Genomic DNA, 45,398 nt, shown 5'->3' with positions numbered 1-45,398 from the left:
GGTTTTTTTTGTTTTCTTTTCTCTTTGTTCCCCGCCCCCCCCCCCCGCCCCCCCCCCCCCCCCCCCCCCCCCCCCCCCCCCCCCCCCCCCCCCCCCCCCCCGCCGCGGTCACGGCCTGGTCGTCACCTTGTAGGTGATCTCCGCGTCGGCGATGCCCCCGCCGTTCTTGGCGGTGATGGTGAATTTGCTGGTGCCGGGGAAGGCAGGAATTCCGGTGATGCCACCGGTGTCCTGGTTGAGGGTCAGGCCGCGCGGGAGGCGGCCGTCGGTGACCTCGTAGCGGATGGTCCGCGGAGTCGTCGAGGTCACCTTGAAGGCGTACAGCTTTCCGACCCGGGCGTCCGTCGGCTCCGGCGTGGCGAAGCCCGGCGTCGGGGCCTTGACCGGCTGCGGGTCACCGATCGGCTGACCGGACGTGTCCATCTCCTGCAGTGTCCACTCGGCGTCCGGCGTGACCTCGCTCAGGTGCCAGTGCCTGCTCGCGACGCCCAACTGCTTCTTCTGTTCGGCAGTGAACGCGCCGGATGCGCGCGCGGACTCCCACATCCGGACGGCGGCGAGCAGCACGGCGGTGTTCTGCCCGGACTGGAGGCTGCTCACGCTGGTCTCGAAGTTGATGCCGGCGTCGAGGGAGGCCGCGTGCGCCAGGGTGTCCTCGATCTTCTGCAGGGCGTCGGCGCCCGAGAGCCCCTGCTGGCCCATCATCCCGGGCAGGTAGTTCGCCCGGTAGAAGGTGTTGCTGCGGATGATCTGAGCGTAGCTCGTGGGGCCGATCTCACCCCAGCTCGCCCTGGACTGGGCGTCCCAGGTGTTCGACGCGAGGTTGCTGCACTCGGTGATGAAGTTCTTGGTGGTGACCTGCCGGTGGACGCCGTTGACGAGCCGTGCGAAGCCGTAGCCGCCCCAGCCGTTGTAGCCGGTGCCTTCAAGCCCGTCGTAGGACGTGGCGTGGACGCCGCTGGTGTTGTAGGCGGTGGCCAGCCGGGTCGCGATCTCGTCGGTGATCGGCAGACTGGCCAGCGCGCCGCCGTAGCCGTTCTGGATGAGCCGGGCGACGGTGGTGCCGGCCGGGTAGTCCTTGGCGGCCGAGGACCACTGTGCCCGGCTCAGGCCGCCGACCTGCCACTCGGTGTTGCTGACCTTGGTGACGGAACCATAGGTGATGAACTCGTCGCCGATGCGCAGCCGTTGACCGTCGACGCCGGAGGCCAGCAGGCCGTTGGCATCCACGTACAGCGTGGTGTCCGACCCGGCCAGCGGGCGGGTGAGCCGGGCGGAGCCGCCCACCGCGAGCCGTGGATCGGCCGGCGCCTTCACGTACGGGTCGTTGGCGTCGATGAAGGTGGACAGGGTGTGCACCCCGACCTCGATGCCCTCCTTCGCCGCTGCGGCCACCAACTGGGCGGCCGCCACGTCCGATCCGCCGAAGGAGCCGTTGAACTGGTAGTGCCCGTGCGACACCCACGGCCCGTTGCCGCTGATCGCGTAGATGTTCCGCACCCCGGCCTGCGCGGCGAGCTTGGCGGCCGCGGTGACGTTGCCCGTGTTGAGGTCGTGGACCCAGAAGTGGGTCTGCGAGGTGCGCTGGGCCACCTTCTGCCACTGGCCGTCCAGGGTGGGGTACGCCTGGTCGTGCTCCTTGGCGATCTGGCTGAGCACGGTCAGGGCGAGATCCGGCGCACTGCCGAACAGGGCGATCTTCGACCCGACGATCCGGCCCTCGGGCGCGGGCAGCGGGCCGAGCGGGATCTCGTAACCGTTGGTGCGCTGCCGGACCCGTACCTTGCTGTAGTCGTAGGTGGTGGCGCGCAGGACGCTGCCCCACGTGGTCTTCGCGGCGACGTTGCTCGCCAGCCACTCGTCCTTCGCGCCGGTCTGGAGCCCGTACGGATTCCAGACGAGATCGGGACCGAACCCGTACGCCAGATGCTCGTTCGGCCACCCGCCCACCGTCTTGTCGTTCAGCGGCCGGACCCCCATGACGAAATCGGAGTTGGCGACCACACCGACCGTCTCGCCGATGGTGTCGTCGAGCGTCGTCGGCAGCGGACCCCACAGCAGCGTCTGCACATCCACACCCGAGGCAGCCGTCAGGCCGACGACTTCAAGTGTGGAATGCGTGGGAAACCCGACGGCCTCTACCTGGATCGTCACGCTCTCGCCGACGAACTCCAGGACCTGCCGGTGGTGCGCCCGGTCACGCGACACGACCCGCACCTTCGCGGGAACCACGTGCTTGCCGTCGGCCACCACGCTGACCAGCGGCACGGGGGTGTCCTTAGCCAGGTGGTCGGTGCCGTCACGCAGGTCCACCAGGCTGTCCACGTAGCCGGAGCCGCTGATGCCCACCGACAGGGAGCCCGCCCCGATCCGCAGCGACGGGGACGTATTGGTCCTGGCCGTTCGCGCGGCATGCGCGGGTCCGGCGGCCATGGCCACGGCCGTGGCCGAACTCAAGCCGCTGGCAACCAGAAAGCGACGCCTGTCCACATGTCCTCCTAGGTGAAGTGACTCTCGATGACGCGCGGGATCGCTGATCAACTGCCCGTGAACAGCGCAGAGGGGCGCAATGCCGGCAAACGTCGAGCGACGAACGAGGTCACCTGGATAGTTCGTATTCTTCAGCGGAGATGGTTCGCGCTGTTCCGGGGAGCGGGATCGGCGGACGGCCGTGAGCCGGAGAGCCCATAGGCCTGCCCGTGCAGGAAAGTGCGCTTGCTTCTCCTGTGTAACTACCGCAGCACAAGTGCGGTCTAGCGTGCACGGCACGGAAGGGGCCGTCAAGGCTTAGTTCGGATCTATTCCCGATGGCGCGGGTGCTCCGTATGGCGGTCCGAGCACCCCTGAACGGGCGGCCCGGGAGGTATCTTGGGGGCCCAGCACTTGGTATTTCGTGACGGCATGCATCGGATACATGGAGCAACATGACTGGATCTTCCCGGCCCGCGTCCGCGTCCGCGGCATCGGAGACGGAGGCGGCTCCCTACCGCCCCGGCTACGAGGTCGCGGCGGAGCGCATCCTGGAGTACGTCGCCCGGCAGGGGATGGGGCCCGGCGACCGGCTGCCCACGGAGAAGGATCTGGCGGCCGAAGTAGACATGAGCAGGACAGTGGTGCGAGAGGGCGTCAAGATCCTCTCGGCCCTCGGGAGGCTCTCGGTGGAGAAGGGACGCGGCATTTTCGTGGCGCATCCCAGGAACGACCTGTGGTCCGACACGTTCTCCCGGTTCCTGCCGACCGACCCGAGCCGCGTCGGTGAACTGTTCGAGTTCCGACGCTTCACCGAGGCCGAGACCAGCGGGCTCGCGGCCGCGCGGGCCACACCGGTTCAGCTCAGGGCGATCCGCGAGGCGGCGCAGCGCTCGGCGGAGGCCGCCGAGCGCGACGACCACGAGTCGTTCGGCCGGGCCGATGCGGAGTTCCATCAGGCGATCGGCGCGGCAGCGGGGAACGCGTTCCTCTCCAGCCTGGTCGACGCGATCCAGCGGCTGCAGCGACAGGTCACCATCGTGGCCCTGGCCGACTCCGCACCGGGATCACTCGCCGGGGCCGCGGAGCAGCACCTGGCGATCCTGGAAGCGATCGGGGCCGGTGAGCAGGAACAGGCCGCCGCCCTCATGGCCCGCCATATCGACACGACGGAACTCCAGGTCCAGCGAGAGATCCGCAATCGCATCTTTGCCGCTCCCGCCGTTCCCGCCGGCCCGGACGGGGCGTGACCGCGGACGACAGCCTCGATCAGTAGTGCCCCTGCCTCCCCGCCCCGCCGCCCACACCGGAAACGACCGGGCGACGGGGCGACGGGGCGGTCGAAGCGTGCCGGGGTCGTGAACCGCACCACCGACGCGTCTCGTTCCTGTGAAGCGAATCCGTATGGTTCGGCGAAACTCTACCGACATGTATCAGATCTATTGCCGCCTTGGTTGAGGTAATAACTCCGTCTCATCTCTTGACATGCCGTCGCGCGCGGACTTCCATACCCCAAGGTGCCCTGAGGGGCGAACGCTGAGGGGAAGCGGTCGCCCTCGAGAGCAGCAGGACTCTGGGAAGAGTCTGAACCATGTGACGGATTCGGTGGACGGTCGGCAGGGGGATTCCCTCTCTCGTCTCGGTACGAACAAGACAGCGACTCGGTACCGCCCCCGGACAACGACGGGTAGGGGAAGTTGGACATGACGCGCAATCCGATACTCACAAGAACCGCCGCCCTCGCAGGTGCTCTCCTCCTGGCCGGGTGCACGGCCGGCAGTTCCGGTACGAGTGCATCCAAGGGCGACGGCGACAAGGTCACCTTGACCTTCCTCACCTTCGAAACGCCCAACCTGGACGCGAAGTACTGGGACGCCGCGATCGCCCGCGCCTCGGCGAAGGTGCCCGGGGTGACGATCAAGAAGCTCGTATCGCCCAGCGCCGACCGCACCGGGTACGCGAAGCAGCTCGACAGCACGGGCCAGTTCCCGGACGTCATGATCGGTCTGAACCCCGCCGGATTCGCCGAGGCGGGCAAGCTGGCGCCGTGGACGGACAAGGAACTCGCGACGTACGAGAACCCCCGCGCCAACACCTACGACGGCAAGGTCTACCAGCTGCCCTACGCCGCCCAGACGACGCTCGTTTACTACAACAAGAAGGACTTCGCGGCGGCCGGCATCGACACACCGCCCCGCACGTACCGTGAACTGCTCGACGACAGCGCCAAGTTGAAGAAGAAGGGCATCAACCCCTTCGTGGTCGGCGGTGGCGGCAAGGATTCCTGGGCCGACATGTTCCCGCTGATCTGCACGGTGGCCACCGACGTCTACAAGAAGACGCCGGACTGGCTGTCCCAACGCGCCAAGGGCAAGGTCAAGTTCACCGACCCGGCGTTCGTCGCCGCCGCCCAGAAGGTCGCCGGCCTCGCGGACAAGGGATACATCGACCGCGCCGGCCTTTCCCGCTCCTACGCGGACACCGAACAGGCCTTCCGTGACGGTAAGGGCGCGATGTATCCGATGGGCAGCTGGTTCTCCGCCTCGGCCGACACGAAGAAGCCGGACTTCGACACGGGCGTCTTCGCGTGGCCCACGGACCAGAGGGCCCCGGCACTCCCGGGCGTCCTCGGCGGCGGGATGACGGTGAGCTCCAAGTCGTCCGATGTTCCCCTGGCCAAGAAGTGGGCCAAGGCCTTCATGGAGGACCAGAAGAACCTGGACGCCGCCGTCAAGGCCGACGGGCTCATCATCGACATCAAGGGCTACAGCCCGCCCAGCACCATGGGCCCCGTCTACAAGAAGACCGTGGCGGCGTATCGGCAGGCCCAGAAGGACGACGGGATCGTCAACTCGTTCTCCCAGGAGACCGGTGACGGTTCCCTGCCGCCCGGCCTGGCCGACAAGGCCGCGGCCGGCGTCCAGAATCTCCTCGGCGGCCGTATGACAGCCCGTCAGTTCGGTGCCTACATGGACGAGCAGTGGGACAAGGCCACCCGATAATGCGCATACGTACCCTGCCCCGACCGGAGAGTTCCCCTGCCGCGCCCGCAGCGAAGGACACGGCAGCGGTCCGACCACAGGACACCCCCGCGCAGCGTGCGTCGCGACCGTCCCGGCGCTTCCGCCCGAACGGCGGACCGGGCCGCTTCGCCGTCTTCGCAGCTCCCGGACTGCTCGCCTACCTGGCCCTCGTCCTGGCGCCGATCGGCATGACCGCCGGCTACAGCCTCACCAACAAGAACCCCTTCAACCCGCCGACCCGGTGGGTGGGCCTGTCCAACCTCACGAGCCTGTTCTCCGACGACGATTTCCTCAAAGCACTGCAGAACACCGTCGTCATCACCGTGATCGTGACGCTGGTGACCAACGCCGGCGGCCTGGCGATCGCCCTGCTGCTCGACCGGCGCGGCTGGCTGTACAACGCTCTGCGCAGCGTGTTCTTCGTTCCGGTCGTGCTGAGCGCCGTGGTGGTCAGCGTCATCTGGCAGGCGATCCTCGTCGACGACGGCCTGCTCAACTCCATGCTGCGACAGCTGGGGGTGAGTCATCCGCCGGGCTGGCTCTCCGACCCGAGCCTCGCCCTCTACACGGTCTCGTGGGTCATCGCCTGGCAGGGGCTCGGCTTCTGCGTGGTTATCTACCTGGCCGGACTGCAGGGAATCCCGCAGGAGTTGCACGAAGCGGCGGCCATCGACGGCTGCGGACCACTGATGCGGTTCCGCCATGTCACCTGGCCGATGCTGGCACCCGCCGTCACCATCAACACGGTCATGTCACTGATCGGCGGATTCAAGGCCTACGACCAGATCCAGGTGCTCACCAACGGCGGCCCCGGCCCCGGCACCACATCCACCCTCGCCTTCCAGGTGATCCAGACCGCGTTCAACGGCAACCACGTCGGCTACGCCTCCGCGATGGCCGTGGCGATGCTGATCCTGGTCGCGACCGTCTCCGTGATCGCGCTCGGGTGGCTGCAGAAACGCGAGGTGTCCGCATGAGCACGAACACGAAGATGAACCCGGATCTGAACGCGAGCATGAACAGGGGCGGAACAAGGGCGTGGATACGCCCGGTCGTCGCGCTCCTCGCCGGCCTGCTGTTCTTCCTGCCGATCTACCTTGTGCTGGTCAACGTGTTCAAGGACGGTTCGGCGATCGTGTCGAACCCGGTCGGCCTCCCGGTCCCACCGACCCTGGACAACATCCAGAGCGTGCTGTCGCGCCCGGACCACCTCTTCTGGTACGGGCTGGTCAACAGCACGGAGGTCACCGTGATCTCCATCCTCGTCATCACCGCGATCTCCGCCATGCTCGGCCACTACCTGGCCCGGTCGACCGGCGTCCTGTCCAAGGTCATCATGGTCGTCCTGCTCTGCGGTCTCATGGTGCCGCCCGCCGTGATCCTCACCCCGATCACCGAAGTCCTGCGCACGCTGGGGCTGATGAGCAGCGTGCCCGGACTGGTCCTGGCGTACGTCGGTTACTACATGCCGTTCGGGGTGTTCGTCTTCGCGGGCTTCGCCAAGACGATCCCCCGAGAGCTCGAAGAAGCCGCGGCGATCGACGGCGCCGGAGCGTTCCGCGCCTTCTGGCAGGTGGTCTTCCCGCTGATGCGGCCGGCGTCGGCCAGCGTGGTGATCTTCCTCGGCGTCTGGATCTGGAACGACTTCCTCAACCCGCTGATCGTCCTGGGCCCGGCGGCCGGCACCACGGTGACCGTCGGCATCTATCGTGCCATCGGCGAACACCAGGCGGACTTCGGCTCGGTCTTCGCCTTCATGTTCCTGGCGACACTGCCCATCCTCGTCTTCTACCTGGCCTTCCAGAAGCAGTTCGTCAAGGGCCTCACAGGAGGAGCGACGAAGGGTTGAGACCGGCCGGTACGGCTGGGCATGTGACAGGGGGCGGGGACCGACGCAAGCCCCGCCCCCCGTCACATGTCGCGGACTTCGGACGCTCGCGCCCCTTCACGTCCTTTCACGTCCGTTCACGCCAGCGCCGCCGAGGTGACGGACGCCACCGCGATGATCAGCCACCCCGTCCCCGAGGAGATGTGGCTCGCCCTGCGTGCCCAGGCTCTGCTGCCGCCGGGCGTGCCGGTGCCTGTCCCGCGTCAGGACGGCGTACGTCCCTGATCGCGGACGGCGGTGTGCGACCGGGTCCCCGGAGCGCAGACTCCCCGCGTTGAACCGAAATTGATCGAATTTCCCTTCACTGGAACGCACACACGAGGATGGTTGCAGAATGCTTGACAGGAGAAACTGTCTTTCTCTGTTGGCGGCCGCTGGAGTCGGAGCGAAGGTCGCTCTCGAACCCACGATCTCACGAGCCCAACCGCTCGACGCAGGGGTTGCCGGAGCCGATGGCCAGGCTGCGGAACTCAGCCGTTCTCTGCGCGAATTGCACGGCTCCCTCCGGGTGTCGATTCGGGAATATGACGGCACGACGCTGCGCCGGGCCCAGGAATTCGACGGCGACCTGCTGACCGACGGACCGCGACAGTGGCAGCTGAAGTGGGATGCACGACGGGTGCCCGATCATCACGGATGGGAGGTCACCCTGACCTGCACCCTGGAGAAGGGGGCTGCGGAACAGACCGCAATCTCCGTTGATTTCCCATTCGAGAGCTGGGAGACCGCCAACAACGTGATGATTCCCGGAATCATCTACAACGGCAATCGCTATCGCGCCATCGGCAACGGATACAATCCGGACTATCCGGCCGACATGTACTACAACCCACAGACGCCGCTGACGATATCGAACAACCCGCGACTGGCCTCCGATGCTGCCCTGCCCTCACGGATCGAGCTGGCGACATGCAATACTGCCGCCCCGGCGATGAGCTTCTTCTCGCCCAAGTTCGGAAAGGGCTGGATCGTCCTCACCGAGCAAGGAACCCGCCTGGGCAACAGTGGGCTCTCGGTTGAGGAGAGTGCGAGCAGGGAAAGCTGTGAATTCCGCATCTCGGCACCGGTTATGCGCCGGCAGGCGGCCGGTTTCGGCGACTTTCGGCCGAGCGGTGACAGTGCGTCGAACTGGGCCCCCGGTGACGATGTTTCGATTCGCTTCCAGGTTTTCACCTTCGATGCCGATGGAATTCCGGCAGTCCTGCAAAAATTCATGGATGTGCGAAAGTCGCTCACCGGCCCCACCGCGCCTCGCAACCTGCTTCCGATGAGTAAGCTGGCGGAGCTCGGCACCAACATCTGCCGAGGCAATTTCACAGAGACCAAGGCAGGCCGCTACTACCTTCCAGAAAACTCCAGGCACTTTCAACTGGGTTGGGTGAGCGGAATGATCAACACCTACCCCATGTTGGCTCTGAATGACCCGACGGAACGGGGCAGGGTCTCCGATGAGCTTGACTTCATCTGTTCCCGCATGAAGGGGCAGAGCGGATTCTTCTACGGCTTCATCAGCGAAGATGGTGAGATCCGCTCAGAGAAGGCCCACCCCGACTTTCCGGCGGTGCAGGCGATGGTACGCAAGAACGGAGACGTGCTCTTCTGGCTGATCAAGCATGTGATGCTCCTGAAGGCGCAAGGGCACGGCGACACCATCAAGGAATCCTGGGAACTGGCCGCAGGCGGTCTGGCCGAAGCATTCACCCGGACCTGGCGAAAGCACGGAGAATTCGGTCAGTACATCGTGCCCGAAACAGGCGACATCGCCGTGTACAACTCGACGGCCGGCGCCATCGCTCCGGCCGGGCTCGCCCTGGCGGCTGAATACTTCCACCGTCCGGACTGGTTGGCCGCGGCCGAGGAAGCAGCCGAATTCTACTATGAGCGCGACATCAAGTCCCGTGGATTCACCAGCGGAGCGTGCGCGGATATTTCACAGGATGCGGACTCCGAAACAGCGTTTGGTCTCCTGGAGTCATTCATGGCGCTGTACCAGTACACCGGAAAGAAGAGATGGCTGAATCGCGCGAAGGTCCAGGCCGCTCTGTGCTCGTCCTGGACTCTTGCGTACGATCCGCTGTTTCCGGCAGGCAGTGATATCGCGCGGCTGAAGGGAAAGATGGCCGGCGCCGTTTGGGCAAGCAGCCAGAACAAACATGCCGCGCCCGGTGTCTGCACGTCCTCCGCTGACCACCTGTTCAAGCTGTATCGAGCTACTGGGGACAAGAAGTACGCTGAACTCATCAGCGATATCCAGCATGCCCACGCCGAGGCCGTCAACATGCCGGGGCACATAACCACCGACTACCTCATCGGTTCGAGCATGGAGCGGATCCAGCCCAGCGATGCCGAGGGCAAGGCTGCCGTCGGTGATTTCATCAGGACGAGAAACTCCTGGACCGAGACCAATGGTGTCTTGATGGCACTCGAACTTCCCGGAATCTACGTCCGGCCCGGGGAAGGAATTCTCATTCCCTTCGATCATGTCGAGGCCGAGCATGTCAGCGAGAGCCGTCAGGCAGCCGTAGTCCGCTTGACCAACAACACGGCCTACGCGGCACGGGTGTCGGTACTGGCGGAAACGGCCCGCCAATCGGCCCGCCCCCTTGGGTACACGGCGTTTCTCGATTGGCCGCAGGTCGAAGTCCCGGCGGGTGGGGCGGTCACCGTGCGGATCACGAGGAAGGGCAAGGTCGCACGTCAAGCCTGATCCGGCCGTTCTCGCTGTGCACCCGTTCCATCAGCACCTTCGCCAGATACAGGAACATCATGCCGAGCACGTTGTCAGAAACAACCGACCCGACTGAGCCTGTCCCCGTGACCACCATCGACGCCCACCAGCACGTCTGGGACCTGTCGGTGCGCGACCAGGACTGGATCACCGGCCCCGAACTCGCCCCGCTGCGACGCGACTTCACCCTCGACGACCTGCGACCGCAGGCCGCGGCCGCCGGTGTCGCCGCCACGGTGCTGGTGCAGACGATCTGCGTACGCGAGGAGACTCCCGAATACCTGGCGCTGGCCGCGGCCGACCCGCTGGTGGCCGGCGTCGTCGGCTGGACGGACCTGACCTCTCCCGTGGTCGCGGACGCCCTGGCCGCACTGCGCGCGCTGCCCGGTGGCGACCGTCTCGTCGGCATCCGCCACCAGGTACAGGGCGAGGACGAGGCAGACTGGCTGCTCCGTCCCGACGTGGGCCGCGGCCTGGCCGCCGTCGCATCCGCCGGCCTCGCCTACGACCTGGTCCTGCGCCCTGAACAGCTGCCCTCGGCAGTCGCCGTGGCGAGGCAGCGGCCCGAACTCACCTTCGTACTGGACCACTTGGGCCAGCCTCCGATCCGCCCTCGCCGACCGGACACCTGGGCCGCGGACCTGGCCGCCCTGGCCCGCCTCCCCAACACCGTGGCCAAACTTTCCGGGCTCGTCACCGAGGCAGACCGGCACACCTGGAGCCCCGCCGACCTGCGGCCGTTCGTGTCGGTCGCGCTGGATACCTTCGGCCCGGAGCGGCTCATGTTCGGCTCGGACTGGCCGGTGTGCACCCTGGCGGCCGAGTATGAACAGGTGGTTGCCGTCGGCCGCGAGCTCGTGGCGGACCTGTCGGAGCACGAGCAAACGGCGGTGTTCGCAGGCACGGCCGCGCGGGTCTACGGTCTGTGACCCGCGGCAGGCAAGCGGGGGGGGGGGGGGGGGGGGGGGGGGGGGGGGGGGGGGGGGGCGCCCCCCCCCCCCCCCCCCCCCACTGCCCCCGGTCAGAGGAAGGTCTGGGTCATCGGCCGGGGTCTCCGTTTGCCCACGGGCGGTGCTTGCGAGCTGCGTCGCCGACGCCGGGCAGGGCGTCACCGAAGTGATAGGCGGCGATGCGCGCGTCGTGCTGTGCGTTGAGGAGGTGTATCAGGCGCATTCCGATGGCGGTCATGACGATCATCGCCGCGATGAGGATGAGGGTCGCCATGCTTCTCACCGCCATGTGTTCCCGGGTGCGGGGAGGGCCCGGCGCCCGATCGGGTGCCCGAAGGGCGACATGCATGTTCCGCCTTCGGTGTCCAAGGTGTCCTCGCGGCTTCGGGCGTCCCGTATGCCGCTGCTGACAACGGCTTCGTTGGCCATCAGCATGTCGGCGGTGAGAACGCTTCCGGGGATCGCGGCTGCGGCCATGAGACGGGCCGCGGCGGCGGGCTCGGTCTCGGGCGGGATCACGAGCAGGTCCCAGCGGCCGAGGGTGAGGGAGAGCAGGATCAGTTTGTCGGGGTGCTGTTCGGTGAACCAGCCCACATGAACGGTGTGCCCGGAGACGGGCACCTTGTGCGGGATGACGGGCCAGTGGGTGGGGTTCACGGTGACGCGTGTGATGCGTCCCCAGACCTCGTCGAGTGCGGCCACCAGTGGCGGAAGCTCCGCGTTCAGGTCACGGGAACAGGGCCACCAGGCCCCGTCCAGCTGGCCGGCGAGGGTGCTCTTCGGGGTGAGGGACAAGCGTGCCGGGAACTCTGCGGCGAGGTCGCGGGGCGCGGTCCGGTCGAGGAGGGCCATGGTGTGGACCTGCCCCCGGGCTGCTCGTCGGCAGCCCGGATTTTCGTGATCGCCGGAAATGACACCCGCGGGGGAGCCGGTGTGCGAAGTACTCCCGGTCGTTTAACTGTACGCCTGTTCGACAGACTCTGGCCGCTGCGACCAGGTATTTTCCAGTGCAGGGTGGGAGTGGGACCGCTGTGGCAGGCGGTGGCGCAGGCGCGGGGGAGTACCGTGAAGTGACGGCAGCATCGCTCCCGGCGAGGCTGTTCACCGGCAAAATACTCGACGGCGCGTGGCGGCCCCGCTCACGCGACATCGAGACCGAGCTTCCCGCCCTGATCAGCGTTCTGACCAGGCGCCTCGGGCCCATCAGCCGCGTCGGCGTGGACGCCTCCGCTGGAACGGCCTCCCGACCCGCCTGGTCATCGACGACCGTGTTGTCGACCTCGACTCCGACCCGGTCGGCGACGACACCGTCCTCATCACCCGCGGCCACAATGACCACTTCGCCCTGCTGGTGGCCCCCCTCATGTTTTTCGCGGTCCTGCAAGAGGGCCGCTGGCCTCCGGGCCCGGCATGACTGTGTCCCCCCTGTCGAACGGATGACAATTCCGTTGCTTCTGTGGCCGCTGGGCAGTTGAAGCGATGTGTTGATATCCCGTCTGGAGCGCCTGGGCCTGGGGGGCCTGACTCGGTCGTGTCCGCCTGATCTGGTGGACCGGGTTCGGGTGGTGGGTGAGGCGGGGCGCTGTGAGAAGCGCCGACGTCTGTTGTCCGCCCGGTTCACGGTGTACTTCGTGCTGGCGATGTGCTTGTTCCCGCAGGCCGACTACCTGGAGGTCCTGCGTCTGGTGAAGTCCGGCGACCATGGGCTGCGGTCCTGGTCCGGGGTGAACAAGTCCTCGCTGACCAGGGTCCGGCAGCGGCTTGGCCGGCCGGTGCTGCGGGAGCTGTTCCGGGCCGTGGCCCGGCCGTTCGGCACGGATGGCGAGCTGTTCCGGGGGCTGCGGGTGCTGGCCCTGGACGGGACGCTGCTGGCCGTACCCGACTCCGCTGGGAACAACGACGACTTCGGCAAGTCCGGATCTCGGCGCAGTCCGATGGGCTATCCGCAGACCGGAGTGGTCGTGGCCGCCGAGTGCTCCTCCCACGCCGTCCTGGACGCTGTGATCGGCGGATTCAAGGACTCCGAGCGCACCGTTTCCGACGCCCTGGACGCCCATGTCGGGACCGGCACGCTGTTACTGGCCGACCGCGGCTTGTGGGGTCTGGCCCGCTGGCACCGGCTCCGGAACCAGGGCACTCACCTGCTGTGGCGGATCGAGCGGCGCAAGGCCCGCCGGGTCCAGGATGTTCTGCCCGATGGCAGCTACCTCGCCCGGATCGAGGCGAACAAGCACAGCAAGGCGGCCGGAACCGTCAAGGCCCCGCCGGCGCTGGTACGGGTGATCGAGTACCGCGTCGACGGGCAGGCCGACATCGTCCGGCTCATCACCAGTCTGACCGACCACGAGAAGTACCCCGAATTCACCAGGACTGTATGGCCAGCTCTGCGCCTACGGCTACGCTCAGTGATGGGCGCTCGGACGCGAGGACGCCGCGATCAGGGCCGAGTTCAGCCTGATTCTCCGACCTCGCCCAGCACGTCTCATTCCGGTGCTGGTTCGGTGCTGGCTTTCGTGTCGCTGTCCTGGGAAAACTGCAGGTCGTAGTGCTGATGATGAGTTGTCGTACCACTCGATGGTGGTGCCGATGAGGCTTGCGGCGACGATGCGCTTGAGTGAGCGGGTGGTCGGCGGGGCGGATGCCGAGGCAGCCATGAACACCACTTCCGGACGGTTGGTGGGGACGGTTTCGTGTCGCCACACCGTAGGAAGGGGCAGGTCGGGGGCGTATGTGGCGGGGCACCACAGTTCTGCGGACGAGGGTGCGCGCGACCACCATGGAGGCGGCGGCGGGCACTCGCCTCCGCGCCGGCGACACTGCCCTCCACCTGTGCTGCGCCGGCGGACGCTGCCCGCGCCGGAGGGAGAGAGCGCGCCGACGTCCGGTCGCTGTCATTCTCCGACGTACGACCGACGCCGCCGCGCTGAAGGAGATCGCCCGCGTCCTTCGCCCCGGCAGCTTTTTGGGCCTGAATCCCCCCGCACCGCGACAGGACCGCCGTGGCGACGCACACGGAACACGGCCCCAGGTGCGCGAGATTGCACCCAGCTCGATCACCTCGGCCACTGCAACCCCGCGCACCGACTCGGCTTCGAGCAACTGACTCTCCATCGCGTCTGAGGCGCCCGCTCTCCCAAGGCTGGAGCCCCCCACGTCAGAGAGGAACAGAGGCACGTCCCTGGCCACGCGGCTGAAGAACGGGGTCGTCCCCGCCCCTGCCCGAGACTGAGGAGACGGGGTTATTTTCCGAATCGTCGTTCGCGATTCGAGTACGAGCGCAGCGCGCGCAGGAAGTCCACGCGACGGAACGCCGGCCAGTAGCAGTCCACCCAGTGCATCTCTGCGTACGCGGACTGCCAGAGCAGGAAGCCGGACAGCCGCTGCTCGCCGGAGGTGCGGATGATGAAGTCGGTGTGGTCGGCGATCGGCGAGTACAGGTGCCGGGAGATGTCCTCGATCTCGAATCGCTTGAGCAGTTCGACCGGGTCGCCACCGGATGCGATGTGCTCCTCGAAAGCGTTTTTCACCGCGTCGACGATTTCCCGTCGGCCGCCGTAGCCGACCGCGACGTCCACTTTGAGCCCGCCGCGTCCGGCAGTCGCGGCAGCGGTCTCCTTTAGTACACGGGCGCTGTCGCCAGGCAGCATGTCGAGCGAGCCGATCACCTGGACCTCCCAGAGGCGGCCTTCGGCCGCGATGTCCTGGACGGTTTGCTCGATTATGTCGATGAGTGGGCCGAGCTGTTCGGCCGGCCGTCCGAGGTTGTCGTCGGAGAGCATGAAGAGGGTCACGTGCTCGATCCCGGCGGCGGTGCACCAGCCCAGGAACTCGGTCGCTTTGGCGCCGCCCGCCCGGTACCCCTCTCGGACGTCTTTGTGGCCGGCCTGGCGGGCCCAGCGTCTGTTGCCGTCGAGCATGATCCCGACGTGCTGCGGGCGCGGTAGCCCCGCCAGAGTGCGAGCAAGTCGGCGCTCGTACAGAGCCTCCATCGGCCGCCGGAGGAACAGCGGGAGGAGCTTCATGAACCATCTCCGTCGCATCGTGCGTACCTTCAGCCGACCCGAGCAGTCCGCCCGTTGTCGCGAAACAGGTACAACCGGCCTGCTTTAGGGGCAAGTTGACCGGCATTAGGATTTTAGGAGTCACCGTATCGCAGTGATGTGTCCGATGCCCGGCGGGCCTTGAGCCAGCCGGAATTCACCCATGCCAACCGCATCGGTTATCCCGTGGGAGTACCTGCCGCACGACTTCCCGTCGTGCAAGAGCGTCGACAATTACTGCGCCAAGTGGGAGGCGGACGGCGCCACCCAGCCAGTTCATCATCTGCTGCGGGACAAGAAACGTCGCGCGCACGGTTGCACTGTGACCCCGTCGGCGGCCGTGGTGGACGCGCAGAGCGCGGAAGACCTCGTCCGTCGTTGCCGAGGACAGTCAGGGCATCAATCTTGGCACCAATCTCGCAATGACCCCTGAGGTGCAACCGCTTCCATCGCAGCCGCCTCCTGCTCGTGGAAACATCCCTTCCAGTTGATCAGCCCGGAGCCCCAGATGGGGTTCCTCCTCCTTCGGGTGCTCTGCAGCTCTGTGACGTAACTTCGGAATTCTCGAAGCGTTCTTACTCCGTCCGGCCGATCAGCGGTCGGGCTGAAGGTGAGGAGGCTCGGTTTGGCGCTGGCGGTCGTACGCGACCTGCGCGAGTTCCGCGGTCCGGCCTCGGCGGAAGAGCTGGAGCAGTTCGAGACTGACGTGCTGGCCGGGTTCGTGCTCGCGCGGGCCTCGGCGGGGCTGGCGGATGGCACCATCCGGGGGGACGTCGGACACCTGGATCGGGTACGGGCCTGGTTCGGCCGACTGCTGTGGGAGTTGGAGCCGGCCGAAGCCGACGCGTACTTCGGGAAGGTGCCGCGGGGCTTGCCAAGCGGTACTCGGCTGGCTCGAGCGCAGGCGCTGACCACGTACTTCCTGTTGGGGCGCCGGGCTGGCCACCTGCCGCAAGTTCGCCCCGACCGCGCGGAACTGCACCACGTATGTCCCAGGTCGGACTCAGGGTGAGCGGGGCATGCAAGCTCGATCTGGCCGACATCAAGTGGGAGCTGGGCCGCTTCGGAAAGCTCCTCGTGCGTCACGGCAAGGACGCCCGCGGATCGGGCCCGCGCGAGCGGATGGTGCCGCTGACTCGATGGCGCCGAACCATGGGATTTGCGCTGTTCGCGGTAGGTCGCCTTCCGGCAGCTCGGCATCACGTCTGCGTCCAGGATTTCGAAGCGCGCATGAAACTCGAAAGCAGGCACACACCGCTGCTACGGCCATGTGCAGCCCGTCGTCGGTCGCGAGACTGAGCGCTTCACCTGGTGAATCCGGCCAGCAAGCACTCAGCCGCCCTCACGCCGGCGTGTGCACGTGAATGATCGAATCTCGAACGGAGGAAAGACGGAAAGTGAGCACGCGTAGAAGATTCCTCGGCGCCGCCACCGCAGTCGGTGCCATGGCGTTTCTCGGCAGCACCGAGACCGCATCCGCAGACGAGAGCAATCCGGGACAGGACTCGGCGGGCCTGGAACTTCAGGCCCGCAACGCAATCTTCGCGGTCGATACCGGTACGCAGAAGCATTACGACGTGCTCCGTGCCCAGCTGATCAAGCACCTCAGCCCGGTCATCGTCGTTCAGAATGACGACCGGGGTGGCCTTTACACCCTCGTCCACAACGGAGAGCAGGAGTCGTTGCATCCTGTCTCCGAGATCTTCGAGCTGGCCAAGTCGATCGCCCACGCTCCGCTGGGAATCTACTCGATCACCGCGCCGTACCTGAGCCACCAGATCCCGAACCTCCCCAGCTCCGCCTGTCTCGTCCAGCACGACGTGGACATGGTGGCATTCAAGGGGCCCGGAACGAACGACTGGGTCAGCCCACTTCAGGCGTTCGGCACCATCCTGACCATCGCCCGACAGCAACTCGACAACGCGCACCTGCCGCGGGAGCTGGAAGTGTCGAGCAAGCGGATTCTCGACGTCGCGCTCAAGTTCATCAAGGAGTCCGTGCAGCGCGGTTCCTTTGACATGAAGTCGTTCGAGAACTTCACGGGCGGCTTGAGCGACGCTATCGGTACCAACATGAGGTACGCGGCCCAGGCGCAGATCGACGGCGTGGAAGACCTCATGAAGCGGTGGCGGGGCAAGGTCGGCAAGGAGGACTGGCCCGGCCTGTACATCGTCGTTCTGTCGATCTGGACGACGTCCGCCCTGAACCAGAACTCGATTATCGTCAAGCAGTTCATGGACCCAGCGAAGGCGGACTCGCACCTGATCGACCTGCCGACGGCCCAACTGCCCGCCGACCCGGTCTTCGTCGCCCTCGACAACTTGGCCCGGATCGTGCAGGACAACGTCGCGGCGGAGATGGTGTTCCCCGCTGACCGGAAGCTGGCGGATGCGCTGAAGGGGCCCGAGGATCTGCTGGCGCAGGAGATCCTGCACCAGCTCGCCTGCCCCTACCAGAGCAGGACCGCGACGAAGAAGGCCATAGGCGCAGCCCCGTAGAAAGGGCCCGACCACGCCGGCCTGAACGCCGGTCACAGACAGCGTGCCAACTGCTTCCTCGTCATCTCGGCCGAGGAAGCTGTGCCGTTCCAGCTGCGGGTCCGGTGGGCACGATTCCATGGCGGGCGTGGGGGCTGAACAAGTGCTGCGGGTGGCCACGGTCTGCGGTGAGAACTTCCGGACAGCCGCGGAGGCGGCCCTGGAGGTGCACGAGCGCTACGTGGGACCGCGTTCAAAGTGGTGCACTACGGCCAGCACGTCGCGATCGTCGTGGCCGACTGGCACGTCGCGTCCCTGGTACGGGTGGAGTACGAGCCGTCCAAGGTGCTGCTCGACGTGGAGGACCCCGGAGTGGAGATCGTGGCCAATCCGTGGGGGACTGGACACCGAGCACGGAGCGGCTACGTTCAGTGATGGGCACTCGGACGCGAGGGCGCCGCGATCAGGGCCAAGTTCAGCCCGATTCTCCGGCCTCGCCCAGCACGTCTTTTTCCGGTGCTGGCTGTCGTGCCGCTGTCCTGGGAAAACTGCAGGTCGTAGCGCTGATCCGATGAGTTGTCGTACCGCTCGGTGGTGGTGCCGATGCGGCTCGTGGCGACGATGCGCTTGAGCGAGCGGTTGGTCGGTGGAGCGGATGCCGAGACGGCCATGGGTACTACTTCCGGACGTTGGCGGGGACGGTTTCGTGTCGCCACACCGTAGGAATGGGCAGGCCAGAGGCGCATGTGGCGGGACACCATGGTTCTCGGGTCGGGTGTGCGCGGGGCCACCATGACAAGCATGTTGAGACTGCTTCGAGGACCGTATTGAAGGCCGGCAAGCGCCTGTCCGAGTTGCGTTGTTCAGCATGGTTCAGTGCCCTGATGCCGACTCCCGTGCTGGTTTGGTGCTGTCCCGAAACCGCATGTCAGCACCCCTGAGCACCCATTCCCTGCTGACTTGGTGCTGACCACGCTGCGTTGAACTTCGGCATTCAGGGCGGATGAGACGGGGGTGTTCCTCACCTCCGCGCGACTCGGGTCAGGCCCGGCGGGTTCCTGCGGAGGCGACCATGGGCGGTGGCGTGGGAGTCTCGCCGTCCTGCGGCATGTTCGCCGGTACGTAAATCTGACTTCTGCGGCCGATGCGGCGCGGGAGGTCCGGCTCCACCGGGCGCGGCTTCGGAGCCATCGGGAGTTGACGCGGCGGTGTGCCATTGAGGAACGAGGCCGCAGCCAGATGCGGAGCCGCTCCGGCGCCGAGCACCGGTCCCCGAGCCGCCCGACCGACCGGAGGGTGCCGCTCCCGCGGCCCTTCTTTCCGGTTGCTCGTGAGCGCGACACCTCACCGATTGCGGCCTCGGAGTGATCGACGCAAGGTGGATACGTCAGCCCCCCACAGTGAAGGACGGAATCGTCATGGGTAAGGCAAAGGCGAAGGCCAAGCAGGTCAAGGGCAAGCTGAAGGAAACCGTCGGCGATGCCATGGACGACAAGGGCATGCAGGCAAAGGGCCGCGGCGAGCAAATGACGGGCAAGGCCCAGGAGACCGCGGCAAAGGCGGCTGAGCGGCTGAAGAAGTCCGGACAGTAGGACCTGCATTGCGGGCCGCGCACCCGGGTTTCACGGCAGCCGGGGCGCGGCCTGGTGCCGGCCGCGCGGTCGGCACCAGGCATCAGGTTTCATTGCTCGGTGAATGTTCGCTGACGTTCGGCGAATGCCGAGGCTGATTGCCCCACCCGGTATTCATCCTGCCTCCCGTTGAGGCAAATGCTGCCGTATCGACTCGGGGTTGCCTACTTGAGCGGAGTGGTGTCGTCGACCTCATGCACGTGGGCTGTCACCCAGCGCGCGTGGGCCGTCACCCAGCCCAAGGAGCCGCGTTGTTGCTCCCGGGCAAGTCCCTGGTCGATTCGCTGCTGCGGCGCTATCGCGCGTGGGAGGTCGTCGTCCTGGCAGAGCCGCACGATCTGGCTAGCCGTCGGCACCTCGAGGATGTCGCGTACACCTTGTGTGTGCTCATGGGGCAGCGCACCACCCGCGATGCGATTACAGAAGCCGAGTTCTACCTCGGGTGGACCCGATCGGTGATGCCGGCTGCCGATGTGATGACGCGGGACGGCGGAAAACAGTCTCGTGCGGGGTGTCCGGGCTGCGGTGGTTTCCCGCAGATGTACCCAGTGCGGGCCGGCGGGTTGTCGTCTGTCGGCGGGTCCGTAGGTTCTTTTGTCCGGGCGCTTCGTGTGAACGGCGGACTTTCGTTGAGTAGTTGCCGGGGCTCACCCGGCAGCACAGCAGGTGGGCCGAGCGGTTGCGTTCGACACTGGCAGCGGTCGGTCTCGCCCTTGCCGGCCGGGCCGGTGCCCGGATGGCCCAAGTCTGCGAGGTGTCTATCAGCCCGTGCTGCGGCTGGTCGACATAGTGCCCGGCACCCGGCGCAGCGCCCGCATCTTGGTGGGGCGGGCATCCTGGGGGCGGCGTCGGCCGCGTTTGGCCGACCGGGTGGCCTGGGCTGAGCAGCACGAGGACCAGATGCGCAGCCGGCCCGGTGCACACGGCTTCGATCGCCGCGGCCATCGGGCGCACGGACCGCCCGGCCGCGCGAACGGCTCCTCGCGGGTGTCACCCCGCCCCCGCACTTCGCAGGAAGCCGGACTCGCGACGGCGGGGCCGTGCACTGCTAGTGGCTGAGCGTGCCTTTCAGTGCCGGAACCTGTCCTTGCCCTTCTCCACGGCCTGCTTCAGTTTGCCCTTCGTCTTTTCGGCCTTTCCTTTACTTTCCAGGCTTTCGTTACCAACGGCCTTCCCGAGCGTTTCCTTGGTTTTTCCCTCGGCTATCTCGCCGATGTTTTTGGTCTTCTTTCTGATGCCCATGTCGTGCTCCTTACAAGCCTTCGGTCGAGTAAGTGGGGGTTCGGCCGACTGCTATTCGGACGGTGGCAGCAATGTTCCGAGAGGTCCGAGATCCAGATTGAGGTCTTGCATGGAAAGGTCGTATCGAGCGCAGAGTTCCACCATACGCTCGTGCAGAATCATGAGTGTGGCGCCCAGCCGCTCCTCCTGTTCGTCGGTGAGGTCCCCGGCGTCGACCCGCTGCAGTGCCTGGCGTTCCATGAGCTGTCGCAGCAGCTCGACGATGGTGAGAACAAGCTTGATCAGGTCCCGTTCCACCGTGTCGGGGTCGGTGGTCAGCCGATGTGTGGTTCCCTGCGCCTTCGAGCCGCTCGGCGGCAGGACGTCCTGCGGGGCGGCGGGCAGCAGACGGAAGGCGCGGGCCGCCGCGTCGGCGACTTCGTCGAAGCGGTTGCCGGGCCGGCGGTGGGTTTCATCTGCCATGGCCGCCTCGCAGGGGTGCGGGGGCGGGCCACGGGGAGGGGTTCTGTTCGCTGATGGAGACGATCAGCGCACGCAGCGAGATGCGTACGAGATCGATATCGGCGATTGAGAGTACGACGTCACCGGTGAGGACCACACCTCCGCTCAGCAGCCGGTCCAACAGGTCGATCAGCGCGATCTGCCGGTCCGGCAGCGGCTCTTCTGCCGCGGCCAACGGCCCGCCGTCCGCCCTCACGGCCCGGCTCTCTTCAACGTTTCGGCTTCGGCGGGCGTGGCGAAGGAGTAGGGCGCCCAGGGTCCGGTGACCTCGATGCGTACTCCTGGAAGCCTCTCGGCGGCCTGCATGACGTGGGCCCGGAATTGTTCGGCGTGTGCCAGCGGCACGAGGTAGGCGTCGTTGACGACGTTCTCTCCCGGCCCGCAGGCGAGTTCGCCTTGCTGCACCCGGTGCTGGACCCGGTCAACGGCCACGTCTCGGGCCGCGTTCTCGACACGCCGGGCCGCCTGTTCGGCGTCGCGGTAGGCGTCTTCGCGGGCGTGGCGCTGCGCTCTGCGGTGGCTGAGATAGGCACGCCCGGGGCTCAGGTCCGGATCTGCGGACGGCTCTGCCGGGCTTTCGGTGGCCGCGGGCGCTTCGACGTAGATCTTGACGCCCCATTCCACCTGCGCGGCCAGGTCCGACAGCCGCTCGGCGAACGCCTCCCGGCGGGCATCGAGCATCTGCCCCACCCGCTCGTCGTCGAGGTACACGGTGGCCAGCCGGAGCGGCAGGACGGTGGTGCGCGCGGCCAGCGCCTCGATCACCCGGTGATGGGCGCGGGCGACCGACTCCAGCCAGTCCAGGTCCTCGAGGTGCGCGCGCAGCGCGGCCTCCTGGAAATCCTGTGCGGGCACCGGGCTGACCGCGACCACCACGTCACCGCAGTGTCCTGTGTGCACCAGATGCACCGGCGCGTCCGCCACTCCGGGGAGCCCGGACAGCTCCTCTTCCAGAACTCCGTCGGCGTCCCGCGCCACGGCGTAGGCGTAGGTGATGACCTCGGTCATGACTCATCCCCCTTCTGCGGCTCGGCCCGTTTGGTGCGTGATGTACGCGCGGTGCGGCGGCGGGCGGCAGGGCGGCCCTTGTCGTCCTCGGTCGGGGGCAGCTCACCGCCCTCGCGCATGGCCTCGATCTCGGCGCGCAGCCGCTTGTTCTCCTGGGCGAGCGAGCGGTAGCCGTCGTTGGCGCGTGAGGACAGCGCAGGATCGTGCTCCCACCAGTCGATGCCCATCTCCTTTGCCTTGTCCACCGATGCGACCAGCAGGCGCAGCTTGATGGTGAGCAGTTCGATATCCAGCAGGTTGATCTGGATATCGCCCGCGATGACGATCCCCTTGTCCAGGACCCGCTCCAGGATGTCGGCGAGATTGGCCGAGGAGCCCTGACCGCCGTAGGGGCCGGCCCTGGACGGGAAGTCGCCCATCCTCCTGGCGACGGGTTGGTTCACGGCGCTGCACCTCTATCCCGGGTGTCCCGGCGTTGCGACGGGAGCGCGTGGCGGCGTTCCGTCCCCGCGGCGGCTGCCGCGATCAGGTATCGGTGCCCTGGACATGGGCCCTGATCTCGTCCAGTCGGTCCAGCAGCTCGTCCTCGCGCCGGTCGAAGGTTTCCTCGTCGATGTCTCCCGCCAGCATCGCCTGCTCGAGCTCGGCGAGTTCCCGCTCGACGGGTGCGGGGTCGTAGTACTCGTTCTCCGCGGTCTCGACGACGCGCTCGATGACCCACGCCACGCCGCGCACCGGCGCCAGTGGCAGGGTGGCGAGTTGAGTCAACAGTCCCATGAGGACTCCCTAGACGAAGCTGTAGGCGGGCAGCGGGCCGAGCAGCCGGAGGCTGAAGTCCTCACCCAGCTCCTTGGCGAGATCCTGCTCCGCGCTGAGGAAGCTCTTCTCGTTGTCCTGTTCCACCAGGAAGGACACGCTCAGGAAGTCGTTCCCGGTCGCCTGCGAGGAGCGCTCCTCCCGCGCGAATCCGCGCAGCGCATCGAGGACTCCGGCGGCGAGCTGATCCTGCCGCGCCTGCACTTCCTGGGAGACCAGCTCCCCGAGGGCGAGCGGCAGTTCCGGGCTGCCGTTGCCGCTTCTGATCTCCTCGTTGAGTCCACGCGCCTCGTCGGACTCCTGAAGGATCTGCCGCAGCAGCGCATCCTCGTCCTGGGCGGCCCTCAGGTGGTATTCGACGCAGCCCTCCAGCGCCCGCAACCGTTCGGTGAACTCGTCCGTACGGTCCTCCAGCACCGCTCGTACGGCGTTGTCGTCCGTGGTGGTGAAGCCGAACTGCAGCGGTAGAACCGTACCGTCGGCCATCAGCCGCTCCTGGACGGCCTGGTGCGCGCCGAGGTCGCGGCGTTTGGGCCGTAGCTCCTCGGGGGCGTCGCTGACGACTGCGGAGAGCTTTTTGGTGTGCACTGTGCGGAGGGTCGAGGGCGGGTTCCCCACCCCGTCGAGGCCGGCCAGGCGCTGCGGATGAGTTGTCGCGACAATGGAGTAGACGTATACGGCCATGGCTCACTCCTTCCGGCGCCGGGCGGCAGGCCGACGCCTCGGCCGCTCCCGCCTCTCCTCGGGCTCCTCGTCGTCCTCATGGCGTCCTTTGAGGGCGTCGGTCACCACTTCTGCGGCCCCGCTGAGGGCTCCCTTGGCCTTGCCATGCGCTCCGCCCTCGGTCACCTCGCCGACCAGGTCGGTCAGCTGGGAGGGCGCCTTGCGACCCTCCTCCAGGTCGAGGCGGTTACAGGCCTCTGCGAAGCGCAGGTAGGTGTCCACGCTCGCCACGACGATGCGGGCGTCGATCTTGAGGATCTCGATGCCCACCAGCGACACACGCACAAAGACGTCGATGACCAGGCCGCGGTCCAGAATCAGATCGAGGATGTCGTAGAGGTTCCCGGACCCTCCTCCACCGCCCCTGGAAATGGTTCCTCCGCCTTGCGGCACCACAGTCATGGTGCCTCCTCTCAGCGGCTCACGCCTGGGTGCCGGGCGTGCCCTCCGTTCGTCTCGCGAACGGTGCTGCGGTAGCAGCCCGGACCCTAGCTACGCCGGTCGATCTGTGCTCGGGTGTAGCGACGGGTGCGCTCGTACGCCACCAATTCGCCCTCCTCGGTCAGCGTTACCCGATAGGTCGCCATCACGCTGGTGGTCGTGGGGACACGTTCCAGCTCCAGCACTTCCACGTCCGCCTGCCAGCCGTCCTCCGTCGGCTTCACCGCCGAGACGGACTCGGGGGCTCGCCCCAAAAGCTCCTGGAGTTGCTCAGTCGCGTACCGCATGGCCCGTGGGGCCGAAACCCGGCGGGCCGTGCGCTTCGTCGCGCTGGTTCGGCTGCCGGCCCGTCCAATGCTGGATTTCCTGGCGCTCTGCTTGCTGGACGGACGCCGGACGTGCTGTACCTCGTCCTCTTCGCCTGCGGCCATGTTCCCTCTCCGGAATCGGAGACAACACGCTGCCCGCGCCACATTTACGACGCGCCATCTCATGATATACGGCCTGGGCTGACCGCATCTCGGGCTGCCTCGCCACGGCTCTGTCAACGCTGGGCACAACTCAGTCACGTGCCGCAGCCACTGGCTGTGTACCGCCATAACTGCCCGTGAGTAACGTCATGACTGTGGGGAGCAGAGCCCTTCCTCTGCGTCGACCCGTCCTCGGCGCGGCGAATCAGCAGGCCTGAGCGGTCGCGAAGTCCCGATGGCATGTCAGGCCTCCTGGTGCAAGGACGGCGGTGCCGGTATCAGGGCGCAAGCATGGTCTCGACCATGCCGTCTTCCTTTGCCTGGAAGCCTTGTATGCCTGCGGGCCTTCCAGATGGGGCATTGGCAGCGGCCGTCCGCACTGCGGAGGTCTTCGTCGGTGAGGAGCGGAAGCCCGCTCGCCCCGACGCGTCTCGTTCTCGGCCTGACTCGCTGGTGACACGTTCTCCCGCTCACCGGTCTTGTTGCTGCGGTCCCGCACGCCCGACGGGCTGCTGGCCTTATCTGCACTTGGACACCTTCCTGCCGGGGCCGGGCTCGGGCGTAAATTCGTCGGCGTGGAAGCAGCAGCGGTGCGCACTGAGGTTGTCCTGCTGACGGGTTTCGTCCAAGTCCGCGACCAGCCGCGCTGTTTGGATCCCCCGTGGCCCTCGCCTGGCCTGCATCGCCGTGTGTATGTGTGAGGCGCATACTGAAAAGACTTGCGAGAACGGAGGACGCCATGATCATCCTCGGTGTCATTCTGCTGGTCCTCGGCCTGGTGGCCGGCATATCGATCCTGTGGACCATCGGTATCGTGCTCGTTGCGATCGGCATCGTTCTCTGGATCCTGGGTGCCGTCGGGCATGCGGTGGGCGGTCGACGACATTACTGGTAGGGCTGCTCGTTCCGGCTCCCCGTGCACGCGGCCGTGGAGATGTCCAGCAGGCTCTGGGATCTCGGTGTGCTCGGGTGGCCTTGTGCTCTGCGCGGATATGGTGCCGGTCCGCACATCGCTGCCAGGGTCGGAAATTCAGCGTCCCGGATGGGAGCACACATGGCTGTACGTCATCAGCTCATCGCCCGGGAACCGTCCGTCCTCTGGGCGGTTCTGGCGGACGAGAGCCAGTATGCGGACTGGGTGGTGGGGACCTTTGCTACGTCTCTCGGATGAGGGCCCGGTACTGCCTATGCGGTTCGGGATGCCCGCTCCGGACGAGGAGACCGTGCGCGGTCAACTGGCCGTTGGCGAGACGGGTCACGTCGCTGCACCGGGGTATCTCTCCGACGCGGTTGAGGTCAACGTCAAGGCACTCCCGGCACAGAACGCACTTGCAAGTCTCGTCGCGGAGGACAAGAAAGTCCGGCGGCTGCTGGAGGAAGCACGTCGACGTCCCGGTTATGAAGCCAGCCTCCGGCTGGGCGAAGCCGTGGCGGCTGTTCTTGAGAACAGGGCCGCCGAAGCCGGCCGACGAGTCCGGCGCGAGCTCACACCCATGGCTCGTGTGGTGGCCGGCGGACTGGACGTCCAGGGATGCGTGCTCAAGGTGTCCTTCCTTGTCGACTGCGGCGACAGCGACGACTTCCGAAGCGTGGCGGAGCGATATGCCGACGCGCACCGCGACCACGTCGAGCTGAGTCTCGCGGGCCTGCTGCCCTGTTACGGCTTCGCTGCCGCTGAAGGCACTCACGTTCGGGCCGCCGGAGTCTGACATGGGATTGCTCACGCTCCCCGTCGCACCGGTCCGCGGTGTGATCTGGGTGGCGGAAAAGCTCAACGACGCTGCCGAGCGCGAGCTGCGCGACCTCGGAGTGCTCCGTGTCCAACTGGTTTCACTGAACCGGGAACTGAAGACGGAGACATCAGCCTGGAGGGGCTCAAACGAGAAGAGGAACGGCTGCTCGCCCGGCTACATGCTGCACAACGGCCCCACGCCGAACGATCGAAGGTGACGCACTCATGGATGACACAGCCAAGGTGACCCTCGCGGCCGCAGTAGTGGGCGGCTATGTGCTGGGCCGGACGAAGAAGGGCCGACTGGCGCTGACCATTGCGACCTATCTGGCAGGCAGACGATTCGGCCTTGAACCCCGACAGCTTGCCGCCGAAGGGATGCGCAGACTCGGCGAGATTCCCCAGATCGCCGAACTGCAGGAGCAGCTGAAAGGGGAAGTCCTCGACGCGGGCCGAAAGGCAGTGACGGCCGCCGCCGACCGCGGCATGAGTTCGCTGGCCGACGCCCTCAGTGACCGTACGGCCCGGCTCGGCGAGAAGCAGGACGAGGAGGAGCCGGAAGAGGAAGGCGCGGAGTACGAGGAAGAGGAAGAGGAAGAGCCGGAAGAGGAAGAGCCGGAAGAGGAAGCCGCAGAGTACGAGGAAGAGGAAGAGCCGGAAGAGGAAGAGGAGGGACAGCCGGAAGACGAATACGAGGAAGAAGAGGAGGAGGAAGAGCCGGAAACGATGCGGCCGAAGCGGCGTAGTTCTCGGAAATCAGCCCAGCCCAGGAGGGAACCCAGAGGAGGCGTGGCACGCAAGAAGGCCGCTCCTGTCCAGGGAGAGAAGTCTCGGACGGCGAAGAAGACTGCGGCTCGGAAGACGGCTCCGGCGAAGAAGACCGCGGCTCGGAAGACGGCTCCGGCGAAGAAGACCGTGGCCCGGAAGACGGCTCCGGCGAAGAAGACCGCGGCTCGGAAGACGGCTCCGGCGAAGAAGACCGCGGCTCGGAAGACGGCTCCGGCGAAGAAGACCGCGGCCCGGAAGACGGCTCCGGCGAAGCGAGCAGCATCCAAGCGAGCCGATCGTCGGAGGTAGCCAGTCATGACCAGGACGGAAAGTGACCAGCCCGCAGCGGAAGAGTCAGGTGCGGATCGGCTTCGCGAAGAGCTGTCCAACTTCCTTACTGCGCAGGTGGAGAGACTCGCCGAGAAGGCGGGCGACAAACTGACCGACGTCACGGAGCAGCTCACCGATGTAGCCGAGAGCGGATCGCTTCCCGCAATCGGCTCCCGCATCCTCCAGGGCGACTCCCCGCTGAAGGCGTTCGTCGTGGAGAAAGCCAAGGGCGTCAAGGACAACATTGTGGGGAAGGCCAAGGAAGCGTTCGGCGGCGGAAAGGGGAAACGCAAGTCGAGCGGCGGCAAGGTCATGAACATCATCGAGGTTCTCGATGTGGGGGTGCCCCTGCGTGTCGCGTACGACCACTGGACGCAGTACGACCAGTTCAGTAGCTTCGCGAAGGGCGTTCGCGACGTCTCGAAGAACGACGAGTTGGCGAGTGACTGGAAGGTCAAAGTCGGCCCTTCCTCGCGCAGCTTCAAAGCGACTGTCCAGGAACAGATTCCCGACGACCGCATCGTCTGGACATCCGAGGGAGGCAAGGGCACTACTCGTGGTGCGGTCAGCTTCCATGAGCTGGCACCCAGCTTGACTCGAATCGTCCTGGTCGTGGAGTACTACCCGTCCGGGTTCTTCGAGAAGACGGGCAACCTGTGGCGCGCCCAAGGGCGTCGAATGCGACTCGACTTCAAGCACTTTCAGCGGTACGTCACCCTCGCCCAGGAAGAGCCCGAGGGCTGGCGCGGCGAAATCAGGGACGGTGAAGTCGTCGTGTCTCACGAAGATGCCGTGGAAGAAGAGGCCGCTGAGCAGGAGGACGCAGAAGGCGAGGAGCCCGAGGACGAGGACTACGAGGACGAGGACTACGAGCCCGAGGACGAGCAGGGCGCCGACTACGAGGATGATGAAGAAGAGGAAGGCGAATACGAGGATGATGAAGAAGAGGAAGGCGAATACGAGGACGAGGACGAGGACGAGCATGTAACCCCCGCCAGGAAGTAAACATGTAACCCCCGCCAGGAAGTAAAGAGGACAGAGGAGAGGACGCCGTGACTGACGTCGACTTCAGGCAGGGGTCCAACCTGGTCTCGGGGCCGACAGGACCGGCCACTTGTCCTCCAGCACCGTCGAGATGCCCAATGGATCTCCTCAGTTCGTGGTGACACCACGGGGCACAGGATGGGTGAGCAAACCCGTCAGTAGCTTTTGGTCGAAGGTTGGGTATCCGAGGGACCCCGGCGGTGTCGCCGGGGTCCCTCGCTGCCGGATCACGCATTGCTGGTGCCTTGGGCGGGAGTTCGGTGTCGAGCTGCTGCGTGCGGCGACGGGCGGGGCGTAGCGGCCCGCGTACGGGTGGCAGGCTTCAGGGCGGACGGGAGACCCGGCCGCCCTGCCCCGTCCGCCTCCATCAGGTCACGGTGCACACCGGCCGGGGAACATCGGCCACGGTGAGATCGCTGACCACGATCCGGTGGTCCTCGGTGGGCGTATGCAGCCTGCAGCTACGGAAGTTCACGCCCCGGCCGAGGATGTAGTCGAACTTGGCCGCCTCGGTGGGGAACCCGGGCCCGGTCCTCGGGAGGGTCTTGGTGCACCGTGGATCCTTGACCGGTCCGCAGAACTGGTCGACGTCCTTGAACCCGGCCTGCCAGATCGGGCCCATGACGTTTGTGACGTGCGGCCGGGTGTTGAAGTCACCGAGAACGAGTGCGCGAGGGTGCGGTCGCGTGACGGCCGCCAGTTCTCCGGCCTGCAACTTCCTCAGTTCTTCGTAGCCCGGTGCACTGAGGTGCGTGTTGAACACCCGAACCCACTGGCCGTCGAGCTTCGTGGTGAAGGACTGCATGCCACGCGCCTCCCTCCACCCCTCGTCGTCGCTGTAGCCCTTCTTGTTGTGCGCCCTGACCGTGGTGCCCTTGGCGTAGACGATCGCGGTGCCCAGCCGACCCGGGCACCCGAAGTTCACGGTGGACAGTCCGCTCCGGTACTCGTACTCGAACCCCGCTTCGTTGAGCTGCCGAACGGCCTCACGCACCTCGTTCAGGCAGGACTCCTGCAACGCGGCCACCTGCGGCAGGAAGTGCTTGATCTGTTCCGCGATCGCCTTCGGCGTGCCGAGGTCCTGCCCGTTCGTGTTCCACGTCATGAACCGGTTGGGGATCGGCTTCAGGGGTTCCTCGGCGGCGGGTCCGGCGTTCGCGGGTCCGGCGTACGCGGGCGTCACGAGCCCCGCCACCACCGCCATGGACCCGATCAGCCACACCTTCGCGGCGCGCCATGCTGTGCGTGCTGTGCTGCTCGGCCTACTCACGTTTCCCCCTGCTCCTGGTGGACTCACCGAGTCCCATGCGGACTCACCGACGAAGTAGGAACACCGTCTTGAGGAAACCTTGAGGGATCCTTGGATCCTTGGATCCTTGGATCCACGCCCAGCTCGCCCAGCCCATCCCCCAGGAACCGGACCCCGAGCCGGCCGCCGCGTAACCCGAAAGCCCCGGAACGCCAGAGGACCCCAGCCGTAGCCGGGGTCCTCTGGCCTGCGCATACGGGGTGCCTTCGATTCAAAAGCTACTGACGGGTTACTTGTCGGTTGGTTCGCCGCTCGTCGACGGCACCCCAGGATGGACCCCGCGGTAGGTCGCCCGGCCGCTCCACCCACACCGGATCTGTCACCGGCCAGCCGTCTCAGGCTCGGCCGCTTGTGACGCCGGCCGGTGGTCCCTGCCCGACGCGCTCACGCGCCGAGCGGATGCCAGCTCATGCGACGAATGGAGGCGCACTCCCATGAACACGGACATCGACGCATTGCAGGCACTCCCGAGCCGTGACCAGGCCCGGATCACGGAGCAGGAGCCCTGCACCTACACCAACCCCTCGACCGACTGACCTCTCGACCGACTGACCTCTCGACCGACTGACGAGGAGCCCCTTGATGGAGTTCGACCTCGACCTGCTGCAACTGCTGCCCGCCCCGGGCGAGAAGACGTACGTCGTGTGCGGTCCCACCTGTCCTGTGTCGGGTGATGACGACTGTGGTGGTTTCACCTGCACCCTGACCAGCCCCTGGTGACGCCAATCTCCCCCAGCCGAATCGGACAGGAGAACCGCCCCGTGCTCACGTTCCCGCTGCACAGCATCGTGCGCTCCGTCCTCGCCGAACTGGGCGAGGAGGAGTGGAAGCTCCACGACACCGACACCTGGTGCCAGGTCAGGCCGTCGGACGGGTAGTCGCGGATCCAGGGCTGGAAGCTCCACGTGTCGGCGACCCCGCCCTCCGCGCCGCATGTCCTGCACCGTGCCGCCGCGGTCCTCGTGGCCGCGGGCTGCTCCTTCAAGTTCGCCCGCAGCATCCGGCTTGTCGAGGAAATGACGTCGGCCCGTGCCGACCGCGGTCAGCGCGGCACGGTCATAACCGCCTACCCCCGTGAGGACGATCAGTTCAGGTCGCTGGCCGAGGAACTCGACAAGGCGACCGCGGACCTGCCGGGCCCGGCGATCCTCTCCGACCGCCCGTACCGCGAGGGCAGCCTGGTGCACTACCGGTACGGGGCGTTCCGGTGCTGACCAACGACGGCTCCCACGAGGTGCGCCTTCGGGCGCCGGACGGCACGTCCGTGACCGATCACCGCACTCCGTGGTTCGCTCCGCCCGAGTGGGCGGCCCCGCCACTTGCCGGACCGCCCGGAAGGGCGGCGAAGCTTCCTGCCACGCCCGGACCGGTGCTGCTGGACGAGCGGTTCGAGGTGCGCGAGGCCGTTCGCCATTCCGCGGCGTGGGGGCGTCTACAGGGCGCTGGACCACAAGGCCGGGGCGGAGGTGGTCGTCAAGCAGGCCAGGGCGCGCGCGGGTGCCGGGCTGACCGGTGAGGACGCGCGGGCGCTGCTGAGCCACGAGGCCCGGAACCTGTCCGAACTGGCGGGGATCTGCCCCGAGTTGGTTCACGAGTTCGCGCAGGACGGCCATGCTTTCTTGGTCGAGGGCCTGATCGCCGGTCAGCCGCTCACGGAATGGGTCCGGACGCGGTGCGTCGAGGCGGAGGACGGACGGGGGATCGCTCCTGACGAGGCCCTCGCCCTGGCGGCGGAGCTGGCCGGGCTGCTGGCCGAGGTCCACCGCCGCGGCCTGGTCCACCAGGACTTCACCCCCAACAACGTGATGGTCACGCCCGAGCGGCGCCTCGTGCTGATCGACCCTGGTGGCCGAGGCGGAGCACGGCTCGTGGGGAGGGGCGCCCGATGGCGCTCCGACGCGACGCAGGAACCCGGCACCGGACTCCTGTACCACTGGTGCAGCGGCTCCTCGGGCGTTGGCACGTTTCTGCTGCGTCTGGGGCTGGCCACCGGCGAGGACGCCTTCCTGAGCCTGGCTGAGGAGGCGGCCACGGCCGTCCACCGGGTGCGCTGGTCCGCGCCCACCGCCGCCTGCCACGGACTTGCGGGCGACGGCGAGTTCCTGCTCGACCTCGCGGAGGCGGTCCCGGACGGGCCGTACCGCGACTGGGCCGAGGACCTGGCCGCCGTGCTGTACGAGCGGAGCGCCATTCGTGACGGCCGGCGCGTCGTCCCCGACGAGACCGGCCGGACGGTTCGCGCCGACTACCGGACCGGCCTCGGCGGCCCCATCCATTTCCTGCCTGGGCTCGCTCACGGCGGACCGCGGCCCTGGATGCCGCGGCCCTGAACATCAGGAACACACAAGGCATCCCCGCAGACGACCGACAACGAAAAGGGATTCACGCGGACAGCGACCTCGACGCGCTGCAGCTCCGCTCGGGAGAGGAGACGGAAGCCATCTGCACGATCACCTGCGGCGACACGTGCGGCCAGGGCGGCACCTGCACGGTGACGACCCCGTGAGGTCTGTCCGACTTCCGGAGACGTTCCGGGGGAGGCGCACCAACCCGCCACCCTTGAAAGGCGGCACACATGGAGATCGACCTCGAAGCGCTGCAACTGAGGATCTGCCCCGTTCTTCCATGCGTCGTTCCAAGGTGGCGGTGCGTCGGCATCGGGTACTGGGTTGGCCCAGACTATTCGGGCGCCTCTGCACCGACCGGTCGTCGGGCGGTCACGATCAACGATGAGATCGACGCCCGTCCTCAAAAGGCGCAAGCGGGCGCTGCCCGCGGGACTCCACGGCTGCTGCGGGTGGTCATGCCCTCAGGGCCCGCCACGGGAACCTGGCCGACCCCGCGCCCGCGGGGATGTTCCGAACCACTTCAGGCCCAGTTCGTCTGTAGGCGTCCGTAGGACATCTCTTACGATCCCGTGACGTGCCGCGCCGGATCCGGCCATGTGATTCGCCGGCGGCCTAGCGTGGGCGCCATGCGCGTACTGGTTACCGGTGGAGCCGGATTTATCGGGTCGGAGATCGTCCATACCCTCGCATCGGCCGGGCATCGGACAGTCGTGTTCGACGCACTGCTGTCTTCGGTACACGGAGCGGCAGCAGCACCGGCAGATTGCGACGCCGAGCGAATCATCGCGGACGTTCGCGATCGGGAGGCGGTTGACAGGGCCCTGCGGGGCATCGACGCCGTGTGTCATCAAGCAGCGATGGTCGGCTTGGGAAATGACTTCGCGGACGCGCCCGAGTACGTCGGGTGTAATGATCTCGGGACGGCGGTGCTGCTTGCGGCGATGGCCGAGGCGGGTGTGCGAAGCCTGGTCCTGGCCGGTTCGATGGTGGTCTACGGCGAGGGACGCTACGACTGTCCCCGCCACGGCACGGTCCGCCCGGGACCGAGGGCGGCGGCTGACCTGGACGCGGGCCGTTTCGAGCCGCACTGTCCATGCTGTGGTGCGGAGTTGACGCCTGGCCTGGTCACCGAGGACGCGCCCACGGACCCGCGTAATGTGTACGCGGCCACCAAGCTCGCCCAGGAACATCTCACCGCGGCCTGGGCGCGCGCGACGGGCGGGTCCGCGGTGTCGCTGCGGTACCACAACGTGTACGGACCGGGGATGCCGCGCGACACACCGTACGCCGGTGTCGCCTCCTTCTTTCGGTCAGCTCTGGCCCGTGGAGAGGCCCCCCAGGTCTTTGAGGACGGCTGCCAGCGGAGGGATTTTGTCCACGTACGGGATGTGGCGGCCGCGAACGCATTGGCACTGGAAGCCGTCAAAGGGCACGAGCCGGGCAGTTTTGCTGTTTACAACACGGGGAGTGGGGATCCTCGCACCATCGGCGAGATGGCCTCGGCACTGGCTTCGGCACACGGTGGCCCTGCTCCGAAGGTCACCGGCGAATACCGGCTCGGTGATGTACGCCATGTCACTGCGGACTCACGACGACTGCGAGACGAGCTGGGCTGGAAACCGCAGGAAGGGTTCGCGAAGGGAATGGCGGAGTTTGCGACGGCCCCGTTGCGAGGAATGCGCCCAAACATCGGAAGGTACTGAGAGTGACGGCTTGGACCGACCGGCAAATGGGGGGGCGGCGTCGTGGGGCTGGGCACGCACTCCCCAAGGCCTTAAGGGCCAGGGGGGACCCCCTCCGGCGTTGTCGTCAATCACCGACTTCCCCGAGCTCTCGGCTTCGCTCGAGCAGGGGAGACCCCATCGCGTTGGCTCAATCCTCCGCCTCGCGGCTGCACGCACCCAGCCCTGCTCCTTCTCCCACCCCCCATTTGCCGGTCGGTCTTATGCGTACGCCAGGGGGAGCGTGACTTCGAAGCAGCAGCCGCCGGCCACATTGCGGACGCCCGCGTGGCCCTCGTGTGCCTCGACGATGCCACGCACGATGGCGAGTCCGAGGCCTGCACCGGCTGGGGGTGTTCGGGCATGGCTGCCGCGCCAGCCGGTGTCAAAGACCCTGGGCAGATCTTCCTCGGGGATCCCGCCACAGCCGTCGGTCACCGAGAGGACCACGGTGTCCTCACTGCGTTGCGCTGTCACCGCGACCGTCCCGTCGGCGGGGGTGCGGCGGATCGCGTTGATCAGGAGGTTGTCCAGGACCCGGCTCATCTCCTTGCTGTCGACATCCACAGGAACGGCGTCGATACGGTTCCCGACCAGCCGTACACGGTGCTCGCGGGCCAGCGGATCGGCGCCCGCGAGGGCGTCGCCGACCAGATCGTAGACGGAGGTGCGGGTGGGCGACAGGGTGAGCGATCCGGCGTGGATCCGGGAGAGTTCGAAGAGGTCGCCGACCATGTCGTTCATGCGCTCCACCTCTGTGCGGATTTGCCGTAGGTAACGCCGGGAGTCGGTGGCCATGTCGTCCTCCAGCGCCTCGGACATGGCCCGAAGCCCGGCGAGGGGGGTCCGCAGATCGTGCGAGATCCAGGCGACGAGTTCACGCCGCGATGTTTCCAGTGCGCGCTCCCGGTCGCGGGAACTGTCGAGTTTGGCACTGGTGGCAGCCAGTTCCTTTGTCAGGGAGGCGAGTTCGGCTGTTGCCCGCTCTGCGGGGGCGGCGAACGTGCCGCCGTCACCGAACAAGCGGGCCGCGAGCGTCAGGTCGCGGCTCCTGGCAGCGACCCAGCGACCCAGCAGCACCGCAGTGATGAGGGACACCACGGCGGCCATGGCGACAACAGTCGTGACAACGGTCAGATCGTGCGGCGACAGGAACATCGCCCAGGCGACCGCGAGCGTTCCGGCAAGCATCGCGGTCACGGCGACAGCAGCAACGACAGTGAGCGACACCACGAGCGAACGATGCCGGAAGAACCGCAGGGCGAGCGCACCGAGCAGTCCGGCCACCGCGGCACCCAGAAACGCGAAGAGCGCGATGAGGAGTATGTCGGTCATGACGGGCCCGCACCGGTCGTCGCACCAGGGTGCGGGTGCGGGGCCAGGTCCAGGCGGTAGCCCACCCCCCACACAGTCTGGATCAACTGCGGACGGGCCGGGTCCGTCTCGACCTTCCCGCGCAGTCGCCGCACGTGGACCGTCACCGTCGACAGGTCGCCGAAGTCCCAGCCCCAGACCTCCCGCATCAGTTCCTCCCGGGTGAAAACCTGGGAAGGGTGACGCAGAAGGAAGGCGAGCAGGTCGAACTCCCGCAGGGTAAGGGCTAGTTCCTGACCCTCCCGTGTCGCTCGGCGGGCCGCGAGGTCGAGACGGAGTCCGGCGCCCTGCAGCGGGGCCCGGGGAGAGGCGGCGGTGGGCACCGCGGCGCGGCCCCGGCGCAGCACCGAGTCGACGCGTAGCACCAGTTCGCGCGGGCTGAACGGTTTGGTGACGTAGTCGTCCGCGCCCGTCTCCAGGCCAAGGATGCGGTCGTCCTCGTCCCCGCGCGCCGTCAGCATGATGACCGGCACGGAACCATCAGCCCGCATCCGGCGGCAGACCTCGAACCCGTCCATGCCGGGCAGCATCAGATCGAGGACGACCAGGTCCGGCCGGTGTCCGGCGAAGCACTCCAGCGCCGTCGGACCGTCGTCCGCCCGCTCGACGTCGTACCCCGCCCGGTCCAGGTAGCTGACGACGACCTCGGCGACCGTCGGATCGTCGTCGACGACGAGGACGTGGTCGCGTTCGGTACCGGGGCAGGGGTGAGTACCTGGGCCTGAACCGTCCGGGATGTTCTCCATCTGACCACCCTGGCATGCATGTGCGGCACGCGCGGCACCCGTCCGCTGCTACAGGGCCGACGTCCATTTTTCGTAAGAAGATGGAGCCCGAAATGCCGGTTTCTGCTCCGTAGGGTGAGCGGCGTGACCGATTCTTCCCTGGCGGGCCCTCCGTCCGCCCATATCCCTACGCCGAGTGCCGACGTCGTCCTGCCCTGTCTGGACGAAGCAGCGGCCCTGCCCCGAGTGCTGACCGCCGTCCCGGACGGCTGGCGCGCGATCGTCGTCGACAACGGTTCCACCGACGGCTCGGCCGAACTGGCCCGCTCGCTCGGTGCGACTGTCGTGCACGAGCCGCGGCGTGGCTTCGGCGCCGCCTGCCATGCCGGGCTGCTCGCCGCCGAGGCGGAGTTCGTCTGCTTCTGCGACTGCGACGGCTCCCTCGACCCCGGCCTGCTCCCCGCCTTCGTACGCCGGATCGCCGACGGCGAGACCGACCTGCTGCTCGGTCGCCGGTGCCCCGAGGGCCGCGGTGCCTGGCCGCTGCACGCCCGGGCCGGCAATTTCGCGCTGGCCCGGATGCTGCGCCGCCGCACCGGTCTGCGGCTGCACGACCTCGGCCCGATGCGGGCCGGGCGCCGGGCCGAACTGCTCGCACTCGGCCTCACCGACCGGCGCAGCGGCTATCCGTTGCAGATGGTGGTCCGCGCGGCGGACGCCGGTCTGCGGGTCACGGAGACCGATGTTCCGTATCTCCCCCGCAGCGGAAAGTCGAAGGTCACCGGCACCTGGAGGGGTACCTGGCAGGCGGTGCGCGACATGCGAGCGGTACTGCTCCAGCCACCGGCCGGGACGGCTCCGGGGACCGTGCGCCCGGGGGTGCCCCGGTGACCGCCCCAGTCGGCCCCGGTGCGGCCGAGGGCTCGTCCGGCCCGACGACCGTGCTGGTCATCGCCAAGGAACCGCTGCAGGGTCGGGTCAAGACCCGGCTCACACCGCCGTTCACACCCGCCCAGGCCGCCCGGCTTGCCGAGGCGGCGCTCGGTGACACTCTGCGGACCGTGTGCACCCTGCCCGCCCGGCGCCGCGCCGTCGTCCTCGAAGGACGGCCGGGACCGTGGCTGCCGCCCGGCATCGAGGTGCTGCCGCAGGGCACCGGCCGCCTCGACGAACGGCTCGCCGCGGCCTTCGCCTGGTGTACCGGCCCGACTCTCCTCATCGGCATGGACACCCCTCAGATCACCGCCGCCCATCTGGCCGCCGCGCTCCGTCCCGCCGCCTGGGACGGCTGCGACGCCTGGTTCGGACCGGCCGACGACGGCGGCTTCTGGGCGCTGGGCCTGGCCGTCCCCGCCCCGGAACTCCTGCTCGGCGTCCCCATGTCCGTACCCGAGACCGGCGCGGTCCAGCGCCGACGCCTGGTCGACGCCGGGCTGACCGTGCGCGACCTTCCGCGGTTGCGTGACGTGGACACCGCACAGGACGCCGTCGCCGTCGCCGCCGCGGCGCCGCACGGCCGGTTCGCCGCGACGCTCGCCCTGCTGACCCCGGCGGAGGCCCAATGAACCCGGTCCCTCACCGCAGCAGGCTGGTCAGGTCACCCCCGTCCCCCGACCATGGCACCACGTCCTGGGGCACCGATCCGTACGCCGACGCGCTGCGCAACGGTCACGGACCGCTCTTCCTCCGCCGTACCGACGGCCGGCTGTTGCCCCTGGACGTCGAACGCTGGTGCGCGAACGCCGATGCCGCCGACCTGTCGGCACTGCGCCGTTGCGAAGGCCCCGTGTTGGACATCGGTTGCGGGCCAGGCCGGCTGGTCGCCGAGCTCGCCGTGCGTGGCCATCGCGCACTCGGCATCGACATCAGTGAGACCGCCGTCGCCCACACCCTTCGACTCGGCGGAGCGGCACTGCACCGCTCCGTCTTCGACCCGCTGCCGGGCGAGGGCCGCTGGGGCACCGCCCTGCTCCTCGACGGCAACATCGGCATCGGCGGGAACCCACCCCTCCTCCTGCGCCGCACGGCCGACCTGCTCGCCCCGGGCGGTCTGCTCATCGCCGAGACGACACCACAGGACATCGACGAGAGACTCCAGGTCCGGCTGGACGACGCACGCGACACAGCGGCCGCCGACACGGGCGCCTTCGGCCCCACGACCGCCTCACCGTTCCCCTGGGCCCGGCTCGGCACACCGGCCCTGCTGCGGTACGCGCAGGCGTACAGATGGCAGCCCGTCGATCAGTGGGAGGCGGACGGCCGTCCCTTCGTGTCCCTGCGCCGCGACCGGGCGGTACGGATGACGAGCAAGAGCGCCGAGCCCGCGAACAGCAACCCCGTGATCAGCAGCCAGTTCCCCAGGAACACATCGAGGGACAGCCCGCTGTAGGGCTCGTACCGCACCGCGTGCCGGGTGATCAGCGGCCACCACATCAGCAGGAGCAGGCCGGAGAGGAAGGCCGGTACGCGGACGTAGGTGACCAGCCCGGTACGGGGCCCGAGCGACCGGCGCAGGACCAGGTCGGCCGACGCGTACAGCGGCAGCAGCACCAGATCGTGCAGGAGCGCGGAGCCGATGAACCACACCACGATCGCGAACGTGTCGCCCGCCAGCAGCCGCACGCCCGCATAGCCCGCGAGGGCGAACGTCGCGGCCAGCAGGAGGAGATGCAGCGGACCATCCCCGTACCGACGCCGCAGGAACACCCGAGGACTCACCCTGTTCACAGCTCTCCGAAGGTCAGTCGGGCCACCCATTTGGTGTTGTGCACGCCGGGGGCCGCCGGGACGATGATCCGCGCCGGATATCCGTGATCGAGCGACAGGTCCTCGCCGTTGACCTGCAATGCCAGCAGCGAGCGCGGGTCGCGCACCTGGTTGTCGCGGAGCGCCACCTCGCGGAACGCCCCCCTGCGCTGAACGGATTCCACCAGCACCCCCGGCGGCCGGTCCGGATATCCCGCGAGTGCCGCCAGATCCCTCAGCCGCACCCCGCGCCACCACTGGTCCGACGTCGCCCAGCCCTCCACACACGCGATCGGCAGCGCCGCGCTGTACTGGTCCATGGCCAGCAGCTGTTCCCGGCTGAGCCGGATCTCCCCGGCGGGCCCGCTGACGGTGAGCCGCCAGTCCCTCCCCGTATCGGCGGCCGTCACTCCGACGGACGCGGCCGTCTTGTTGATCTGGAATCCGTTCGGCCCCGGGCCCGGTTCCGCTCCGCCGTGCGGGGTGAGGAGTGAGATCTGTCTCGGTGGCCCGTCGAAGCTCCGGCCCGCCGAGGTGATCAGCAGCAGCAGCGAACCGCCGCTCGCCATGGCGAGCGCGCCGCGCCGGGAGACGGTCGCCGCAACGGGTGCGGGCGAGGCCAGTTCATCCACCTCTCCCGGCGCGGATCCTTCCAGCCGGCCGCCCCGCAGCACCCGTACGGCCCGCGGCAGTTTCAGCCCGGTGTGGGCGAGGAACGCGGCGAAGAAGACCCACGCCCCGTAGAAGTGCAGCGGATAGAACGACCCCGGGAACACGTACTCCAGCTGGATGTTGAGCAGTCCGGTGACGAACTCGAACAGCGCCCCGCCGACGAGCAGCAGCAGCGACAACCGCTCCAGCGCATGCGCCACCGACCGGGCCGGCGGCAGCGCGAAGAGCTTCGGGATCACCGACCACAGCTTCGCCAGCAGCACGGGCACGAGGACGATGCCCACCGTGACATGCAGTCCCTGTGTCAGCCGGTACAGCCAGTGCGGGCCGGTCGGCCAGGCGAAGAGGTAGAAGCCCAGCAGGCCCTTGCCGGGTGTCTTGTCGTTGATCGGTGCGAGGTCCGGGTTGTACGCGGCATAGGAGAGCAGACCGGTCACGAACAGCAGAGTGATCCCGGCGAGCAGGACCAGCCCGAGCACGGCCGTGAACCTGACGCCGCGCACCGGGCTACGCCAGAACGCGGGCGCGGAGGGAAGCCGCCCGGTGAAGGCCGGGCCACGACCCGATGCCGAGCCCGGAAGTGAGAAGGGGGAGCCTTTTCCGAAACGTCTGTCACCCATGTCCCGAAGCTATGCCCGGGACGCCGTGCCGCAGGGCGTACGACTCCTGACGAATGTCTGACGTCACACCCAGGAGCGGGCAGCCGGAGCAAGATCTGACGGTTCGGTGACGCGACCCTGTGGCATCACGCGTAACCGCCCTGCTGTGCATAGCGTGCCTGCGTGAAGACCGAGGACCGCACAGCACATCCCACCACGGACAACATCGGGCACCGCACCGGCCGCCGCCTCGACCTGATCGCCGCCGCCGCGGGCGTTCTGCTCGTCGCCGCCGCCGTGCTCGTCGGCAGGTCGATCCAGGACGCCGACGGAAGCCTCTATGTCCACTGGCCTCCTCTGCTGGCGTCCTGGTACCCGCACACCGGCCCCGGCACCCCGGCCGCCCTCGTCGTCGCGGCGGCCGTCGTCGCGTACGGGCCGCCCCTGGCCGACCGTATCCGCCGACGGGCGCTGCTCCCGGCCGCCTGGGCGGCCTCGCTCGCCTGGGTCCTCTCGCTGGCCCTGATCGACGGCTGGGGCCGGGGCATCGCCGAACGGCTCACCACCAAACATGAATACCTCCAGGTCATCGACCGTTTCCAGGACATCGGTGCGGCCTTGCGCGGCTTCGACGACCACATCCTGATCGGCTCTCCGGACAACTGGCCCGCCCATGTCGCCGGGCACCCCCCGGGCGCCACGCTCACATTCGTCCTGCTCGACCGCATCGGGCTCGGCGGCGGCTCCTGGGCCGGGGTCTGGTGCATCGTGGTGGGCAGCTCCGCCGTCCCCGCCGCGCTGGTCGCGCTCCGTGCCCTGGCCGACGAGCGCCTCGCCCGCCGCGCCGCCCCGTTCCTGGTCCTCGCACCGGTCGCGGTGTGGACCGGCACCTCGGCGGACGCCTACTTCGCCGCCGTCGCCGCCTGGTCCGTGGCCCTCCTCGCCCTGGCCGCGACCCGTTCGGTCCGCCTCCCCATGGCCGCCGCATTCGCCTCCGGTCTGCTGTTCGGGCTGACCTGCTACCTCAGTTACGGTCTGACGCTGATCGCGTTTCTGCTGCTGGCCGTCCTCGTCCTCGCCCGTACCGCGCGCCCCGTCCCCCTCTTCCTCGCCGGAGCGCTGGTCGTCCCGGTCCTCTTCACCCTGGCAGGCTACGACTGGTGGGAGGGCTACCAATTGCTGGTCGAGCGCTATTACCAGGGGGCCGGCGGCTTCCGCCCGTACTCCTACTGGGTCTGGGCGAATCTCGCCTGCACCACGATCGCCGCGGGCCTCGCCACGGTCGCCGGACTCCGCCGCGCCGCGACCGGCGCCTCCGGTGCCGTACGCGACCTGCGTGCCGGCACCACCTGCGCGTCCCAACGGCTGATTCTGCTCTCCCTGATGGCGCTCCTGGCACTCCTGGCCGCCGACCTGTCCGGGATGAGCAAGGCGGAGACCGAGCGCATCTGGCAGCCCTTCGTCCTCTGGTTGCTGCCCGCCGCCGCCCTTCTGCCCACCGGCACCCGGCGCGGCTGGCTGACCGCGCAGGCCGTCGTCGCCCTGCTCGTCAACCACCTGCTGTGGACCGGGTGGTGACGAGAAAGAGACCGTTGAACCCATCCGCCGCGGGGTGCAGACGAATCCACGTTGACGTTCCGGCACGCCGACAAGCACCGACGGGTGCCGTCACCTGAGGTGTCGCGGAGCCCTGCCCACTCCACGGCCACACGCATTCTCAACTCCGGGCCGCCGTGGCGGCTGTGGGACGAGGCCGAGGCGGCGGCGCGCGGCGTTGTACGCGCCGATGCATTCCGTGTTCTTCATGCCGTCCGAGGGGCCGCGCGTTTGCGTGTACGTGCGCCGTGTTGCGCTCAGCGGTGCGGTGACCGTCGGACGGACAGCACCGCGACGTCGTCGTGCTGGCCGCCCTTTCCGGCGAACGCACGCGCGTCGTCGTAGAGGGCGTGCGGCAGCTCGGTGGGAGAGAGCGACGCGCGCTCGGTGAGGCGTTCGGTGACGGGGTAGAACGTGCCGTCGGCGGCGCGGGTCTCGGTGAGCCCATCGGTGGTCAGCAGCAGCGTCGCGCCGGGTGGGAAGGCGAACCAGTCGACGGTCGCGGGTTCGGCGGAGAGTTCGGCGAGACCGAGGGGGACGCCGGAGCCGATGGCCAGCGTGGTGACGGTGGTGTCGTGCACCAGTTGCGGCGGAATGTGCCCGCAGTTGATGACTTGTACCTCGTCGTGCGCGTCGACGTTGACGATGAGCGCTGTGACGAACCTTTCGTCGTCGCCGGTCTGTGCAGCATAGGAGTTGTGCCGTACGACAGAGGCATCGAGGGCATCGACGAGCGCGGTCAGGGTGGGCTCCCGGTGGGCCGCCTCACGGAAGGCGCCGATGACGGCGAACGCGGCGCCGACCGCGGGCAGGCCCTTGCCCTGGACGTCGCCGATCAGAACCCGGGTCCCCCACGGAGAGACGACGACGTCGTAGATGTCGCCGCCGACGAGCCGGTCCTCCTGCACGGGCTCGTACACGCCGTCGACCAGGACGTCGTCGGTGAGCAGAGGCAGAGGGCGCAGGATGTGGCGCTGCATCGCTGCGGCGGTGGAGCGAAGCCGCAGTGTCTCGTGCTCGCGGCGGATACGACGGTGGCAGGCGTAGACGGAGACCGCGCCCAGGGCGAGGGTGAGCAGCATCATCAGGATCCTGTCCAGCCACGACCGTCCGTCACCGTGCCGGACCACCACGGTGACGGCCACCACAAGCGTGGTCCATGCAGACACAAACTTCGTCTGGCGTACGGTGCACAGCGCCGACGCCGTCCCCGGCAGGAACACAAGGAGCCCCAGAAGCCACACCAGGGACCCGGACAGGGCACCGAGGACCATCACCAGGGCCGTCACTGACACCACGCCGATCACGACTTCGGCGTTGCGCGGTGGTTCGACGACTTCGAAAGGATGCGCGAATTTCTTCGGGTGATTACGGGTCACGGGGCCTCCCGGGCAGGTGGTGTACTCCCTGTACGGTAGGCAGGCCCAGCCGCGGGCGAGCCGCGCCCCGCCGGACGATGTCCTCTGCGCGATGAGCAGCACTACATGCAGGTTACGGCCCTTGCATCGCTCACGCGGCAGGTGGGAGCCGCGCCGCCGACTGCGCGGCTCCCACCCGGTCGGTTACTTCCGCACGCCGACCGCGCGGATGATCTCCTGCTTGACCGAGCCGCCCTTGCTGTCGGCGGCCGAGGCCCGCACGGAGATGTACCGCGCGTCGTTCGGAACCCGCACGGAGCCGGCCCAGGCGGCGGACTTGCCGCGTACGCCGTCGAGTTCGACGGATGTCCACGTCGCGCCGTCGTCGAAGGAGACCTCCAGCGTGGATCCGGTGATCTTCCCGGTGTCCGTCGCGCCCTCTATGTACTCGGAGAAGATCCCGAGATCCAGCCGCTTTCCGGCCCGCACATCACCCTGCAGGTCGGTGTCGACGTCGAACCCGAGGTTGAGCACCGGCAGATACGTCCACCGGTCGGCCGGCGTGGCGGACGACTTGAAGGTCCATTCGGAGTGGCCCTTCGTGGAGAGCCGCCAGACGTCCGGGTCCATCGTGGTGTCGGTGACCACCTTGAAGTCCTGCTCGGTCGGCTTCACGCCCCAGGCGTGCACCCCCGAGCCTTGCTTCCGGTCGACCTGCACCCCGTCCACGTACACCTCGGTGAACTGGGTCAGCGACTTCTGGTTGAACACTTCGCCGAAGCCGGTGTGGTCTGGTCCCGAGTCGCCCCAGCCCGGCGTGTTGAACTCCAGGTCGTTGCCCGCGCGACGCTGGCCCCAGCCGAGACCGGTACCCAGCCACGGGTGCAGGACCGGCTTGAACCAGTCGGTCCCGGAGCGCGTGCCGCCGCGATAGTGCACGACGCCGCTGCGCTCCTCCAGGGCACCCGGGCCGCTGGACATGGACTCGTGCCAGCCCTGGTCGGGGCCGGCGCTGACGTAGTCGGTGCGCTCCGCGGGGAACTTGATCTTCTCCTGGAATCCGATGCCGTAGGGGAAGCTGCCGGTGATCGAGTAACGGAACTCGCCGCCGTCGGCGGGCTTCGGCGCGTGGAACTTGTTGTTGACCACCGCCAGTTCCCTCTTGCCCGGCCGGTACGTCAGATCAGCGGGGATCGCCCCCGAGTACCCCTTGCTGAGGTCGTAGACATACGGCGTGAACTCGGTGCCGGTCAGTTCCACGCCCCGGCCGAGCCGAGCGGCCTCGATCAGGCGCGCCCCGTCCTGTGCGTTCACCGTCGCGCTGTACAGCGGACGAGTCTCCCCGTCGGCCGCGCCGAAGTTGGCCATCAGCCGTCCGGGAGCCTCATCGGTGACGAACAGAGCCTTGGCGCCCGCGTCCCGTGCGTTCTGGGCCAGCTCGGCGGACGTGATCGCGTCGGTGCGACGCACGACGACCGCGTTGCCCGCCACGTCCTTGCCGGCGTAGTCGGCGGGGCTTCCGGCGCCCGCGTCCACCAGGGCCATCCGCTTCTGCCCGGTGAACATGTCCGATCCGTACTGCACGGTCGTCTCGCCGAGCCGCTTGCCGCCTGCTTCGACATCGAGTTGCGGCTTGCCGAGCCGCCAGACGGTCCGGTACTCGAAGGTGCCCGTGGCGGGCTTGCGGGTCGGTGCGGCGAAGATGCTGTCGTACTTCGGCGGGACCTGCACGGCCGGCGCGAAGGACGCGCCGTTCGCGGACCGGTTGAACTTCATCAGCAGCTGACGGGTCTCGGTCCGCTGGTCCACCTCGGCCCGGATCTCCCGCAACTTCGTCCCGTCGAGGGTGACTTCGCGGTCACGGTCCATGGTGACCTCGGGCTCGGTGAGAAGACCGAGGCCGAGCGAGTCCTTGCCCTTGCTGCCACGCACGTCGAGGAAGCTGCACAGGGTGTACATGCCGGGCGGCAGACGCAGCTTGAGCGTGCCGGATTCGCCGACCGTGGCAGGGAACGGGTCTACGTCCTTGGCCAGCTGCTTTACGGTCAGGTTTGCGGCGGACGCCGCGCCGTCGCGGTCCTTGACGTGGACGGTGAGGGTGTAGCGCTCTTCCTCCTTGGTCAGGCCGAAGGACGTGTGCGCGACGACCGTGTCGCCGGCCTTGGCGACGATCCGTCCGGAGGTGGCGCCGACGGGTGCGGCGGTGCCGTCACCGGTGACCGTGGTCTGCGCGGTGCCGTGTGCCGGCACGGTGAGGGTGGAGTCGGCGAGGGTGACCACGCCGGCGGGAGCGCCCTCGGCGGTCAACGCCAGGGTGACCGGCCGGTCGGAGGCGTTGGTGTAGGTCAGCGTCTTCGTGACCGGCTTGTTCGCCTCGTAGGGCCAGCTGGTGAAGCCGAGGTCGGCACTGCCGGTCGCGGTGATCTGCGCGGCTATGGCGGACGGGACGTCCACGCGGCCCGCACCCACCTCGTACGAAGTGCCGCTGATCTGCTTGGACGTGCTCATCAGCCCGTCCTTGAGCTGCTGTCCGCTCCAGTCGGGGTGCTTCTCGGCGAGCAGCGCCGCCACGCCCGCGACGTGCGGGGTGGCCATGGACGTACCGCTCATCGATGTGTAAGGGCCGCTGCCGCTCACGAGCTGCGAGCGCGCCGCGAGGATGTTCACGCC

General features: G+C 67.8%; 49 protein-coding genes and 1 pseudogene (1 of these 50 running past the window's edge). 29 read left to right on the top strand and 21 right to left on the bottom strand.

Annotated elements, in window-relative coordinates; genetic code table 11:
• Positions 1–108 precede the first annotated feature (108 nt).
• Positions 109–2,433, bottom strand: coding sequence for an Ig domain-containing protein (locus ACZ7IB_RS16015; protein ID WP_470913070.1), 2,325 nt, complete (start codon positions 2,431–2,433; stop codon positions 109–111).
• Between the two features lie 491 nt (positions 2,434–2,924).
• Between ACZ7IB_RS16015 and ACZ7IB_RS16010 the strand changes: the two genes are divergently transcribed.
• The 7 genes from ACZ7IB_RS16010 to ACZ7IB_RS15980 all read left to right on the top strand — a co-directional run bounded on the left by ACZ7IB_RS16010 (position 2,925) and on the right by ACZ7IB_RS15980 (position 11,037).
• Positions 2,925–3,719, top strand: a complete 795-nt coding sequence (locus ACZ7IB_RS16010; RefSeq protein WP_470913069.1) for a FadR/GntR family transcriptional regulator — start codon at positions 2,925–2,927, stop codon at positions 3,717–3,719.
• Between the two features lie 453 nt (positions 3,720–4,172).
• Positions 4,173–5,471: an ABC transporter substrate-binding protein gene (locus tag ACZ7IB_RS16005; protein WP_470913068.1), complete on the top strand. Its 1,299-nt coding sequence runs from the start codon at positions 4,173–4,175 to the stop codon at positions 5,469–5,471.
• Entirely contained in the window at positions 5,471–6,469 is a 999-nt protein-coding gene (locus ACZ7IB_RS16000; RefSeq protein ID WP_470913067.1) for a carbohydrate ABC transporter permease, read from the top strand. The genes ACZ7IB_RS16005 and ACZ7IB_RS16000 overlap by 1 nt, the downstream gene beginning before the upstream one ends.
• Before the next feature lie 38 nt (positions 6,470–6,507).
• Positions 6,508–7,341 carry a carbohydrate ABC transporter permease gene (locus tag ACZ7IB_RS15995; RefSeq protein ID WP_266737255.1) on the top strand — a complete coding sequence of 278 codons (834 nt, stop codon included), beginning with the start codon at positions 6,508–6,510 and terminating at the stop codon, positions 7,339–7,341.
• Positions 7,342–7,476: 135 nt separating this feature from the next.
• On the top strand, positions 7,477–7,605 hold the full coding sequence (locus tag ACZ7IB_RS15990) for a hypothetical protein (protein ID WP_470913066.1): 129 nt from the start codon (positions 7,477–7,479) through the stop codon (positions 7,603–7,605).
• A 109-nt stretch (positions 7,606–7,714) separates the two neighbouring features.
• Positions 7,715–10,087, top strand: a complete 2,373-nt coding sequence (locus ACZ7IB_RS15985; protein ID WP_470913065.1) for a hypothetical protein — start codon at positions 7,715–7,717, stop codon at positions 10,085–10,087.
• Positions 10,088–10,146: 59 nt separating this feature from the next.
• Positions 10,147–11,037 carry an amidohydrolase family protein gene (locus ACZ7IB_RS15980; protein ID WP_470913064.1) on the top strand — a complete coding sequence of 297 codons (891 nt, stop codon included), beginning with the start codon at positions 10,147–10,149 and terminating at the stop codon, positions 11,035–11,037.
• 109 nt (positions 11,038–11,146) lie between these two features.
• Here the strand turns inward: ACZ7IB_RS15980 and ACZ7IB_RS15975 are convergent, their stop codons facing one another.
• Both ACZ7IB_RS15975 and ACZ7IB_RS15970 read right to left on the bottom strand, forming a co-directional pair.
• Positions 11,147–11,332, bottom strand: coding sequence for a hypothetical protein (locus tag ACZ7IB_RS15975; protein ID WP_470913063.1), 186 nt, complete (start codon positions 11,330–11,332; stop codon positions 11,147–11,149).
• A 5-nt stretch (positions 11,333–11,337) separates the two neighbouring features.
• Positions 11,338–11,910 carry a DUF5994 family protein gene (locus ACZ7IB_RS15970; RefSeq protein ID WP_470913062.1) on the bottom strand — a complete coding sequence of 191 codons (573 nt, stop codon included), beginning with the start codon at positions 11,908–11,910 and terminating at the stop codon, positions 11,338–11,340.
• Between the two features lie 218 nt (positions 11,911–12,128).
• Between ACZ7IB_RS15970 and ACZ7IB_RS15965 the strand changes: the two are divergent.
• Together ACZ7IB_RS15965 and ACZ7IB_RS15960 are read left to right on the top strand one after the other, a co-directional pair.
• A pseudogene (locus ACZ7IB_RS15965) lies at positions 12,129–12,418 on the top strand (DUF5994 family protein); the annotation flags it as partial.
• Between the two features lie 121 nt (positions 12,419–12,539).
• Complete coding sequence (locus ACZ7IB_RS15960; RefSeq protein WP_470913061.1) at positions 12,540–13,604, top strand: IS4 family transposase; 1,065 nt, start codon at positions 12,540–12,542, stop codon at positions 13,602–13,604.
• Between the two features lie 693 nt (positions 13,605–14,297).
• On the opposite strand, the gene ACZ7IB_RS15955 is transcribed toward ACZ7IB_RS15960, so the two are convergent.
• A complete protein-coding gene (locus ACZ7IB_RS15955; RefSeq protein WP_470913060.1) occupies positions 14,298–15,080 on the bottom strand; it encodes an isoprenyl transferase in 783 nt (260 codons plus the stop codon).
• 643 nt (positions 15,081–15,723) lie between these two features.
• On the opposite strand from ACZ7IB_RS15955, the gene ACZ7IB_RS15950 reads away from it, so the two are divergent.
• The 3 genes from ACZ7IB_RS15950 to ACZ7IB_RS15940 all read left to right on the top strand — a co-directional run bounded on the left by ACZ7IB_RS15950 (position 15,724) and on the right by ACZ7IB_RS15940 (position 18,010).
• Positions 15,724–16,110, top strand: coding sequence for a hypothetical protein (locus ACZ7IB_RS15950; protein WP_470913059.1), 387 nt, complete (start codon positions 15,724–15,726; stop codon positions 16,108–16,110).
• Positions 16,111–16,495: 385 nt separating this feature from the next.
• Positions 16,496–17,596, top strand: coding sequence for a twin-arginine translocation signal domain-containing protein (locus ACZ7IB_RS15945; RefSeq protein WP_470913058.1), 1,101 nt, complete (start codon positions 16,496–16,498; stop codon positions 17,594–17,596).
• Positions 17,597–17,833: 237 nt separating this feature from the next.
• Positions 17,834–18,010: a hypothetical protein gene (locus tag ACZ7IB_RS15940; RefSeq protein ID WP_470913057.1), complete on the top strand. Its 177-nt coding sequence runs from the start codon at positions 17,834–17,836 to the stop codon at positions 18,008–18,010.
• Here the strand turns inward: ACZ7IB_RS15940 and ACZ7IB_RS15935 are convergent.
• On the bottom strand, positions 18,004–18,246 hold the full coding sequence (locus ACZ7IB_RS15935) for a hypothetical protein (RefSeq protein ID WP_470913056.1): 243 nt from the start codon (positions 18,244–18,246) through the stop codon (positions 18,004–18,006). The two genes, ACZ7IB_RS15940 and ACZ7IB_RS15935, sit on opposite strands and share 7 nt — an antisense overlap.
• A 747-nt stretch (positions 18,247–18,993) precedes the next feature.
• Between ACZ7IB_RS15935 and ACZ7IB_RS15930 the strand changes: the two genes are divergently transcribed.
• Positions 18,994–19,167, top strand: coding sequence for a CsbD family protein (locus ACZ7IB_RS15930; protein ID WP_470913055.1), 174 nt, complete (start codon positions 18,994–18,996; stop codon positions 19,165–19,167).
• A gap of 203 nt (positions 19,168–19,370) precedes the next feature.
• On the opposite strand, the gene ACZ7IB_RS15925 is transcribed toward ACZ7IB_RS15930, so the two are convergent.
• A complete protein-coding gene (locus ACZ7IB_RS15925) occupies positions 19,371–19,562 on the bottom strand; it encodes a hypothetical protein (RefSeq protein ID WP_470913185.1) in 192 nt (63 codons plus the stop codon).
• On the opposite strand from ACZ7IB_RS15925, the gene ACZ7IB_RS15920 reads away from it, so the two are divergent.
• Positions 19,479–20,090 carry a DUF5133 domain-containing protein gene (locus tag ACZ7IB_RS15920; protein ID WP_470913178.1) on the top strand — a complete coding sequence of 204 codons (612 nt, stop codon included), beginning with the start codon at positions 19,479–19,481 and terminating at the stop codon, positions 20,088–20,090. The two genes, ACZ7IB_RS15925 and ACZ7IB_RS15920, sit on opposite strands and share 84 nt — an antisense overlap.
• Before the next feature lie 184 nt (positions 20,091–20,274).
• Here the strand turns inward: ACZ7IB_RS15920 and ACZ7IB_RS15915 are convergent, their stop codons facing one another.
• The 9 genes from ACZ7IB_RS15915 to ACZ7IB_RS15875 all read right to left on the bottom strand — a co-directional run bounded on the left by ACZ7IB_RS15915 (position 20,275) and on the right by ACZ7IB_RS15875 (position 24,368).
• Positions 20,275–20,448: a CsbD family protein gene (locus tag ACZ7IB_RS15915; protein ID WP_470913054.1), complete on the bottom strand. Its 174-nt coding sequence runs from the start codon at positions 20,446–20,448 to the stop codon at positions 20,275–20,277.
• A 51-nt stretch (positions 20,449–20,499) separates the two neighbouring features.
• Positions 20,500–20,910, bottom strand: a complete 411-nt coding sequence (locus ACZ7IB_RS15910) for a gas vesicle protein K (protein WP_470913053.1) — start codon at positions 20,908–20,910, stop codon at positions 20,500–20,502.
• Complete coding sequence (locus tag ACZ7IB_RS15905; protein ID WP_470913052.1) at positions 20,900–21,145, bottom strand: gas vesicle protein; 246 nt, start codon at positions 21,143–21,145, stop codon at positions 20,900–20,902. The genes ACZ7IB_RS15910 and ACZ7IB_RS15905 overlap by 11 nt, the downstream gene beginning before the upstream one ends.
• Positions 21,142–21,957 (bottom strand): GvpL/GvpF family gas vesicle protein, encoded by an 816-nt coding sequence (locus tag ACZ7IB_RS15900; protein WP_470913051.1) that lies wholly within the window; start codon positions 21,955–21,957, stop codon positions 21,142–21,144. Before ACZ7IB_RS15900 ends, ACZ7IB_RS15905 begins: the two co-directional genes overlap by 4 nt.
• Positions 21,954–22,376: a gas vesicle protein gene (locus ACZ7IB_RS15895; RefSeq protein WP_470913177.1), complete on the bottom strand. Its 423-nt coding sequence runs from the start codon at positions 22,374–22,376 to the stop codon at positions 21,954–21,956. The genes ACZ7IB_RS15900 and ACZ7IB_RS15895 overlap by 4 nt, the downstream gene beginning before the upstream one ends.
• A 106-nt stretch (positions 22,377–22,482) precedes the next feature.
• Complete coding sequence (locus ACZ7IB_RS15890) at positions 22,483–22,734, bottom strand: gas vesicle protein GvpG (protein ID WP_470913050.1); 252 nt, start codon at positions 22,732–22,734, stop codon at positions 22,483–22,485.
• Between the two features lie 9 nt (positions 22,735–22,743).
• Positions 22,744–23,457, bottom strand: coding sequence for a GvpL/GvpF family gas vesicle protein (locus tag ACZ7IB_RS15885; RefSeq protein ID WP_470913049.1), 714 nt, complete (start codon positions 23,455–23,457; stop codon positions 22,744–22,746).
• A 3-nt stretch (positions 23,458–23,460) separates the two neighbouring features.
• On the bottom strand, positions 23,461–23,898 hold the full coding sequence (locus ACZ7IB_RS15880; RefSeq protein WP_266364314.1) for a gas vesicle structural protein GvpA: 438 nt from the start codon (positions 23,896–23,898) through the stop codon (positions 23,461–23,463).
• A gap of 86 nt (positions 23,899–23,984) precedes the next feature.
• Positions 23,985–24,368 carry a gas vesicle protein GvpO gene (locus ACZ7IB_RS15875; RefSeq protein ID WP_470913048.1) on the bottom strand — a complete coding sequence of 128 codons (384 nt, stop codon included), beginning with the start codon at positions 24,366–24,368 and terminating at the stop codon, positions 23,985–23,987.
• 778 nt (positions 24,369–25,146) lie between these two features.
• On the opposite strand from ACZ7IB_RS15875, the gene ACZ7IB_RS15870 reads away from it, so the two are divergent.
• From ACZ7IB_RS15870 to ACZ7IB_RS15850, 5 genes are read left to right on the top strand one after another with little or no spacing between them, the layout of a single operon-like run.
• Positions 25,147–25,302 carry a DUF6131 family protein gene (locus tag ACZ7IB_RS15870; protein ID WP_470913047.1) on the top strand — a complete coding sequence of 52 codons (156 nt, stop codon included), beginning with the start codon at positions 25,147–25,149 and terminating at the stop codon, positions 25,300–25,302.
• Positions 25,271–26,116, top strand: coding sequence for a GvpL/GvpF family gas vesicle protein (locus tag ACZ7IB_RS15865; RefSeq protein WP_470913046.1), 846 nt, complete (start codon positions 25,271–25,273; stop codon positions 26,114–26,116). Before ACZ7IB_RS15870 ends, ACZ7IB_RS15865 begins: the two co-directional genes overlap by 32 nt.
• A 1-nt stretch (position 26,117) precedes the next feature.
• Positions 26,118–26,357, top strand: a complete 240-nt coding sequence (locus ACZ7IB_RS15860) for a gas vesicle protein GvpG (RefSeq protein ID WP_470913045.1) — start codon at positions 26,118–26,120, stop codon at positions 26,355–26,357.
• Positions 26,358–26,364: 7 nt separating this feature from the next.
• Complete coding sequence (locus ACZ7IB_RS15855) at positions 26,365–27,216, top strand: histone protein (protein WP_470913044.1); 852 nt, start codon at positions 26,365–26,367, stop codon at positions 27,214–27,216.
• A 6-nt stretch (positions 27,217–27,222) separates the two neighbouring features.
• Positions 27,223–28,242, top strand: a complete 1,020-nt coding sequence (locus tag ACZ7IB_RS15850; protein WP_470913043.1) for an SRPBCC family protein — start codon at positions 27,223–27,225, stop codon at positions 28,240–28,242.
• A 406-nt stretch (positions 28,243–28,648) separates the two neighbouring features.
• On the opposite strand, the gene ACZ7IB_RS15845 is transcribed toward ACZ7IB_RS15850, so the two are convergent.
• Entirely contained in the window at positions 28,649–29,551 is a 903-nt protein-coding gene (locus ACZ7IB_RS15845) for an endonuclease/exonuclease/phosphatase family protein (RefSeq protein ID WP_470913042.1), read from the bottom strand.
• 473 nt (positions 29,552–30,024) lie between these two features.
• Here ACZ7IB_RS15845 and ACZ7IB_RS15840 point away from each other — a divergent pair, with 473 nt between their 5' ends.
• The 6 genes from ACZ7IB_RS15840 (at position 30,025) to ACZ7IB_RS15815 (ending at position 33,641) form a co-directional block, all read left to right on the top strand.
• A complete protein-coding gene (locus ACZ7IB_RS15840; RefSeq protein ID WP_470913041.1) occupies positions 30,025–30,126 on the top strand; it encodes an ALQxL family class IV lanthipeptide in 102 nt (33 codons plus the stop codon).
• A gap of 46 nt (positions 30,127–30,172) precedes the next feature.
• Positions 30,173–30,310, top strand: coding sequence for an ALQxL family class IV lanthipeptide (locus ACZ7IB_RS15835; protein ID WP_470913040.1), 138 nt, complete (start codon positions 30,173–30,175; stop codon positions 30,308–30,310).
• Positions 30,311–30,474: 164 nt separating this feature from the next.
• Positions 30,475–30,804, top strand: coding sequence for a class III lanthionine synthetase LanKC N-terminal domain-containing protein (locus ACZ7IB_RS15830; protein ID WP_470913176.1), 330 nt, complete (start codon positions 30,475–30,477; stop codon positions 30,802–30,804).
• Positions 30,798–31,106 carry a class III lanthionine synthetase LanKC N-terminal domain-containing protein gene (locus ACZ7IB_RS15825; protein WP_470913039.1) on the top strand — a complete coding sequence of 103 codons (309 nt, stop codon included), beginning with the start codon at positions 30,798–30,800 and terminating at the stop codon, positions 31,104–31,106. The genes ACZ7IB_RS15830 and ACZ7IB_RS15825 overlap by 7 nt, the downstream gene beginning before the upstream one ends.
• The gene (locus ACZ7IB_RS15820; RefSeq protein ID WP_470913038.1) at positions 31,057–31,920 is read left to right on the top strand and encodes a lanthionine synthetase LanC family protein; all 864 of its coding nucleotides are present in this window, start codon (positions 31,057–31,059) and stop codon (positions 31,918–31,920) included. The genes ACZ7IB_RS15825 and ACZ7IB_RS15820 overlap by 50 nt, the downstream gene beginning before the upstream one ends.
• Before the next feature lie 644 nt (positions 31,921–32,564).
• Positions 32,565–33,641 carry an NAD-dependent epimerase/dehydratase family protein gene (locus ACZ7IB_RS15815; protein ID WP_470913037.1) on the top strand — a complete coding sequence of 359 codons (1,077 nt, stop codon included), beginning with the start codon at positions 32,565–32,567 and terminating at the stop codon, positions 33,639–33,641.
• Between the two features lie 240 nt (positions 33,642–33,881).
• On the opposite strand, the gene ACZ7IB_RS15810 is transcribed toward ACZ7IB_RS15815, so the two are convergent.
• Entirely contained in the window at positions 33,882–34,994 is a 1,113-nt protein-coding gene (locus ACZ7IB_RS15810; protein WP_470913036.1) for a sensor histidine kinase, read from the bottom strand.
• Positions 34,991–35,779: a response regulator transcription factor gene (locus ACZ7IB_RS15805; protein ID WP_470913035.1), complete on the bottom strand. Its 789-nt coding sequence runs from the start codon at positions 35,777–35,779 to the stop codon at positions 34,991–34,993. The genes ACZ7IB_RS15810 and ACZ7IB_RS15805 overlap by 4 nt, the downstream gene beginning before the upstream one ends.
• Before the next feature lie 123 nt (positions 35,780–35,902).
• On the opposite strand from ACZ7IB_RS15805, the gene ACZ7IB_RS15800 reads away from it, so the two are divergent.
• The 3 genes from ACZ7IB_RS15800 to ACZ7IB_RS15790 are packed head-to-tail and all read left to right on the top strand — an operon-like array spanning position 35,903 to position 38,147.
• Positions 35,903–36,649 (top strand): glycosyltransferase family 2 protein, encoded by a 747-nt coding sequence (locus ACZ7IB_RS15800; protein WP_470913034.1) that lies wholly within the window; start codon positions 35,903–35,905, stop codon positions 36,647–36,649.
• The gene (locus tag ACZ7IB_RS15795) at positions 36,646–37,323 is read left to right on the top strand and encodes a TIGR04282 family arsenosugar biosynthesis glycosyltransferase (RefSeq protein ID WP_470913033.1); all 678 of its coding nucleotides are present in this window, start codon (positions 36,646–36,648) and stop codon (positions 37,321–37,323) included. The genes ACZ7IB_RS15800 and ACZ7IB_RS15795 overlap by 4 nt, the downstream gene beginning before the upstream one ends.
• Positions 37,320–38,147, top strand: coding sequence for a class I SAM-dependent methyltransferase (locus ACZ7IB_RS15790; protein WP_470913032.1), 828 nt, complete (start codon positions 37,320–37,322; stop codon positions 38,145–38,147). The genes ACZ7IB_RS15795 and ACZ7IB_RS15790 overlap by 4 nt, the downstream gene beginning before the upstream one ends.
• Before the next feature lie 334 nt (positions 38,148–38,481).
• Here ACZ7IB_RS15790 and ACZ7IB_RS15785 read toward each other — a convergent pair whose 3' ends face one another.
• Complete coding sequence (locus tag ACZ7IB_RS15785) at positions 38,482–39,795, bottom strand: molybdopterin-dependent oxidoreductase (RefSeq protein ID WP_470913031.1); 1,314 nt, start codon at positions 39,793–39,795, stop codon at positions 38,482–38,484.
• A gap of 162 nt (positions 39,796–39,957) precedes the next feature.
• Between ACZ7IB_RS15785 and ACZ7IB_RS15780 the strand changes: the two genes are divergently transcribed.
• Positions 39,958–41,352: a hypothetical protein gene (locus tag ACZ7IB_RS15780; RefSeq protein WP_470913030.1), complete on the top strand. Its 1,395-nt coding sequence runs from the start codon at positions 39,958–39,960 to the stop codon at positions 41,350–41,352.
• 275 nt (positions 41,353–41,627) lie between these two features.
• Here the strand turns inward: ACZ7IB_RS15780 and ACZ7IB_RS15775 are convergent, their stop codons facing one another.
• Complete coding sequence (locus ACZ7IB_RS15775) at positions 41,628–42,749, bottom strand: PP2C family protein-serine/threonine phosphatase (RefSeq protein ID WP_470913029.1); 1,122 nt, start codon at positions 42,747–42,749, stop codon at positions 41,628–41,630.
• Between the two features lie 183 nt (positions 42,750–42,932).
• Positions 42,933–45,398, bottom strand: the 3' portion of a protein-coding gene (locus ACZ7IB_RS15770; RefSeq protein WP_470913028.1) for a S8 family serine peptidase. 1,269 nt of this gene lie beyond the right edge of the window; only the last 2,466 of its 3,735 coding nucleotides appear in the window; the start codon falls outside the window, past its right edge; it ends in the stop codon at positions 42,933–42,935.

The sequence above is a fragment of the Streptomyces sp. NPDC037301 genome, assembly GCF_055602785.1.
Note: the sequence above shows the minus strand (reverse complement) of the source record. Positions and strands in the feature narration are given on the sequence as shown.

Coding starts and splice junctions, on each gene's coding strand:
- ACZ7IB_RS15860 (WP_470913045.1), top strand. CDS start 26,118: ATGGGATTGCTCACGCTCCCCGTCGCACCGGTCCGCGGTGTGATCTGG.
- ACZ7IB_RS15850 (WP_470913043.1), top strand. CDS start 27,223: ATGACCAGGACGGAAAGTGACCAGCCCGCAGCGGAAGAGTCAGGTGCG.
- ACZ7IB_RS15810 (WP_470913036.1), bottom strand. CDS start 34,994: ATGACCGACATACTCCTCATCGCGCTCTTCGCGTTTCTGGGTGCCGCG.
- ACZ7IB_RS15840 (WP_470913041.1), top strand. CDS start 30,025: ATGAACACGGACATCGACGCATTGCAGGCACTCCCGAGCCGTGACCAG.
- ACZ7IB_RS16000 (WP_470913067.1), top strand. CDS start 5,471: ATGCGCATACGTACCCTGCCCCGACCGGAGAGTTCCCCTGCCGCGCCC.
- ACZ7IB_RS15835 (WP_470913040.1), top strand. CDS start 30,173: ATGGAGTTCGACCTCGACCTGCTGCAACTGCTGCCCGCCCCGGGCGAG.
- ACZ7IB_RS15805 (WP_470913035.1), bottom strand. CDS start 35,779: ATGGAGAACATCCCGGACGGTTCAGGCCCAGGTACTCACCCCTGCCCC.
- ACZ7IB_RS16005 (WP_470913068.1), top strand. CDS start 4,173: ATGACGCGCAATCCGATACTCACAAGAACCGCCGCCCTCGCAGGTGCT.
- ACZ7IB_RS15915 (WP_470913054.1), bottom strand. CDS start 20,448: ATGGGCATCAGAAAGAAGACCAAAAACATCGGCGAGATAGCCGAGGGA.
- ACZ7IB_RS15900 (WP_470913051.1), bottom strand. CDS start 21,957: ATGACCGAGGTCATCACCTACGCCTACGCCGTGGCGCGGGACGCCGAC.
- ACZ7IB_RS15890 (WP_470913050.1), bottom strand. CDS start 22,734: ATGGGACTGTTGACTCAACTCGCCACCCTGCCACTGGCGCCGGTGCGC.
- ACZ7IB_RS15930 (WP_470913055.1), top strand. CDS start 18,994: ATGGGTAAGGCAAAGGCGAAGGCCAAGCAGGTCAAGGGCAAGCTGAAG.
- ACZ7IB_RS15875 (WP_470913048.1), bottom strand. CDS start 24,368: ATGGCCGCAGGCGAAGAGGACGAGGTACAGCACGTCCGGCGTCCGTCC.
- ACZ7IB_RS15815 (WP_470913037.1), top strand. CDS start 32,565: ATGCGCGTACTGGTTACCGGTGGAGCCGGATTTATCGGGTCGGAGATC.
- ACZ7IB_RS16015 (WP_470913070.1), bottom strand. CDS start 2,433: ATGGCCGCCGGACCCGCGCATGCCGCGCGAACGGCCAGGACCAATACG.
- ACZ7IB_RS15970 (WP_470913062.1), bottom strand. CDS start 11,910: ATGGCCCTCCTCGACCGGACCGCGCCCCGCGACCTCGCCGCAGAGTTC.
- ACZ7IB_RS16010 (WP_470913069.1), top strand. CDS start 2,925: ATGACTGGATCTTCCCGGCCCGCGTCCGCGTCCGCGGCATCGGAGACG.
- ACZ7IB_RS15910 (WP_470913053.1), bottom strand. CDS start 20,910: ATGGCAGATGAAACCCACCGCCGGCCCGGCAACCGCTTCGACGAAGTC.
- ACZ7IB_RS15995 (WP_266737255.1), top strand. CDS start 6,508: ATGAACAGGGGCGGAACAAGGGCGTGGATACGCCCGGTCGTCGCGCTC.
- ACZ7IB_RS15975 (WP_470913063.1), bottom strand. CDS start 11,332: ATGGCGACCCTCATCCTCATCGCGGCGATGATCGTCATGACCGCCATC.
- ACZ7IB_RS15790 (WP_470913032.1), top strand. CDS start 37,320: ATGAACCCGGTCCCTCACCGCAGCAGGCTGGTCAGGTCACCCCCGTCC.
- ACZ7IB_RS15870 (WP_470913047.1), top strand. CDS start 25,147: ATGATCATCCTCGGTGTCATTCTGCTGGTCCTCGGCCTGGTGGCCGGC.
- ACZ7IB_RS15980 (WP_470913064.1), top strand. CDS start 10,147: ATGCCGAGCACGTTGTCAGAAACAACCGACCCGACTGAGCCTGTCCCC.
- ACZ7IB_RS15855 (WP_470913044.1), top strand. CDS start 26,365: ATGGATGACACAGCCAAGGTGACCCTCGCGGCCGCAGTAGTGGGCGGC.
- ACZ7IB_RS15880 (WP_266364314.1), bottom strand. CDS start 23,898: ATGACTGTGGTGCCGCAAGGCGGAGGAACCATTTCCAGGGGCGGTGGA.
- ACZ7IB_RS15935 (WP_470913056.1), bottom strand. CDS start 18,246: ATGGCCGTCTCGGCATCCGCTCCACCGACCAACCGCTCGCTCAAGCGC.
- ACZ7IB_RS15885 (WP_470913049.1), bottom strand. CDS start 23,457: ATGGCCGTATACGTCTACTCCATTGTCGCGACAACTCATCCGCAGCGC.
- ACZ7IB_RS15895 (WP_470913177.1), bottom strand. CDS start 22,376: ATGGGCGACTTCCCGTCCAGGGCCGGCCCCTACGGCGGTCAGGGCTCC.
- ACZ7IB_RS15985 (WP_470913065.1), top strand. CDS start 7,715: ATGCTTGACAGGAGAAACTGTCTTTCTCTGTTGGCGGCCGCTGGAGTC.
- ACZ7IB_RS15865 (WP_470913046.1), top strand. CDS start 25,271: ATGCGGTGGGCGGTCGACGACATTACTGGTAGGGCTGCTCGTTCCGGC.
- ACZ7IB_RS15955 (WP_470913060.1), bottom strand. CDS start 15,080: ATGAAGCTCCTCCCGCTGTTCCTCCGGCGGCCGATGGAGGCTCTGTAC.
- ACZ7IB_RS15785 (WP_470913031.1), bottom strand. CDS start 39,795: ATGGGTGACAGACGTTTCGGAAAAGGCTCCCCCTTCTCACTTCCGGGC.